This window comes from Xanthobacter autotrophicus (assembly GCF_005871085.1).
GTDB classification, from domain to species: domain Bacteria; phylum Pseudomonadota; class Alphaproteobacteria; order Rhizobiales; family Xanthobacteraceae; genus Xanthobacter; species Xanthobacter autotrophicus.
In genome coordinates this window covers 1-54,605 of sequence record NZ_VAUP01000037.1, presented here as the reverse complement: position 1 = coordinate 54,605, position 54,605 = coordinate 1, and the positions used below count along the sequence as shown (strand labels likewise).

General features: G+C 65.2%; 54 protein-coding genes and 2 pseudogenes (1 of these 56 running past the window's edge). 21 read left to right on the top strand and 35 right to left on the bottom strand.

Annotation, left to right across the window (positions count from 1 at the left end; all coding sequences use genetic code 11):
* Positions 1–633 carry the 5' portion of an alpha/beta fold hydrolase gene (locus FBQ73_RS18015; protein ID WP_138400885.1) on the bottom strand. It extends 234 nt beyond the left edge of the window, so the window shows 633 of its 867 coding nt (coding positions 1–633); the start codon lies at positions 631–633; the stop codon falls past the left edge of the window.
* A 413-nt stretch (positions 634–1,046) separates the two neighbouring features.
* On the opposite strand from FBQ73_RS18015, the gene FBQ73_RS18010 reads away from it, so the two are divergent.
* From FBQ73_RS18010 to FBQ73_RS17980, 7 genes are all read left to right on the top strand, one after another.
* Positions 1,047–2,015: a 3-carboxyethylcatechol 2,3-dioxygenase gene (locus FBQ73_RS18010; protein ID WP_138400884.1), complete on the top strand. Its 969-nt coding sequence runs from the start codon at positions 1,047–1,049 to the stop codon at positions 2,013–2,015.
* A 45-nt stretch (positions 2,016–2,060) separates the two neighbouring features.
* Entirely contained in the window at positions 2,061–2,843 is a 783-nt protein-coding gene (locus FBQ73_RS18005; RefSeq protein ID WP_138400883.1) for a 2-keto-4-pentenoate hydratase, read from the top strand.
* A 2-nt stretch (positions 2,844–2,845) separates the two neighbouring features.
* Positions 2,846–3,790 (top strand): acetaldehyde dehydrogenase (acetylating), encoded by a 945-nt coding sequence (locus FBQ73_RS18000; RefSeq protein ID WP_138400882.1) that lies wholly within the window; start codon positions 2,846–2,848, stop codon positions 3,788–3,790.
* Positions 3,790–4,833 (top strand): 4-hydroxy-2-oxovalerate aldolase, encoded by a 1,044-nt coding sequence (gene dmpG, locus FBQ73_RS17995; protein WP_138400881.1) that lies wholly within the window; start codon positions 3,790–3,792, stop codon positions 4,831–4,833. Before FBQ73_RS18000 ends, dmpG begins: the two co-directional genes overlap by 1 nt.
* 221 nt (positions 4,834–5,054) lie before the next feature.
* Positions 5,055–5,834 carry a transporter gene (locus FBQ73_RS17990; RefSeq protein WP_170218959.1) on the top strand — a complete coding sequence of 260 codons (780 nt, stop codon included), beginning with the start codon at positions 5,055–5,057 and terminating at the stop codon, positions 5,832–5,834.
* A gap of 530 nt (positions 5,835–6,364) precedes the next feature.
* Positions 6,365–7,588 (top strand): ABC transporter substrate-binding protein, encoded by a 1,224-nt coding sequence (locus FBQ73_RS17985; RefSeq protein ID WP_246089770.1) that lies wholly within the window; start codon positions 6,365–6,367, stop codon positions 7,586–7,588.
* 339 nt (positions 7,589–7,927) lie between these two features.
* Positions 7,928–8,824: a LysR family transcriptional regulator gene (locus FBQ73_RS17980; RefSeq protein ID WP_138400879.1), complete on the top strand. Its 897-nt coding sequence runs from the start codon at positions 7,928–7,930 to the stop codon at positions 8,822–8,824.
* Here the strand turns inward: FBQ73_RS17980 and FBQ73_RS17975 are convergent.
* Genes FBQ73_RS17975 through trbB form a run of 11 tightly spaced genes read right to left on the bottom strand, consistent with a single transcriptional unit; the run spans position 8,788 to position 18,365 of the window.
* Complete coding sequence (locus FBQ73_RS17975) at positions 8,788–9,045, bottom strand: DUF2274 domain-containing protein (protein ID WP_138400878.1); 258 nt, start codon at positions 9,043–9,045, stop codon at positions 8,788–8,790. The genes FBQ73_RS17980 and FBQ73_RS17975 overlap by 37 nt on opposite strands.
* A 2-nt stretch (positions 9,046–9,047) precedes the next feature.
* Positions 9,048–10,223, bottom strand: a complete 1,176-nt coding sequence (locus FBQ73_RS17970; RefSeq protein ID WP_138400877.1) for a TrbI/VirB10 family protein — start codon at positions 10,221–10,223, stop codon at positions 9,048–9,050.
* Positions 10,223–11,197 carry a P-type conjugative transfer protein TrbG gene (gene trbG, locus FBQ73_RS17965; protein ID WP_138400876.1) on the bottom strand — a complete coding sequence of 325 codons (975 nt, stop codon included), beginning with the start codon at positions 11,195–11,197 and terminating at the stop codon, positions 10,223–10,225. Before trbG ends, FBQ73_RS17970 begins: the two co-directional genes overlap by 1 nt.
* Complete coding sequence (gene trbF / locus FBQ73_RS17960; protein WP_138400875.1) at positions 11,194–11,883, bottom strand: conjugal transfer protein TrbF; 690 nt, start codon at positions 11,881–11,883, stop codon at positions 11,194–11,196. The genes trbG and trbF overlap by 4 nt, the downstream gene beginning before the upstream one ends.
* A gap of 1 nt (position 11,884) precedes the next feature.
* Entirely contained in the window at positions 11,885–13,252 is a 1,368-nt protein-coding gene (gene trbL, locus FBQ73_RS17955; protein ID WP_138400874.1) for a P-type conjugative transfer protein TrbL, read from the bottom strand.
* Position 13,253: 1 nt separating this feature from the next.
* The gene (trbK-alt, locus tag FBQ73_RS17950; protein ID WP_138400873.1) at positions 13,254–13,538 is read right to left on the bottom strand and encodes a putative entry exclusion protein TrbK-alt; all 285 of its coding nucleotides are present in this window, start codon (positions 13,536–13,538) and stop codon (positions 13,254–13,256) included.
* A gap of 9 nt (positions 13,539–13,547) precedes the next feature.
* A complete protein-coding gene (gene trbJ / locus FBQ73_RS17945) occupies positions 13,548–14,312 on the bottom strand; it encodes a P-type conjugative transfer protein TrbJ (RefSeq protein WP_138400872.1) in 765 nt (254 codons plus the stop codon).
* Positions 14,309–16,759 (bottom strand): conjugal transfer protein TrbE, encoded by a 2,451-nt coding sequence (trbE, locus tag FBQ73_RS17940; RefSeq protein WP_138400871.1) that lies wholly within the window; start codon positions 16,757–16,759, stop codon positions 14,309–14,311. Before trbE ends, trbJ begins: the two co-directional genes overlap by 4 nt.
* Before the next feature lie 9 nt (positions 16,760–16,768).
* Complete coding sequence (locus FBQ73_RS17935; RefSeq protein ID WP_138400870.1) at positions 16,769–17,050, bottom strand: VirB3 family type IV secretion system protein; 282 nt, start codon at positions 17,048–17,050, stop codon at positions 16,769–16,771.
* Positions 17,050–17,382, bottom strand: coding sequence for a TrbC/VirB2 family protein (locus tag FBQ73_RS17930; RefSeq protein ID WP_138400869.1), 333 nt, complete (start codon positions 17,380–17,382; stop codon positions 17,050–17,052). The genes FBQ73_RS17935 and FBQ73_RS17930 overlap by 1 nt, the downstream gene beginning before the upstream one ends.
* Positions 17,382–18,365 carry a P-type conjugative transfer ATPase TrbB gene (gene trbB / locus FBQ73_RS17925; protein WP_138400868.1) on the bottom strand — a complete coding sequence of 328 codons (984 nt, stop codon included), beginning with the start codon at positions 18,363–18,365 and terminating at the stop codon, positions 17,382–17,384. Before trbB ends, FBQ73_RS17930 begins: the two co-directional genes overlap by 1 nt.
* Positions 18,366–18,754: 389 nt before the next feature.
* Here trbB and FBQ73_RS17920 point away from each other — a divergent pair, with 389 nt between their 5' ends.
* A complete protein-coding gene (locus tag FBQ73_RS17920; protein ID WP_138400867.1) occupies positions 18,755–19,222 on the top strand; it encodes a MucR family transcriptional regulator in 468 nt (155 codons plus the stop codon).
* A gap of 216 nt (positions 19,223–19,438) precedes the next feature.
* Here FBQ73_RS17920 and FBQ73_RS17915 read toward each other — a convergent pair whose 3' ends face one another.
* Positions 19,439–20,323 carry a hypothetical protein gene (locus tag FBQ73_RS17915; RefSeq protein ID WP_138400866.1) on the bottom strand — a complete coding sequence of 295 codons (885 nt, stop codon included), beginning with the start codon at positions 20,321–20,323 and terminating at the stop codon, positions 19,439–19,441.
* Between the two features lie 134 nt (positions 20,324–20,457).
* Between FBQ73_RS17915 and FBQ73_RS17910 the strand changes: the two genes are divergently transcribed.
* A protein-coding gene (locus FBQ73_RS17910; RefSeq protein ID WP_138400865.1) for an IS3 family transposase occupies positions 20,458–21,629 on the top strand; the annotation gives its coding sequence in 2 pieces (ribosomal slippage) (positions 20,458–20,728 and positions 20,728–21,629; 1,173 coding nt in all).
* A 27-nt stretch (positions 21,630–21,656) separates the two neighbouring features.
* Here the strand turns inward: FBQ73_RS17910 and FBQ73_RS23290 are convergent.
* Positions 21,657–21,866, bottom strand: a pseudogene (locus FBQ73_RS23290) (tyrosine-type recombinase/integrase); the annotation flags it as partial.
* A 222-nt stretch (positions 21,867–22,088) separates the two neighbouring features.
* Complete coding sequence (locus FBQ73_RS17900) at positions 22,089–23,003, bottom strand: helix-turn-helix transcriptional regulator (RefSeq protein WP_138400864.1); 915 nt, start codon at positions 23,001–23,003, stop codon at positions 22,089–22,091.
* A gap of 115 nt (positions 23,004–23,118) precedes the next feature.
* Here FBQ73_RS17900 and FBQ73_RS17895 point away from each other — a divergent pair, with 115 nt between their 5' ends.
* The 6 genes from FBQ73_RS17895 to FBQ73_RS17870 all read left to right on the top strand — a co-directional run bounded on the left by FBQ73_RS17895 (position 23,119) and on the right by FBQ73_RS17870 (position 32,585).
* On the top strand, positions 23,119–24,084 hold the full coding sequence (locus FBQ73_RS17895) for a CBASS oligonucleotide cyclase (RefSeq protein WP_138400863.1): 966 nt from the start codon (positions 23,119–23,121) through the stop codon (positions 24,082–24,084).
* An 8-nt stretch (positions 24,085–24,092) separates the two neighbouring features.
* The gene (locus FBQ73_RS17890; protein ID WP_138400862.1) at positions 24,093–24,605 is read left to right on the top strand and encodes an HORMA-1 domain-containing protein; all 513 of its coding nucleotides are present in this window, start codon (positions 24,093–24,095) and stop codon (positions 24,603–24,605) included.
* Entirely contained in the window at positions 24,605–25,552 is a 948-nt protein-coding gene (locus tag FBQ73_RS17885) for an AAA family ATPase (RefSeq protein WP_138400861.1), read from the top strand. Before FBQ73_RS17890 ends, FBQ73_RS17885 begins: the two co-directional genes overlap by 1 nt.
* Positions 25,549–26,286 (top strand): DUF6602 domain-containing protein, encoded by a 738-nt coding sequence (locus FBQ73_RS17880; protein ID WP_138400860.1) that lies wholly within the window; start codon positions 25,549–25,551, stop codon positions 26,284–26,286. Before FBQ73_RS17885 ends, FBQ73_RS17880 begins: the two co-directional genes overlap by 4 nt.
* 201 nt (positions 26,287–26,487) lie before the next feature.
* Positions 26,488–29,415 (top strand): PD-(D/E)XK nuclease family protein, encoded by a 2,928-nt coding sequence (locus FBQ73_RS17875; RefSeq protein WP_138400859.1) that lies wholly within the window; start codon positions 26,488–26,490, stop codon positions 29,413–29,415.
* Positions 29,412–32,585 carry a UvrD-helicase domain-containing protein gene (locus FBQ73_RS17870; RefSeq protein ID WP_138400858.1) on the top strand — a complete coding sequence of 1,058 codons (3,174 nt, stop codon included), beginning with the start codon at positions 29,412–29,414 and terminating at the stop codon, positions 32,583–32,585. Before FBQ73_RS17875 ends, FBQ73_RS17870 begins: the two co-directional genes overlap by 4 nt.
* Positions 32,586–32,978: 393 nt before the next feature.
* Here the strand turns inward: FBQ73_RS17870 and FBQ73_RS17865 are convergent, their stop codons facing one another.
* The 3 genes from FBQ73_RS17865 to FBQ73_RS17855 are packed head-to-tail and all read right to left on the bottom strand — an operon-like array spanning position 32,979 to position 35,804.
* The gene (locus FBQ73_RS17865; RefSeq protein WP_138400857.1) at positions 32,979–34,115 is read right to left on the bottom strand and encodes an SAVED domain-containing protein; all 1,137 of its coding nucleotides are present in this window, start codon (positions 34,113–34,115) and stop codon (positions 32,979–32,981) included.
* The gene (locus tag FBQ73_RS17860; protein WP_246089769.1) at positions 34,108–34,560 is read right to left on the bottom strand and encodes a hypothetical protein; all 453 of its coding nucleotides are present in this window, start codon (positions 34,558–34,560) and stop codon (positions 34,108–34,110) included. Before FBQ73_RS17860 ends, FBQ73_RS17865 begins: the two co-directional genes overlap by 8 nt.
* Positions 34,560–35,804 (bottom strand): nucleotidyltransferase domain-containing protein, encoded by a 1,245-nt coding sequence (locus FBQ73_RS17855; protein WP_138400856.1) that lies wholly within the window; start codon positions 35,802–35,804, stop codon positions 34,560–34,562. Before FBQ73_RS17855 ends, FBQ73_RS17860 begins: the two co-directional genes overlap by 1 nt.
* Positions 35,805–35,953: 149 nt before the next feature.
* Here FBQ73_RS17855 and FBQ73_RS17850 point away from each other — a divergent pair, with 149 nt between their 5' ends.
* The 3 genes from FBQ73_RS17850 to FBQ73_RS17840 all read left to right on the top strand — a co-directional run bounded on the left by FBQ73_RS17850 (position 35,954) and on the right by FBQ73_RS17840 (position 38,952).
* Positions 35,954–37,009, top strand: a complete 1,056-nt coding sequence (locus FBQ73_RS17850) for a helix-turn-helix domain-containing protein (RefSeq protein WP_138400855.1) — start codon at positions 35,954–35,956, stop codon at positions 37,007–37,009.
* Positions 37,010–37,040: 31 nt separating this feature from the next.
* Positions 37,041–37,508, top strand: coding sequence for a hypothetical protein (locus tag FBQ73_RS17845; RefSeq protein WP_246089768.1), 468 nt, complete (start codon positions 37,041–37,043; stop codon positions 37,506–37,508).
* Positions 37,509–37,773: 265 nt separating this feature from the next.
* Entirely contained in the window at positions 37,774–38,952 is a 1,179-nt protein-coding gene (locus tag FBQ73_RS17840; protein WP_138400853.1) for a T6SS phospholipase effector Tle1-like catalytic domain-containing protein, read from the top strand.
* 289 nt (positions 38,953–39,241) lie between these two features.
* Here FBQ73_RS17840 and FBQ73_RS17835 read toward each other — a convergent pair whose 3' ends face one another.
* The 16 genes from FBQ73_RS17835 to FBQ73_RS17765 all read right to left on the bottom strand — a co-directional run bounded on the left by FBQ73_RS17835 (position 39,242) and on the right by FBQ73_RS17765 (position 52,595).
* Positions 39,242–40,141 (bottom strand): hypothetical protein, encoded by a 900-nt coding sequence (locus tag FBQ73_RS17835; RefSeq protein WP_138400852.1) that lies wholly within the window; start codon positions 40,139–40,141, stop codon positions 39,242–39,244.
* 5 nt (positions 40,142–40,146) lie between these two features.
* Positions 40,147–41,442 (bottom strand): AAA family ATPase, encoded by a 1,296-nt coding sequence (locus FBQ73_RS17830; protein ID WP_138400851.1) that lies wholly within the window; start codon positions 41,440–41,442, stop codon positions 40,147–40,149.
* A 679-nt stretch (positions 41,443–42,121) separates the two neighbouring features.
* Positions 42,122–42,565, bottom strand: a complete 444-nt coding sequence (locus tag FBQ73_RS17825; RefSeq protein ID WP_138400850.1) for a ribbon-helix-helix protein, CopG family — start codon at positions 42,563–42,565, stop codon at positions 42,122–42,124.
* 10 nt (positions 42,566–42,575) lie between these two features.
* A complete protein-coding gene (locus FBQ73_RS17820) occupies positions 42,576–44,564 on the bottom strand; it encodes a conjugal transfer protein TraG (protein WP_138400849.1) in 1,989 nt (662 codons plus the stop codon).
* Between the two features lie 27 nt (positions 44,565–44,591).
* A complete protein-coding gene (locus FBQ73_RS17815; RefSeq protein ID WP_138400848.1) occupies positions 44,592–46,355 on the bottom strand; it encodes a relaxase/mobilization nuclease domain-containing protein in 1,764 nt (587 codons plus the stop codon).
* A gap of 382 nt (positions 46,356–46,737) precedes the next feature.
* Positions 46,738–47,499 (bottom strand): lytic transglycosylase domain-containing protein, encoded by a 762-nt coding sequence (locus FBQ73_RS17810; RefSeq protein WP_138400847.1) that lies wholly within the window; start codon positions 47,497–47,499, stop codon positions 46,738–46,740.
* A gap of 4 nt (positions 47,500–47,503) precedes the next feature.
* Positions 47,504–47,839 (bottom strand): DUF736 domain-containing protein, encoded by a 336-nt coding sequence (locus FBQ73_RS17805; protein WP_138400846.1) that lies wholly within the window; start codon positions 47,837–47,839, stop codon positions 47,504–47,506.
* 45 nt (positions 47,840–47,884) lie between these two features.
* The gene (locus tag FBQ73_RS17800; protein ID WP_138400845.1) at positions 47,885–48,430 is read right to left on the bottom strand and encodes a S26 family signal peptidase; all 546 of its coding nucleotides are present in this window, start codon (positions 48,428–48,430) and stop codon (positions 47,885–47,887) included.
* A complete protein-coding gene (locus FBQ73_RS17795) occupies positions 48,427–48,948 on the bottom strand; it encodes a DUF2840 domain-containing protein (protein WP_138400844.1) in 522 nt (173 codons plus the stop codon). Before FBQ73_RS17795 ends, FBQ73_RS17800 begins: the two co-directional genes overlap by 4 nt.
* Positions 48,945–49,190 (bottom strand): hypothetical protein, encoded by a 246-nt coding sequence (locus tag FBQ73_RS17790; RefSeq protein WP_138400843.1) that lies wholly within the window; start codon positions 49,188–49,190, stop codon positions 48,945–48,947. Before FBQ73_RS17790 ends, FBQ73_RS17795 begins: the two co-directional genes overlap by 4 nt.
* Positions 49,187–49,840, bottom strand: coding sequence for a ParA family partition ATPase (gene parA / locus FBQ73_RS17785; protein WP_138400842.1), 654 nt, complete (start codon positions 49,838–49,840; stop codon positions 49,187–49,189). The genes FBQ73_RS17790 and parA overlap by 4 nt, the downstream gene beginning before the upstream one ends.
* Positions 49,837–50,997 carry a replication initiator protein A gene (locus FBQ73_RS17780; RefSeq protein ID WP_138400841.1) on the bottom strand — a complete coding sequence of 387 codons (1,161 nt, stop codon included), beginning with the start codon at positions 50,995–50,997 and terminating at the stop codon, positions 49,837–49,839. Before FBQ73_RS17780 ends, parA begins: the two co-directional genes overlap by 4 nt.
* Positions 50,998–51,015: 18 nt before the next feature.
* Complete coding sequence (locus tag FBQ73_RS17775) at positions 51,016–51,297, bottom strand: helix-turn-helix transcriptional regulator (protein ID WP_138400840.1); 282 nt, start codon at positions 51,295–51,297, stop codon at positions 51,016–51,018.
* 141 nt (positions 51,298–51,438) lie between these two features.
* Positions 51,439–51,765, bottom strand: a complete 327-nt coding sequence (locus FBQ73_RS23285) for a DUF2285 domain-containing protein (protein WP_246089781.1) — start codon at positions 51,763–51,765, stop codon at positions 51,439–51,441.
* A gap of 232 nt (positions 51,766–51,997) precedes the next feature.
* Positions 51,998–52,213, bottom strand: a complete 216-nt coding sequence (locus FBQ73_RS23540; protein ID WP_392567240.1) for a transcriptional regulator domain-containing protein — start codon at positions 52,211–52,213, stop codon at positions 51,998–52,000.
* A gap of 106 nt (positions 52,214–52,319) precedes the next feature.
* Positions 52,320–52,595 (bottom strand): DNA -binding domain-containing protein, encoded by a 276-nt coding sequence (locus tag FBQ73_RS17765; RefSeq protein WP_138400839.1) that lies wholly within the window; start codon positions 52,593–52,595, stop codon positions 52,320–52,322.
* Positions 52,596–52,883: 288 nt separating this feature from the next.
* Between FBQ73_RS17765 and FBQ73_RS17760 the strand changes: the two genes are divergently transcribed.
* The 3 genes from FBQ73_RS17760 to FBQ73_RS17750 all read left to right on the top strand — a co-directional run bounded on the left by FBQ73_RS17760 (position 52,884) and on the right by FBQ73_RS17750 (position 54,206).
* Positions 52,884–53,102 (top strand): helix-turn-helix domain-containing protein, encoded by a 219-nt coding sequence (locus tag FBQ73_RS17760; RefSeq protein ID WP_138400838.1) that lies wholly within the window; start codon positions 52,884–52,886, stop codon positions 53,100–53,102.
* A gap of 91 nt (positions 53,103–53,193) precedes the next feature.
* Complete coding sequence (locus FBQ73_RS17755; protein WP_138400837.1) at positions 53,194–53,835, top strand: DUF433 domain-containing protein; 642 nt, start codon at positions 53,194–53,196, stop codon at positions 53,833–53,835.
* On the top strand, positions 53,832–54,206 hold the full coding sequence (locus FBQ73_RS17750) for a DUF5615 family PIN-like protein (RefSeq protein ID WP_138400836.1): 375 nt from the start codon (positions 53,832–53,834) through the stop codon (positions 54,204–54,206). The genes FBQ73_RS17755 and FBQ73_RS17750 overlap by 4 nt, the downstream gene beginning before the upstream one ends.
* A 73-nt stretch (positions 54,207–54,279) precedes the next feature.
* Here the strand turns inward: FBQ73_RS17750 and FBQ73_RS17745 are convergent.
* Positions 54,280–54,456: pseudogene (locus FBQ73_RS17745) on the bottom strand (DUF736 domain-containing protein); the annotation flags it as partial.
* Positions 54,457–54,605 lie beyond the last annotated feature (149 nt).

Below are 54,605 nucleotides of genomic sequence, written 5' to 3'. Positions count from 1 at the left end.
CGCACTCTTGACGAAGTTGTCCAGATGTTCGCGATGCGCCAAGAGGCCGTCCAGGCGCTGTCGGGCCAGATCGTCCGTTAGGTCCGAGACGTCGAAAACAAAGGTCTGCAGCATCTGCTGCAGGTTGTCGACTGTTGGGTCCCGATACACCTTGTGAGCTAGCTTGATCCCTTCTGTCGGCATCGGTGCAAAAGTGCTTATCCCGCCGGTGCCGCCGCCCATCAACACCAGGCGACCAACATGCTCCGGCCAGTTTAATGCGAAGGGAACGGCGCTATGAGCGCCCATTGAATTGCCGACCAGATGGATGCGGCCCAACCCAAGAGCGTCGACCAACCCCTTTATCGCCCTGGCGTTCAGGTCTGAACGAGAGCCCGTACAGACAATCGGTGCGCTTTTGCTCCAGCCCGGGAAATCAAGAAGGATTACCCGATATCCGACTTGGGTGAACGGTCCAATATTGCGGCTGAAATTTGCCCAGCCGCTCGCGCCAGGCCCGGAGCCGTGGCACATCACGATCACCTCGTCAGCTTTGCCGGGATTGCAATCGTTATAATGCAGGACGAGCTCTTCACCTGCCTCCATGAAACTCGTGGTGGCGCTTGTCCCCACCTCGGTCCATTCCTCAGTCATTTCGTCCTCCCGAGATCATCTAGTCACTCTTGCGACGCTTAGCGTTTGGAACTGCCTTCGATGCAGCCCTAGAACACTGGCGTCGGCGCGAAGCTAGTTTCGGCTGGGAAAGAGTGTCCATGGTGGCTAGCTGCAAGTTCGCCTGACGAACATCGGCATTTGGCGGCGTCGATACGCTGCTATTGAGCTGGCCACGATCACCGACACACCGACTGGGATGGAACGAGTGTCCAATCGAGCACTGCATTGATCGCGCAGAGCAGCGCAGCCGCCCCATCCCTCCCCGGCGTTGTGCATCCAGCGAACGGCATGGAGAAGTCACGTGCCTTACGCAAATTGCTGAGTCTAGTCTGCGGCAACGAGCAAGTTCGTATAACGGACAAACGAGTCTAGTACGGGGAGGAGAGAAGCGGATGATCGTTGGAGCGATCTGCATGTCGCACAGTCCACTTCTGGACAAGGTGCGGGCGCCAGCAGAAACTGAAGCCGCCTTCAATGAGGCGCTGGAGCGTGTTCGAGACAAAGTCTTCGCTCTGAAGCCCGACTTGGCTGTGGTTTTCTATCCTGACCATTTGAACGGGTTCTTTTACGATCTTCTGCCAGCATTCTGTGTAGGCATCGAGGGCTATTCGGTAGGCGATTACGGCAGCTCCGCAGGCAGGCTGACCGTCCCGGTTCCGCTGGCCGAGGAGCTTGTCCGCTCGATTATTCACGATGGAGTCGACACAGCCCTGTCCTATAAGATCGTTGTCGATCACGGCGCCGTCCAGCCGCTAGAGCTGCTGGCGATTGGGCATGATCTGCCACCCTTCATTCCTGTCTTTATCAATTCGGCTGCGGCGCCGCGCCCGACCTTCCGGCGGGTGCGCGCTATGGGGGAGGCGGTTGGCCGCTGGGCTGCAAGGCGCCCTGAACGGGTGCTGCTGATAGGTTCTGGTGGGCTTTCGCACGACCCTCCCATTCCGGCGTTTGCGGGCGCCGCGCCGGAATTGCGCAATATGCTCATCAACGGTATCGGCAACATCACATTTGAGCAACGCTTTGCCCGCACCAGCAAAGTGGTGGGTGAGGGCGTCAAGGTTCAAATGGGCCTTTCGAACCTACGGCCCCCAAACCCGGAGTGGGACCGCATGCTGCTGGACGCTTTCGTTTCGGCCAAACTAGACGTGTTGGACGAGAGCGACGACGACGAACTAACAGACATCTGCGGCCGGGGCGGACACGAGATTCGCACATGGGTCGCAACTCTCGCCGCGTTGAGTTCGCAAGGGGAATACCAAGCCACTGTTGATTTCTATCAGCCCGTCGAAGTGTGGCTGACCGGCATGGGTGTGATGACTGCTATTCCAGCGATCCCATCCAGACCATGTGTCCAACCATGATAAAGGCTGCGGCATAGTTTTTTCCCTTTGTCCGGAGCCAACACAATGACCGACAAAATTGCACGCGCCGCGGAGGAAATCCGCGAGGGCCGCCGCTCGCTGACGCAGATCGCGCCAATTCAAGAGCGACTAGACCTGAGGACGCTTGATGATGCCAATGCAGTGCAACGGATAAACACGGAGTTTTGGTTGGCGGCAGGCCGGCGCGCAGTGGGCTACAAGATCGGCCTGACCTCCGCCGCAGTACAGGCGCAACTGGGAGTCGACCAGCCCGATTTCGGGACTCTATGGGCGGACTATGCCTTCGGACAGAATGACGAAGTGCAGGCATTCCGGTTCATGCAGCCGCGCGTCGAAGCTGAGGTCGCGTTTGTGCTTGGCCGCGATCTCGATGATCCAAAGCTACAGATGACAACTCTCGCTGCAGCGATTGATCAAGTGCTTCCGGCGGTTGAAATCGTCGATACTGTAGTAAAAAACTGGAAGATAAGTCTTGTCGATACGGTAGCCGACAACGCATCCGGCGGGGGTTATGTGCTGGGCAACAGCCCTCGCAGGCTCGATGGCCTAGATCTGCGGCTCGCTGGGGCGGTGCTCAGCATCGACGGTCGATCACGTTCGATCGGAGTGGGTGCTGCATGCATGGGAGATCCACTAAACGCCGCGCTCTGGTTGTGCCGCAAGATGTCTGCCCTGGGCCAACCGCTGAGAGCCGGCGATCTGATCCTTTCTGGTGCGTTGGGGCCCATGGTGGAAGTCCGTGCGGGTATGACGGTCACTGCTGAGATCCAAGGTTTTTCCACGCTCAACTTTTACATCGGAGTTTAATCATGAGCGGGAAGCTCAAGGCGGCCATCATCGGCTCGGGCAATATCGGCACCGACCTGATGATCAAGATCATGCGCATGTCCGACCATCTGGAGATGGGCGCCATGGTCGGCATCGATCATAATTCCGACGGCCTCGCCCGCGCCGCCCGCCTTGGCGTGCCGGTGACCCACGAGGGCATCGACGGCCTGCGCAAGCTGCCCAACTATCCCGACATCCGGATCGTGTTCGACGCCACCTCGGCCAAGGCGCACCTGCATAACGACGCGGTCCTGCGGGCGGACGGCAAGAAGGTGATAGACCTCACCCCCGCCGCCGTGGGGCCCTTCACCATCCCCGTCATCAACGGCGACGCGAACCTCGACGAGCCGAACGTGAACATGGTCACCTGCGGCGGGCAGGCCACCATTCCCATCGTCCACGCGGTGCGCCGCGCCACCGACCGGGTGATCTGGGGCGAGATCGTCGCTTCCATCTCCTCCAAGTCGGCGGGCCCGGGCACTCGCGCCAATATCGACGAGTTCACCGAGACCACCTCCAGTGCCATTCGCATCCTGGGCGGGGCTGAGCGCTCCAAGGCGGTCATCATTCTCAACCCCGCCGAGCCGCCGCTCATCATGCGGGACACGGTGTTCACCCTGTCCCAGGGCGGTAGCCGGGAGGCCATCGAGCGCTCCATCCTCGACATGGTGGCGGCGGTGCAGAAATACGTGCCCGGCTATCGCCTAAAGCAGAAGGTACAGTTCGAAGCCATCGGCGACAACGCTCCGGTGCGCATCCCCGGCTTCGGCCCGGCCTCGGGCCTCAAGACCACCGTGTTCCTGGAGGTGGAGGGCGCCGCGCACTACCTGCCCGCTTATGCCGGCAACCTCGACATCATGACCTCCGCGGCCATGAACACCGCCGACCGTTGGGCGGCGCAGCAATTGCGGAAGGAGGCCGCGTGATGGCCCGCAGCAATCCGAACAAGCTCTACATCCAGGACGTGACGCTGCGCGACGGCATGCACGCCATCCGCCACCAATACGGCCTCGATACGGTGCGCGCCATCGCCCGCGCCCTCGACCGCGCCCGCGCGGACGCCATCGAGATCTCCCACGGCGACGGCATCACCGGTTCCACCTTCAACTACGGCTTCGGGTCCCACGACGACGTTGAATGGATCGCCGCGGTGGCGCAGGAATGCACCTTTGCGCGGGTGACCGTGCTGCTGCTGCCGGGCATCGGCACCGTGCACGACCTGAAGGAGGCCCACCTGGCCGGCGCCCGCTCGGTGCGCATCGCCACCCACTGCACCGAGGCGGATGTTTCGCGCCAGCACATCGAGGCGGGACGGGCGCTGGGCATGGACACGGTGGGTTTCCTCATGATGGCCCACATGGCGCCGGTGGACAAGCTGGTGGAACAGGCACTTCTCATGGAGAGCTACGGCGCCGAGTGCGTTTATGTGACGGATTCCGCCGGCGCGCTGCTGCCCGGCCAGTATGCTGAGCGGGTCCGGGCGGTGCGCGCGGCGGTGCGCCCCGAAACCGAGATCGGCGTTCACACCCATCACAACCTGACGCTGGGCGTTGCCAATGCGGTGGCGGGCATCGAGGCGGGGGCCGTTCGGGTGGATGCCTCTCTTGCCGGCATGGGCGCGGGCGCGGGCAATGCGCCACTGGAAGCCGTTATCGCCGTGCTCGACCGCATGGGCATCGAGACCGGATGCGACCTGCACATGCTGATGGATGCGGCCGACGACCTCGTGCGGCCGCTCCAGGACCGCCCGGTGCGGGTGGACCGCGAGAGCCTGTCGCTCGGCTACGCCGGCGTCTATTCGAGCTTCCTGCGCCATGCAGAGAATGCTGCGAAGAGCTATGGCGTCGACACCCGCGACATCCTCTCCGAGCTCGGCCGCCGGCGCATGGTGGGCGGCCAGGAGGACATGATCGTCGACGTGGCCCTCGACATTCTGAAAGCCCGTGAAGTCGGAGCGGTCATCGGATGAGAGCGCTCGAATAGTTCGTCGAGATGGTGAGCTGGGCTGTGCGCAACACCAGGACATGCCGCAGAGGGACACTGCAGTAGCAGCGAGTAGAGCACTCTTCACTCGAATCTGCCATGAGATCAAGAAATAAACAGAATTCCAGGGAGGGGCGTTTGATCATGAACACGAATAGATTTATGATGTTAGTTGTAGCGTGTAGTTGCCTAGCGAATCTATCTGGCATGAGCGCGTACGCCGGCTCTGAGATCCTGCCGGGCCTCTCGACAGGCCTTCCAATGGGTGCGCCGCTGCCGGAGGGATTGTGGTCTATCACCTTTCCCAGCTACGGCTCGCGTGATTCCAATCCTGGCGTGGATGTCGGCGCGATCGCTCCAGCCTGGCTGATCTGGTCGACTCCCTACAAGCTGGCTGGCGGCGTCATCATGCTCGACGCGACCATACCCTTTGTGAATGTGAACGTGGAAAATGGGCCGGAATTATCCGGCATGGCCAATGCCATTATCGATATGCAAGTGAAATGGGATCTCGGCAACGGCTTCTTCGGTGGTTTCCAGAGCGGAATCTATCTCCCGATCCGCTCGGACGTGGGGCGGAATTTTGTCTCTTGGCAGGGCCTTGCCGCCCTAAGCTATCTTCGGGATGGCTGGAATCTTTCCTCTACCTTCTACTACGGCACCGGGGCGAGCGGCGCGGACGGCGGACCGGCCTGGTCCAACGTGGACCTGACGGCCACCAAGAAGTTCGGCAAGTTCGAGATCGGCGCAGTTGGCTTCGGCTCTACCGATCTGTCAACACCTTATCCCGGATATCAGAAGCAAAGCCAATTCGCGCTGGGCGGCCTCATCGGCTATGACTTCGATATCGTCAACGTTCAACTGAAGCTGACCCGCGACGTGTATCAGGAGAACTATGGAGGCTACGAGACGAGGGTTTGGGCAAACATTATTGTTCCGCTGATGGCACCCTCGTCTGTGGGACGGCCGGCGGTTTTCAAGTATTGAAGTCGAATGGATGTCGGGTTGCGAGCTTGGTGCAAGGGTCAGAGCCGGGACGTCGTCTACGCCGGATTGCAGCCCGCCATCTCCGCAGAGCGTGCGCTCGCGACTCGCTCCCACGGTGCTCCTGATGTGGTGCGTGGGAACTTATATCGCCTCCGCGAACCAAAGGGCGCCCCGGTATTGCCCACGATGCGAATGTCCGCGCCGAGACAGCCGGCGGCCCGCTTTGTCGACAGCCATTAGGCCGGTCGTCTCACCGAATGCTGGGATGAAGATGGCATCCTGTTCCAAGCGGCGAGTAATGTACGATCAGCTCTCTGTCATAAGCAAAACCGAGATCATACTCGGGATCTTGCACAGTAATTACAGCATCGATGATTTGTTACGCGGGTCAGAATACTCGTGTCGCGTGTGCTGTCGTGGATGTCAGGATCGAGCACATCTATGACGCAGGTCCGAGATCACGAAGGCAGTCAGCCTTTGTAGTCCAGTTCCGCAACGCCGGGAGGACGCCACACCATGAGGGAACAGCAATGAACATGACCATCAGGTGGCCGACGCTGGTACTAGCGGCGTGGGTATCATCCGTCGGAGCGGCGCTCGCAGCGGAATCCGGCCCCGTGAAGATCGGCGTACTCACGGATATGTCATCAGTCTATTCCGACGTTTCTGGGCGAGGGTCCGTCGAGGCTGCACGTCTAGCCATCGAGGATGCTGGGGAGGTGCTCGGGCAGAAGGTGGAACTCGTGGCTGCCGATCATCAGCACAAACCAGAGGTGGGGTCGACGCTGGCCCGGCGCTGGTTTGACGTGGACGGGGTAGACATGATCACCGACGTCCCCAACTCCGCTGTGGGCTTCGCAGTCTCGGGCGTTGCGGAGCAGTACAAGAAGCCCGCTTTGCTGCTGGGATCGCTAAGTACGGATCTGACCGGAACGAGATGCTCATTTTATACTGCAGTCTGGGGCATCGACACCTATTCGCAGGCTAAGGTGCTGGGGAACGCCCTGGTGCAGGCAGGAGGTGATAGCTGGTTCTTCCTCGGCGCGGATTATGCCTTTGGGCGAGGCCTGGCCCACGATGCGGCTAAAATCGTCGAGGCGGGCGGAGGCAAGGTCCTCGGTTCGGTTTTCGCGCCTCTGGGTTCAGCTGACTTCTCCTCCTTCCTGCTGAAAGCGCAACAGTCCGGGGCGAAGATCATCGGATTTGCCAACGCCGCTGCCGACACCACCAATGCCCTGAAGCAGGCCGACGAGTTTGGCATTCGTGAAGGCGGCCAGAAGATTGCGACGTTCGTGATCTTCCTTCAGGACGTGAAGGGACTAGGCCTGAAAGCGGCGCAGGGTCTGCTACTTGCCACTCCTTATTATTGGGACCTAGACGAGCCGAGCCGCGCCTTCGCGAAGCGGTTCGCCGAACGCATGGGACGTCCGCCGAGTTGGGGCCAAGCTGGTGTCTACAGCGCAGTCGCTCATTATCTCAAAGCGGTCAAGGTTGCTGGCACCAAGGACGGCACTCAGGTGATGAACAAGATGCGGGCGCTTCCGGTCAACGACTTCATGACGCACGAGGGGCGTCTCAGGCTCGACGGGCGTCTCGAGCGGGAGATGTACCTGTTCGAGGTGAAGGCGCCGTCCCAGTCAAAGGGGGAGTGGGACCTCTACACATTGGTGAAGAGAGTTCCCGGTGATCAGGCTTTCCGCCCCATAGCGGAGGGTGGATGCTCATTGGTAGCGGCGCCCAATGCCTCACGCTGACGTCAGCTCAACGGAAGATGTCGACTGGCGCGCATCCTTCCGCGAAGCGATACCAGCTCGCATGATGAAGCTCATTTAACGCAACAACTTAAAGCAATTTTGCGTGTCACGGGAGCTAGGAAATCCTCATTCCGACAGCGACACCAACCGATGACACCACGGAGCCCCAAGACGGCTAGCGCCACTGGGAGCTCAATGCGTCGAGAGGACCTTCAGGCAGTTCAGAAGCTCCCGCGCACGGCTTCAGAGAGGTCTAAAGGTAGAAGCTTTGTCCCGTCGTGTTGTCTGCATGCACCCGCTTGAAAGAGGGGATAGATAGTGCCGGCTGAGCTTCGCGACATGCGCTGGGCCATTGCCGCGGCTGAGCATCGCAGCCTGAGGCGAGCTGCAGAGGCGCTTCGCGTGCGCGAGTCCACACTCAGCCGCCGTCTGCGCGACTTGGAATACCGGCTTGGTGCCGAGTTGTTCGAGAGGAGCGCCAACGGAACACGGCTCACCGCCGCTGGCGACGAATTTATCGCGGTGGCAAAGCGCATCCTGGCCGAAGCGGATGCCGTATTCTCGCGGATGAGAGCTCGTGGACGCGGCGAAAGCGGCGATCTCGTGGTTGGCCTTTGCATGGCCCTGTCGGTTGGCAATCTACGGGCCACCCTCGCAGCGTACGCGGAGCAGCATCAGGCAGTGGCGGTTCACGGGATCGATGGGGCACGGTCCCGGCTGCTCGCTGACCTCACTACCGGGAACATTGATGTCTTCCTTACGGCAGCCGGACATGTGCCGTGGAATGGCGCGTTGCTGCCGCTTTGGAGCGAGCAGGTCATGGTCGCCCTGCCGGCAAACCATGCACTTTGCGAGAGCCCTGTGATCGGCTGGCCAGATCTCGCCGACGCACGTGTCTTGGTCAATCGGCGTGATCCGGGGCCTGATTTTGAGACGATGCTTCGGACCCGGCTCGGAAGTGGATGCGGCTGCGTCTTCATCGGTCACGACGTCTGCCTGGACCGCTTTCTCGGGTTCGTCGCGGCGGGCCTCGGGCTGACGTTGGTCTCGGAAAGTGCAGCCGGCACCAGCGATAGGGGGATCGTCTATCGTGAGCTTCACGATGACGAAGGCCCGGTCCGCATCCGGTTCGCGGCCTACTGGAAAGAGACCAATCGAAATCCAGCGCTGCGGCCCTTCCTCGATCTGCTTCGCGAGCGTTATTCCGACACGGCCCCGTCCCTCTCGTCGGAATGAGCGATCCGCCCGCGCTTAGCCTTGGCGAAGCCGCGATCAGTGGCAATGAAGCGCTCCAGCATCGGGACGATTAGCTTCATGGGATCCATCATCGGTTGTTCGGTCCCGCGGGCCAGCACCTCGGCATAGGCGGTCAGGTCGCGATGGAGCGCGGCGGGTAATTCCAGCGTGACCTTGACCGACTTGTCATCCGGAATCGGACCCAGCTTCAGCTTCGTCATGATCATCCTCCATAGGGTTCCAGGGGCAGGTCCCGGGTGACGATGATCCTGACCGGAAATCCCGGCCGGATCGTCAGCGTCGGTGGCACATTGAGCTGGCGGCGGATGATCTGCTGGCCGGCATCGTTGACGGTGTCCTGGCCTCCGTTCCTGATGGCGCGCAGCAGGCGGTCCTCGTCATCGACGGCGAGTTCGGCGCCGACGCTGAGCAGGGTTGAAAGCGCCGCGGCCTTGGCGAGGTCCCACCAATGATAATCGACGCCGTCCTCAAGACCGGCATATCCTTGTGTGTCCGCGCCCGGCTGGCGCTCGATCACGATCGAGCGTCCATTGGGGAAGATCAGCCGGTTCCAGACCAGCAGGATCCGTCGCTGACCGAACCCGACATCGTTGCTGTATTCGCCGATGATGCGCGTGCCCTGGGGGACGAGGAGAACGCGCCCGGTCGGGCTGTCATAGATGTGCTCGGTGACTTGGGCGGTGATCTGCCCGGGCAGATCCGAACGGATGCCGGTGATGAGCGCCGCGGATATGACTGCGCCCGCCTGAAGCACATAGGGCGATGCCGGTGCCATCACCCGGTCGGGTGCAACGGTCCGCCGGTCGACGGCGGCGTTGAGAAAGTTGAGTTGCCGCTCCTGAGCCGAAGGAGTTGTGGGAACGCCATTCAGGCCAGGCATGCCGGCCATGCCTGCGGGTCCGGCGATCGCGGACGCCGGCCCCACCGATCGTGTCTCGGTCTGGAAGAACACGCGCGAGGTCCTGGCGGCCTCCTGCTCGGCGTGGCGGCGCTGCTCTTCCGGATCGACGGTGGCGGTCGGCATGGCCGGTGGCACGACCGGCTGTCCCCGGTTCTGCGCATTGACGATGGGCCGACCGAGATCGCCCGGCAGCGGGGGGCCGAGGATCGGACCGGTATAGTCACGCGGCAGGCCGGCGAGGCCGTCGGCGGTGGAGCGGTTCCCCGTGGAATAGAGCTCCTCTGCGCCTGTGCCGGCATGGCGGGTCTGCAGGGCATAGATCAGCGCCCCGCCCAATCCCAGGCCAGCCACAAGGCCGATGCCGGCGAGGACCTTGCGCGAGAGGCGGGTCACGCGCGGCGGCTCCGCCCGCAGACGCATGGGCGCGGCGGCCTCCTCGGGTGGCCTGCCCTGATCGGGCGTGGGTGTCTCGCTCATCAGGCAGGCCTCCCATCGGTGCGCACGATCCGGACCTTCTGCTGGCGCTCGCCGCTGCCGAGGCGCAACTCCGCGGCGCCGAACAGGCGGTCGACGATCAGGATGTTCTGGTGGATGCGGCTGTTGACGATCTGCGCCTCGCCCTCGGGGCCGATGACGAAGATGGGCGGCATCTCGCCCTGCACGATGCCGCGCGGGAACACCACATAGACCCGCCGCCCGTCGTCATAGACCTCGACCGGCCGCCAGGGCGGCGTGTCGCCGGAGAGGCCGTAGCGATAGTTCCGCGCTTCGACGGCGGGGATGACCGGGACCGCGGGAACAGACTGCCGCTGGGAAGCCGGCGGTTGCGGATAGGCCCAGGCCACCGCCGGCATGTACGGCTTCTCCCCGGAGCGCAGCTCGATCATGTAGGTGCGCCGGTCGGTGGTAACCACGAGGTTGGTGGTGATGTCCGGCCGCGTGGGTTTCACCAGCACATGGACGCGCCGCGTCACGCCCGACCCGTTCTCGGTGTCACCGATGACCCAGCGTGCGGTGTCGCCGGCGGCGATGGGGCCCGACCCCGTCAGGCTCTCACCGGGCTCGAGGGCGATGTCGGTGATCTGCCCGGGTGCGGCATAGATCTGGTAGAGTGCGCCTTCGCTGAAGGGGAAGATCTGTATGGCGTTGTAATAGCCTTCCTTCTTCGGCTCGACGCGGGCGGCCGCATTGGCGTTCTCGACCCGGGCGGTCGGCATGTTGGCCGCAGCGCCGCCGCGGCTCGGGGTCCAGGCCGGCGGGATGTGCAGGGGCCGCGGGCGGCCATCGGCCACAGCGGGAACCGCCGGCAGGGGAGGGACCTCTGCATCATAGCTGATCTCGGGCGGCTTCTGGGTGGCGCAGCCGGCGAGCGCCGATACGGACAGGAGCAAAGCCGTCATTGCGGACGTGCGGAGAGCCGGGCTCCCGGCTTTACGGAAAGGCGGCGTCATTGGGCGAGCTCCCGCGACCAGCTGATGGCGTTGACATAGATGCCGAGCGGATTGGCGCGCAGCTTCTCGGCGTCGTGCGGGGCCTGCATCACGATGGTGAGGATGGCGGTCCAGCGCGTGGTGTCGGCCAGCGCCCCGTCCTGGTAGCGACGCTCGCTCCAGGCGACACGGAAGGAGTCGCCCGAGGCGCGGATGACGCTGGAGACGTCGACGGCGACCTGCTGTTTGCCCACCTTGGCGAAGGGATCGTTCGACCGCGCGTAGTCGTTGAGCGCCTGCGCCCCACGGTCGGTGGTGAACTGGTAGGCCCTCAGCCAGTTCTCGCGGACGATGACCGGATCTGCCGGCACGCTCCGCACCTGCTCGATGAAACGGGCGAGGTGCCAGGCGATCTGCGGATCGGTCGGCCGGTAGTCGGCCGTGGCCGGGGCGACAGTCTGTGTCTGGCCGAGCTTGTCGACCTGAACCACCCACGGCACGACGGTGCCGCGCGCCGACTGCCACACCAGAGCCGCGGCGAAGCCGCCCGAGAGGACGAGGCAGCCGAACGCCATGAGCCGCCAGTTCTTCGCCTGGACGCGGGCGGAGCCGATCCGCTCGTCCCACACCTGGCCCGCCCGCTGGTACGGAGTTTCCGGTTGCGGGGACATGCCGTAGTGGGTGGAGGGTCGCCTGAAGACGCTCATGTCATTCGTTCCCGGAGAGATTGACGGAATGACCGCCTCCGTGGCCGTCGCCGGAGCGGACGGCGTGCGCGGCGGTCTGGATGCCGTGGGTCATGTGCTGGGCGCGCTTCATGCGCCGCGCCCAGGCGGGCGGTCCGTCGCGTTGTGCGCCCGGGGCAGGGGAGGAACTGCCACCCGCCGCCTCGGCGCCACTATCGAGCGTCCTCATGGTGCAGGTGCCGCCGGTCGCCTCGAACGCGGCGCGGGCTCCGGAGGCATGGCTGGCCTGGAGCGTCGCGCCGCCACGGGAGACCGCGCGCTGCAGCGGGGAGACGGCGGCCTCTGCACCGGCAGAAGCGACACCGCCAAGACCGGACGCGACCCCAGAGGCACCCGACTGCCCTGCCGACGCGAGGCTAAAGGCGGTGGATGCGCCGCCGGCGAGCGCCGCGCCGCCACGGGCGGCCGCGGCCGTGCCCGACAGCGCCGCCATGCCGCCGCGCAGGGCCATCCCGCCGGCCGCTCCGGCGGCCATCAGCGCCCCGCCAGCGGCAAGGCCGGTTCCGACCGCGGCGCCCGCGCTCAGCTGTGGGCCGCCGCTCACGAGGCCATTGGCGATGCCCGGGCCGAAGACTCCCAACCCGAGGAGCGAGAGGGCGGCGAGCACGATGGCCATGGCCTGGTCGATGGTCGGCGTCGCGCCGCCGAAACCGGCGGTGAACTCGGAGAAAAGCGTTGAGCCGATGCCGATGATGACCGCGAGCACCAGCAGCTTGATTCCGGAGGAGACGACATTGCCGAGGACGCGCTCGGCCATGAAGGCGGACTTGCCGAACAGGCCGAAGGGAATGAGGACGAAGCCGGCGAGCGTCGTGAGCTTGAACTCGATGAGCGTCACGAACAGCTGGACGGCGAGGATGAAGAAAGCGAGCAGCACCAGCGCCCAGGCCAGCAGCATGCAGGCGATCTGGATGAAGTTCTCGAAGAAGGAGATCCATCCCATCAAATCGGAAATGGATTCCAGGAGAGGGCGGGCGGCGTCGAGGCCAGTCTGCGCCACCTTGCCGGGCCGCAGCAGGTCGGCCGTGCTGAAACCCGTTCCCGATGCCTTGAGGCCGAGGCCGGCGAAGCTCTCGAAGATGATCCGGGCGAGGCTGTTCCAGTTGGAGATCAGATAGGCGAAGACGCCGACGAATAGCGTCTTCTTGACCAGGCGGGCGATGAGGTCGTCGTCGGCGCCCCAGCTCCAGAACAAGGCGGCCAGCGTCACATCGATGACGATGAGGGTCGTGGCGATGAACGCCACCTCGCCGCCGAGCAGGCCGAAGCCGGAATCGATGTAGCGGGTGAACACCTCGAGGAAGTGGTCGATGACGCCGGTGCCACCCATGTCAGCGGGCCTCCTGTGACGATGAGGTGCCTGGCTTCGGCGCCAGGAAGCGGGCGCGGTTCCGCGCCCAGGCGGCGAGGCAGCCGGGATCACGCCCGCCGGCCTCGCCGAGCAGGGCACAGCGGTGCAACTCCTCACGCAGCGGATCCAGCCCCGCCCCGCCGGGCCGCGCGGTGGCGGGAGGCACCGGCGCTTCCCCCTTCCGGGTCATCTCGATCGCCGCGGCGGTGATCGCGATAGCGACGAACACTACGGCGCCGAGGCGGGCGAACATCCTGGTGTCCATCGCCCGTCCTCAGTTGTTGAACATGCGGGCATTGCCGGGCTGGTAACCCGTGCCCGGCGCGAGGAAGCGCCGGCGCTGCTCGCGGCCCTGGTCGGCCGCGGCGGCGCGCTCGGCCTCGCTCAGGGCCTGGGCGCGCCCGTTGGCGGCAAGGAGGGCCGTGAGGTCGGTGAGCTGCTGGGCCTGGAGCGCGAGGAGCTGGTTGCCGGCCTGGGCCGCCTGCAAGGCGCCGGTCGCGCCCTGGCTCTGGCCGACGAGCGCCGACATCTGGGTCCGGTTGCTGTCGATGTTGCCGACGACGCCGGCCTGGACGCGCATGGCATCCTGCAGGCCGGCCACGGTGTTCTGCCAGCGCTCCTTGGCCTGGGCGACGAGCTGCTGGTCGGAAGCGGTCAGCGCGGCATTGCCGTAGCTGGTCTGGAACGCCCGGTCGACGGTCTGGACGTCATAGGCGATCCGCTGCGCCTGGTTGAGCAACTGCTGGGTTCGCTGGACCGACTGCTGGAGCTGCTGGAGCGCGGAGAACGGCAGGCTCGCGAGGTTGCGCGCCTGGTTGAGCAGCATCTGCGCCTGGTTCTGCAGGCTGGTGATCTGGTTCTGGATCTGCTGGAGGGCGCGCGCCGCCTGAAGCAGGTTCTGCGCGTAGTTGCTGGGGTCATACACCACGTACTGCGCCGCGGCGGGCACCGTCAGCGCCGGGGCAAGGGCCGTGGCGCCGGAGAGAAGCACGGCCACAAGGTACAGGGCGCGCGACGGAGAGTTGGAAGGATGGCTCATGGGCGCATCTCCGTGTCGGGGTCGAGGTTGACGAGATCGGGGATGAGATCGGCGGCCCAGGCGAGGCCGCGGGCGGCGAGCCATTCCTCGATGAAGCGACCCGGCTCGGCCCGCGCCTCGACCTCGGCGATCAGGGCCTGGTCGGATTTCGAGGAGGCCGCGCACAAAGCGAGGGCGATCTCGGACAGGCCGAGCTCGAACAGGCGATTGCCGCGCCGCGACTGGTAGTAATAGTCCCGCTTCGGGGTCGCCCTTGCGATGAGCTCAATCTGCCGGTCGTTCAGCCCGAAGCGACGGTAGATGGCGGCGATCTGCGGCTCGATGGCGCGGTCGTTGGGCAGCAGGAGCCGGGTGTGGCAGCTGTCGATGATCTCCGCCGCGATCCGGCTCTTCTCGATCTGGGCCAGGGACTGGGTGGCGAAGATCACGCTCGCATTCTTCTTGCGCAGCGTGATCAGCCATTCGGTGAGCTGCCCGGAGAAGCCCGGATCGCTCAGCGCCAGCCAGCCCTCGTCCACCATGATCAGGGTCGGCCGACCATCAAGGCGGTGGGTGATGCGGTGAAAGAGACAGGAAAGCACCGGCGCCGCGGCGCCGGTCTCGATGAGGCCTTCGGTCTCGTAGACCTGGACCGCGGCATCGCCGAGCTCCTCGCTCTCGGCATCCAGCAGCCGACCGTAGGGACCCCCGACGCAATAGGGCTGCAGGGCCTGCTTGAGCGGGTTGGACTGAAGGAGGACGGTCAGTCCCGTGAGTGTCCTTTCGTGGGCCGGCGCCGAGGCGAGGGAAGTGAGGGCCGACCACAGGTGCTCCTTGACGTCGGGGGTGATCTCGATGTTCTCGCGCATCAGGATCGACACCACCCAGTCGGCCGCCCAGGCGCGCTCGGGCACGTCTTCGATACGGGCGAGCGGCTGCAGAGAGACGGACAGGGTCGAGCCGTCCGTCAGGCGGCCGCCGAGGTCATGCCAGTTGCCGCGCATGGCCAGCGCCGCGGCCCGGATCGAGCCGCCGAAGTCGAAGGCGAAGACCTGGGCCTGCGCGTAACGGCGGAACTGCAGGGCGAGCAGCGCCAGCAGCACCGACTTGCCGCTGCCCGTCGGGCCGATCACCAGCGTGTGACCCACGTCTCCCACATGAAGGGAAAACCGGAACGGGGTCGAGCCTGCGGCCTTGCCGTAGAGCAAGGGGGGAGCGCCGAAGTGCTCGTCCCGTCCCGTCCCCGCCCACACGGCGCTGAGGGGGATCATGTGGGCGAGATTGAGGGTCGACACCGGCGGCTGACGGACATTGCCGTAGAGGTGTCCGGGCAAGGTGCCGAGCCAGGCGTCGACCGCATTGACGGTCTCGGTGATGGCGGTGAAGTCACGGCCCTGGAGGATTTTCTCCACGGCGCGGATCTTCTCGTCGGCGGCACGAGGATCCTCGTCCCAGACCGTCACGGTCGCGGTGACGAAGGCGATGCCAGCGATATCCGCGCCGAGCTCCTGCAGCGCGAGGTCCGCGTCTGCCGCCTTGTTGTCGGCGTCGCTGTCGACGAGGACGGAGGCCTCGTTGGTGAGGACCTCCTTCAGGATCGCTGCGATGCTCTTGCGCTTGGCGAACCATTGCCGCCGGATCTTGGTCAGCAACCGGGTCGCGTCGGTCTTGTCGAGCAGGATCGCCCGCGTCGACCATCGGTAAGGGAAGGCAAGCTGGTTGAGCTCGTCGAGGATCCCCGGCGTGGTGGCGCTTGGAAAGCCGACAATGGTGAGGATGCGCAGGTGCGCCTTGCCGAGCATGGGCGCGAGCCCGCCGGTGAGCGGCTCGTCCGCCAGGAGCGCATCGAGATACATGGGCGTCTCGGGCACCCGGACCCTATGGCGCCTGGTCGAGACGCACGAATGCAGGTAGGTCAGGGTCTCGGCATCGTCGAGCCAGCGGCACTCCGGCATGGTGCCTTCAAGAAGCTGGAGGACCCGGTCGGTCCGGTCGATGAAGGACCGCAGGACATCGTGCGGATCGACGCCGACTTGATGGCGGCCCTCATAGAGCCAGCTCTCGGTGCGCGCGGCGTCGTCCGCCGGCGGCAGGAAGGCGAAGGTGAGATAATAGCTCGTTTCGAAATGCCGCCCCGCCTCTTCGAAATCCGCCTTGCGCTCGGCGTCCACGAGGGCGGCCGCGGCGTCCGTGAACAGGCTCGAGGGATAGCGGCCGGCGGGATGGCGCTGCGCCTCGACGAAGATCGCCCAGCCGGAGCCCAGGCGCCGGAAGGCATTGTTGAGGCGGCCCGCGAAGACGATGAGCTCGGCGGGCACCGCGCTGTCGAGGTCGGGGCCCCTGAACCGCGCCGATCTCTGGAAGCTGCCGTCCTTGTTGAGAACGACACCCTCGCCCACCAGCGCCGCCCAGGGCAGGTAGTTGGCGAGGTGCGCGGCGGTGCGGCGATATTCGGCAAGGTTCATCATGGTGGGCGCTCACACCGAAAGATGGCTGGAGATGCGCAGGTGGCGCCGGGTGACCTCGACGAACATCGGATCGCGCCGCGCGGCCCACACCGCCGCGAGGTGACCGATCGCGCCGATCGCGAGGCCGACCAGCCAGAGGCGCAGGCCAAGGCCCAGCGCCGCCGCCAGCGTGCCGTTGAGGATGGCGATGGCGCGCGGGGCGCCGCCGAGCAGGATGGGCTCGGTCAGGGCCCGGTGGACCGGGACGGAAAAGCCCGACAACTCAGCGGAGGGATCGGCCAGCGGGCTCATCAGATGGTGACCCCGCCGCCGAACGAGAAGAAGGACAGGAAGAAGGAGCTGGCGGCGAAGGCGATCGACAGGCCGAAGACGATCTGGATGAGCCTCCGGAAGCCGCCGCTTGTATCGCCGAATGCCAGGGTGAGTCCGGTCGTGATGATGATGATCACCGCGATGATCTTGGCGACGGGGCCTTCGACGGAGGTCAGGATCTGCTGGAGCGGTTGCTCCCACGGCATCGAGGAGCCCGAGGCGCGGGCGGAGGGTGCCAGCATGGTGTCGGCCAGAAGGGCAAAGGTGGCGGGACCGATGTAGCGGCGAAGGCGGCGGGCACGCTGGATCATCAGGGTTCTCCGGTTTGCTGGGAGGCTTCGACGGGGATGACGAGGTAGTCGCCGGTCGGCCCGAGCCCCTCGACGCGGGCGAGCTCGGTGAGCCGGCGCGCCGAGCCGCGGCCGGAAAGCACGGCGACAAGGTCGATGGTCTCGGCGATGAGGGCGCGGGGGACCGTGACCACGGCCTCCTGGATCAGTTGCTCGAGGCGGCGCAGGGCGCCGATGGCGCTGCCGGCGTGGATGGTGCCGATGCCGCCGGGGTGGCCCGTGCCCCAGCATTTGACGAGATCGAGCGCCTCGCTGCCGCGCACCTCCCCAATGGGAACGCGGTCGGGGCGCAGCCGCAGGGACGAGCGCACGAGGTCGGAGAGTGTGGCGACGCCATCCTTGGTGCGCAGCGCGACCAGGTTGGGCGTCAGGCATTGCAGCTCGCGGGTGTCCTCGATCAGCACCACGCGGTCGGAGGTCTTGGCGACCTCGGCGAGGAGCGCATTGGTCAGCGTGGTCTTGCCCGTGCTCGTTCCGCCGGCGACAAGGATGTTGCGGCGCTCGGCGACGGCGAGGCGCAAGGCCTCAGCCTGATCGGCCGACATAATCCCGGCCGCGACATAGTCGTCGAGGCTGAACACGCTGGAGGCGGGTTTGCGGATGGCGAAGGCGGGGCCGGTCGTGATGGGTGGGAGGAGACCCTCGAACCGCTCCCCGGTCTCCGGCAGCTCGGCGGAGACGCGCGGTGCGCCCGGATGGACCTCAGCACCCACATGGTGGGCGACGAGGCGGACGATGCGCTCGCCATCGGCGAACGAGAGCCGTTCCCCCGTATCGGCGAGGCCCCCGGCCAGCCGGTCGACCCACAGGCGCCCGTCGGGATTGAGCATGACCTCGACGACGGAGGCGTCTTCCATGAAGTGGGCGATGGCTGGACCGAGGGCGGTGCGTAGCATGCGCGCGCCGCGTTGCGTCGCCTCGGAAGTGTGGTGAGTGGTCCCCATCCCGTCCCCCGCATCGAGAGGGGACGCCACCTGCGATCCCCGGATCGGGGATGATTAAGAGAGCCTGGAATCAGGTCGGAGCAACAGGTTTCGGTCGTCGTAGGGCCGTAGCGTGCAAAGACAGGAGGACGGCGGGATTGTGCCAACAGAGACGCCGTCTATCAGCGAAGATACCGATCAAGGCGGAACCGACGATGTTGCTGTTGGACGGAAGGGTGCCAATCAGCGCCAGCCCGTGGGAGCGCGAGAACCATCCAGCGGTCCTTCTGCGCTCATTTGAATTTGGCGGTGATTGCAGATCCAAAACCGCATGGGAGCTGGCAAAGCATCTTGCAGGCTGGTGAAAAGTGCGGTTCAACCAACACTGCTTGTTGCTTGCGAGGCGCGCCGTGACCGAGATTTCGACCGAGAATAACGACACTGATCATCTCGATCTCGTCGCGGATATCGTGGCCGCTTTCGTGGGCCATAACACCGTTGCGACAGCCGAACTGCCGGCCTTGATCCAGAGCGTGCATGCCGCCCTGGGCAGGCTCGCGGCGCCTGTCGCGGAACCGATCGAAGATCTGAAGCCGGCGGTGCCCGTCAAGCGATCGGTGACGGCCGACTTCATCATCTGCCTCGAGGATGGCAGGAAGTTCAAGTCGCTGAAGCGCCACCTGCGCACCGCCTACGACCTGACGCCCGAGGCGTATCGGGAAAAATGGGGCCTGCCGCGGGACTATCCCATGGTTGCCCCGGGCTATGCCGCCGCCCGCTCGGAGCTGGCGAAGGCTTCTGGCCTCGGCCAGATACGAAAGAAAGCTCCGGCACCGGTCAAGAAGGCTCTGGGACGGCGCAAGGCTCCTGCGGCCTGATCGCCCGCGGAAGAGGCTCGACGGCCTCCCCGGACTCGCATAGATGCGCGGGGCTCAACACGAAAATTGCGCCAGGAGCGGTCATTGGCTTCAGCGCCGGGAGCGGACATCCGCGCCGTTAAGTTCGTAAGTTGTCAGAGCTCGGAAATAACCGGCCCGTTGTTTGGTCACCTCGCCGGCTGTCCTGGCTCGGTCGGCCCAGGGGAGGGTCGTCCCCTATGCCTTGGCGCTACCCACGCAGTGCGGACATGTTGGATTGGCGGTTCGTTCCGTGCGGTACTGCATGAAGGGGTTCTTCAGCACCCTGGGATGCGAGTGTCCGACCACCATCTCGGCAGGAATGTCCCGTAGCAGGATCACCGAGAAATCGAGGGCCGGCGAGAAGGTCTCCCCCTTCACGAAAACCCGGGTCCACTCCTGCAGCAGATGCCGCGCGAACTCTCGACGCGTTCCCTTCGAGGCCCAGTCGAAAGGTAGGTCGACTTCCACCACGGTCGGCGTCCCGTACCTCTTTAACGCGCGGTGAGCGCCCCTGCCGAGCAGGCACTGAAGCCACTCGCTACCAAATAGGAGGTATTGGCCGCTGCGGTCGAGCTGCGGCCGCTCATCGGCACAGACATAGAGCCGTCCGGTGTCGCGCTCCCGGTCTTCGAACCCGGCGATTATCCCCTCGATCTTCGGTCGCATCCATGCCAGGTCGTCATCCTCGGCCACCAACCGGCGCGCCAGCGCTTCGAGCTCCGCCGGCTCGTTGCGCCGCAATCCCTCTCGATGGAAGACGCCAGCGTCCGGCACGCGGCAGCCATGGAAGGTCCGTAGCTTCGCATTCGCCAGATCATCCGCCAACTCCTCAATCAAAGTCTCTATGCTCGGCTGTACATGGCGATCGAGAGCGACCAGCCAATCGCTGTCGTCCCAGCAGAGATCGAGCTTTCGCTTTTGGAGACGGGCCTTGCCGCCCGATCGCCACTCCCTTTCAAGCCACGTTTCCAACGCGCCGAACCAAGTGGCGCGGTCCTGCCAATGGACCCGGCGGCCCCGCCAGACTTCGGCAGAAGGCGCCCGCACCTCGACGTCGGAAAGATCTGATTCGCCGTCCATGACTCATGATATCGCAGACGCGACGCGCGACACGGCATGCCCGAGAGAACGACCATGGCGGACTTCGAGAACTGATCTTCCCCCGATTTGGTGGACACCCATGTTAGCTTTTGCGAGCTTCAGAGGAGTGTTCGATGGGCGCACGGCGTCGGGTGTTTCCGGAGGCATTCAAGCGGGAGGCCGTTGAGCGGGTGACCTCCAGCGGTCTTTCCGCCGGGCAGGTGGCGCAGGAACTGGGGCTGCACGAGACGGTGCTGCGCCGGTGGGTGAGAGACCTCGCCCCCCAGGCGACGGGGCCGGCGCGGCGCCCGATCCCGCAGGCGGCGGTCCCGTCGCCGGCCGACCTTGCTGCGGAGAACGCCCGGCTCAGACGGGAGAACGAGCGCCTGCGGATGGAGCGCGACATCTTAAAAAAAGCCGCGCTCATCTTCAGAGCGGCCTCCCGATGAAGTTCGGGTTAGTCGATGAGCATCGCGCTGTGTGGCCGGTCCGGGTGATGTGCGCGGCCTTGGGGCTGTCCGCCAGCGGCTATTATGCTTGGCGCAGCCGGCCGGAGAGCTTGCGCGCGCAGACCAACCTGGCGCTCACCGATGACATCAGGCTGATCCACGCGGAGAGCCGCGGGACCTATGGTGCGCCGCGGATCCATGCGGTCCTGCGGGGGCACGGTCGGCGCGTGGGCCGGTCCCGGATCGAGCGGCTGATGCGCCGTGCCGGCATCCGTGGCCTGGCCGCCGTGCCAAGGCGCCCGCGGACGACCGACAGCCGCCATTCCTATCCGATCGCTCCCAACCGGCTCGCCCGCAACTTCGCGACCTCAACCCCGAACCAGGTCTGGTTGGCGGACCTCACCTACATCCCCACAGGCGAGGGCTGGCTCTACCTTGCCGGCGTGCTCGACATGTACACCCGCAAGCTGGTCGGCTGGTCTATGCGCGAGACATTGCACACACAGATCGCGCTGGAGGCCCTCGCCATGGCCATCGAGCGCCAGAGGCCGGCACCCGGCCTGATCCACCACTCGGACCGCGGCATCCAATACGCTGCCGAGGCCTACCGCGGGGCACTTGCCTCCGCGGGCATCACCCCCTCAATGAGCCGCAAGGGCGATTGCTGGGACAACGCGCCCATGGAGAGCTTCTTCCACACCCTGAAAACCGAGCGGGTTCATCATCGCCTCTATGCCACCAGGGCCGAGGCGCGACGGGACCTGTTCGGATACATTGAGGGCTTCTACAATTCCCGCCGCCTGCACTCCGCGCTCGGCTACATCAGCCCGGCCGAGATGGAACGCAGAGCGGCTTAACCCCGTCCACTTTTTCGGGGGAAGATCATCCCCAACTTTCAACGCAACGAGATCGCAGCCGCGTAGCTTGCTGTCGATTGCCAGATTGAACATCGCGAGATCGCGCACGCGATTGCCGATCTGCAACCGGGTCCGAAGCGCCCAAATGCGCTTGGGTTTCAGCGGAGGCTTTGCACCGACGATTCGGCCCGCGTTCCATGGCTCGCGCTGGGACAGGTTTTCTTGATTGATGTGCATGGCGCCCTCCTTGCGAAGAGCAGCCCCGCTGTAAGCTAACGCCATGATCGGAAAACCGGAACAGATTTAAGCCCAGCACAGGCGCCAGGAGTAGACGTTGGATCGCCCGCCGATAGCGGACGTTCGGCTTCGCGCCCCCATATCGGGCATTCCATAGAGTTCGCGCCGATCCTTAGACTTGCCGCTCGGACAATCGTTGGGAGAGCGGCTGAAGCATCTAGATTACTCATCAGCGGCGGCCGGGGGCATTCCCTTTCTTTGGAGGATTCGGGCCTTTGAGCTCGCCTTGGCGTCCTCGATCGCCTTCCGCACCTCGTCAATGTTGCTGAGGCAGATCTGGGCGCGGGCCGGCGGCAGGTCGGATAGGTCGAGGTTCATCCGCATGATGAAGTAGTAGGCCATGGACAGGCGGACATCGATCTCGCGACGGCCGTCCTTCATCGCGTAGTCGCGCTGGATGGCGAGGCTCTGCTCGTCGGTCAGGCCGGGATGCGGTCGCAAGTCCAGCTTGGCGAAGTTCTCCCACTCGAAGTCGTCGGCCGGGTCGAAGTCCGCTGCTGGACCCGGCTTGATCCTGTCGATGCGCGTGAGGACGAAGTCGCGAAAGTCGTCGCGGTCGCACGCCCAGGCGCGGACGTGCCAGCGGTATCCGTCGTATGCCAGCGCGTGCGGGGCGATCAGGCGGGTGCGCGAGTTGGTGAGCGACTGGTAGCGCACCTCGACGCACCGCTTCGCGCGGATCGCGTCGAGGATTCGGCGAAGGCAATCGGGGTCGACGTGCCGGACGATGTCGGGCGCGATGTCGGTGCGGGGAAGGTCGCGGAACCAGACCTCGCGCCGCGGAAGCGCACCGGAAAGCAGGGCGCGCAGCTGCAGCAGCAGCCTGTCCGCCGACACCTTCAAGAACGACGGCTTCATGTCCGGCGTCGGGCGGAAGGTCCGGCCGGTGCTGTCATACTCGAGGTTGCTCCCGGCGATCTCGCGGTATCGGCGCAGGTCGACCGACGCCTGGGGGGTCGAGATCTCAAAGGCGCTCTCGAGGTCGCTGCGGTTCAGCCCGCCCTCCCAAAAAAGCTTCCATTCGATGAACTCGAAGCGCCGGTTCTGAGTCCACGGGCGCCTTTCTTCCTCTGCCATGGGGATAGTTCCTTGACGGGTATAGTTTTTACACCCATATAGTCTCTAGTGGGTCGCTTACCGATTCGCGCATTTACCAGTCCGCGTCAAGGACGTTGGGCAAGGAGACGTGTCGATGAGCCGTGAGCATGTCGGACACCGCGACATCGTGACGTTCGCCGAGGAGCGCGTGAACCTGCCGCAGGACAAGGCGCAGGAATACCGCGCCCAGGCGCGCCGGCTGCGCGAGAAGCTCGAGGCGTATGTTGGCGAGCACCCCGACTTCACGCTTCGCAAGATGATGCTGTCGGGAAGTCTGGCAAAGGGCACCGCTCTCCGCACACTGAACGACATCGACGTCGCCTGCTACATCAGCGGCGCCGACGCGCCGCACTCTGTTACCGAGCTCCTGACCTACCTCGCCGAGCGACTGCGCAAGGCATTTCCGAACTTCGCGCCGGACCAGGTTAAGCCGCAGACCTACTCGGTGACGGTCTCGTTCCGCGGTTCGGGTCTCGACGTCGACGTCGTCCCGATCCTCTACGACGGCGACCCGCAGTGGTATGGCAATCTCGTCAGCCAGGACGACGGGTCGTTCCTCGAGACCAGCATCCCACTCCATCTCGACTTTGCGGGCCGGCGCAAGAAGGTGCAGCCCAAGCACTTCGCCCAGGTGGTGCGGCTGGTGAAGTTCTGGGCCCGCCGCCAGAAGGCCGAGCGCGATGGCTTCCGCTTCAAGTCTTTCATGATCGAGCTGATATTGGCCAAGCTGTGCGACGACGGCCTCGACCTCTCGGACTATCCCGAGGCGCTGCAGCACTTCTTCACCTACGTGGCGACCAGTGGGCTGGCCGAGCGGATCGCCTTTTCCGACTATTATCCAGTGTCGACCATCGGCGCGTTCTCCGATCCGATGCGGATCATCGACCCGGTGAACGCCGCGAACAACGTCTCACGGCTCTACACGGCCGCCAATATGGACGGGATCGTCGACGCCGCACTGGACGCTGGCGACGCGATCGACGCCGCGCTGGCGGCTCCCACCAAGCAGTTGACCATCGGCTATTGGCAGAATGTCTTCGGTTCTACGTTCCAGGTCTGAGGGCTGCCATGTCGAGCTACAGCTACACCGAGACTATCACCTTCACGGTCACCCATGCGCGCCACATGGCGGCGAAGATCGCGACGGACCTAAAGCGCATTCAGCGCCTCTACAAGTGGCCATCCGACCGCGAGATCGCCGAATACGAGGAGGAGGCGGTGGCGATGATGAAGGCCGGCTTCCTCGGCACCGTCACCTACGGCTTCAAGCGCAACGGCGCGTGGATCGAGCCGACGCTCAAGTATTCCGCGCGCGATCTCGCGGGCGGGTCGGCCAACGACGACGATCCCGGGCGCATCCGACCGGGTAAGGACGTCTCCGGCGCCTCCTTCACCAGCTTCATGACCTACAGCAACGCGTTTTTCACGCTGTCGCAGGCGGAGCGGGACGCGTTCAAGGGCGGCCTACCCATCTTCCGCACGAGCGGCACCGAGCCGCCGGTCGACGGCTATCTCGACGCGGACCGTACCTATTCCGCCGGCGGCCGCGCGCTCGACCGGTTCAGCGTGAGGAGCTACTGATGCAGAACATGCCCGGGCTCGACGAGTTGTTCGAGCGCCGTCAGACCTATCCGGACTTCGACCCGCAGGAGCGTCTCGCGCGGTTGGTCGGGCTTGACGATCAGAAGGCCCGCCTCGCCAAGATCCTTGGCCTGCTGGTCAACCCGGCGGGCCTCGAAAAGTGGGCCGCGCGGTTCCACGTCGCCGAGGCGCGCCCGCTGCTCGACGTCGTTATGCGCCGACCACCGCTGGTCGTCCTTGCCGGCGACGTCGGGTCCGGGAAGACCGAGCTCGCCGAGACGATCGGCGATCCCGTAGCCCGGCAGGAGGGCATCGAACTCACGCTATTCCCGCTCAGCCTGGCCACGCGCGGCCAGGGCCGCGTCGGCGAGATGACGCAGCTCCTCTCCGCCGCGTTCGAGTACACGGTCCAGGCGGCGACGCGGCTGAAGGGTGCGGGCAAGGCGAAGGGCGGTATCATCCTGCTCGTCGACGAAGCCGACGCGCTCGCGCAGTCGCGCGAGGCGGCCCAGATGCACCACGAGGACCGCGCCGGCGTGAACGCGTTCATCCGCGGCATCGACCGGCTCGCCAACCTTAGGCTGCCGGCCGCGGTGATTATGTGCACGAACCGCCTCAACGCGCTCGATCCCGCCATCCGCCGCCGAGCGGCCGACGTCATGGCCTTCGTGCGGCCGAATGAAGAGCAGCGCGCACACATCCTGTCACTGAGGCTCGGTCCGCTTGGCCTCGGCCGTGGCGATGTTCAGGCGATCGTAGAAGCCACCGGTCAGTCGCGGACCGGGCCCGGCTTCACCTTCTCGGACCTGACGCAACGCCTTCTGCCGGCCATCGTACTCGACGCGTATCCCGACCGCGCGGTCGAGGGGGGCCGCGCCGTCGAGATCGCAAGGGCGATGAAGGCCACCCCTGCATTCCGAGACGAGCCGGTCGGAGACGCAAGATGAGCAAGGGCTGGTCCATCCAGACGCTCCTGTCGGAGCTGCACGACGACATCCAGGATCAACTGGCGCGAGCGCGGAAGGCCTTCGGCCACCCGGGCACGAAGGGCGATGCGAGCGAGGCCGTCTGGTTGGAACTCCTTCAGACCTATCTGCCCGCGCGGTATCAGGCTGCCTCGGCCCATGTCGTCGACAGCGCCGGCACGTTCAGCGACCAGATGGACGTCGTGGTGTTCGACCGGCAATATTCGCCCTTCATCTTCAAGTTTAAGGGTCAGACGGTGATACCGGCCGAGAGCGTCTATGCAGTGTTCGAGGCCAAGCAGTCGATCAACGCCGAGCAGGTCGCCTATGCGAGGGCGAAGGTCGCCAGCGTGCGGGGGCTCAAACGGACCAGCCTTCCGATCCCGCACGCCGGTGGGACCTACCCGGCCAAGCCGCTGCAGTACATCGTCGGCGGCCTCCTGACGCTCGAAAGTGACTGGAAGCCGGGCCTGGGCGAGCCGCTCGTGAAGGCGCTCGCCGTCGGTGACGCGGACGACCGGTTGGACCTCGGGTGCGTCGCTGCGCACGGAATCTTCTCGTGTGACGACACGGGATGCGGCACGCTGACGCCGATGGGCAAGCCCGCCACCGCGTTCCTGCTCGAACTCATCGCGCGCCTCCAGGAGAAGGCGACCGTGCCGATGATCGACGTGAGGGCCTACGCGCGCTGGCTGGACGTGGACGTGCCGGCCTGACGGGCCTCCGGATGTGATCGGCCCCGTCCGACGGCTGGCGAACCTCAAGGAGCGGCTAAGCTACAGGTTCACGCCGCGCGTCGTCGACTGCATGGTCGAGATGTCCACCGCCCTTGCCCGCTCGCGCCTTGGGTCGACGGGCAAGGTCAGGATACTGGTCGACAACACCGTGCTCTACAATGCCGTCACACGCGAGACGGTTTGGATCTCGACAGGCGTCCGCACGTGCGGGAGACCGGCTACGCGGCGCGCATGCCGCTGCACGAGGCCGACGTCGACACGCGCGAGTATCTGAACGTCTGCTACCTTCCGGGCATCGCGGACCTTTCACTTGGCGACGAGTTTCCGCAACTATTGGTGGTCTTTTCAAGGGGCTTCGAGCACGGCAGATCATCACCAGCAGCTCGGTTGGGCTTAATGGGCGTGCAGGAAATAGCGGAAGGCGGGAGGGGCGGAATGATGGACATCGTTTTCGGGCTTCATGCCGACGCGGGAGCTTGGCCTGAGCACGGCGGAACCGGCTCGGCCGCCTCGGGCGCGCCGGTGGTAGGCCCCAACGGCTTCGTCGAGATACTAGAGACCGCCCGCGGGCTCGGCGCTCCTTCGACCCCCAACGTGGTGCGCATCGCCGCATTCGAGGCTGCGCTCGAGAAATTGGACGGCCCGTCCCGCTTCTGGACCAAGTCGCTCAAGGTGGACGGGTGGGCGACCGCCCGCACACTGCTGCGCTGGCGTGATGAGCTGGTCGACGCCGGCTGGGATCCCGCCGCCGGTTGGACCAATCCGCGCCTCGCGGACCTCGCGGCGGCGGATGAGGCAGGCGCCGTCCTGCCGCCCGGCCTCGCCGATCGGGTGGGTGCTCTGGTGGAGGACCTCGCCGCTGGACCGGCGTTGCCAATCCGGCGGATTCGACTGATAGACCCGAGGGACGTTCATCCCGCGGGGTGGCGGCGCCTGCTCGATCGGCTGGAGTTGTGCGGCGTCGCAGTGGAGCAGGTTCCACTTGCGCCGGCGGCGCCGGACGGCACCGCCCTAGGGCGTCTGCAGCGCTGGATGATGGGTGGAGGCCCCCTTGACGGTGAGCCGGATGGAACGGTGACCATCGCGACCTCTGCAAGCGGGGCGCTGGCGGCGGAGGTTACGGGTCAGTGGTTCGCCGAGCGCGGTGATCGCGAGGCCGTCCTGATCGCCCAGAATGCCGATACTCACCTTCTCGACCACGGCCTCTGCGCTGCCGGTCAGCCGCGTGCGGGACGCAGCCGCGCCTCGGCGCACCGCGGGTCACTCCAAATCCTCCTGCTCGCGTTCAAGATTGCATGGACGCCCTTCGATCCGCGCGCGCTGATGGAGCTGCTCGCCTTCCCGACGTCGCCGATCGCGCCCCGTGTGGCCCGACGGCTCGCGGCCGCGCTCGAGGAAGCGCCGGGGCGCGGCAGCACCGTCTGGCGGGACGCATGGGCCGAAATCGGCGAAGCGGAACTGGCGGATGCCCACGGCGATCCGGCCAAGCTCAAGAAGGCGCACGCGCACCTCGAACGCTGGCTTGAATGGGTCGAACCTGAGCCGGCCGATCCCAACGCCGGCATGCCGCTCACGGCGGCGCTCGCCGCATGCGACCGGACGATAGCCTGGGCGGGCGCGCGGCACGCGATTGACGGCGATCAACTCTACGCCGCCACGGTAGCACTCGCCAGCGACGTCCGCGTCGCGCTCGTCAAGCTCGCGCACGAAGTTCTGCCGCGGACGCTCGTCGAACGTATTATCGATCAGGCGCTCGACATCGGCCAGGACAATCCGGCGGCCGCGGCGGAAGCTGCGAAGTGGCGGTGCGTGCCGCAACCCGGGAGCCTGTGGGCGCCGGCGGAGACGGTGGTCTGGTGGAACTTCCGGACCACGCAGGAGGGTCTTCAGCGACAACCCTGGACGGATGCAGAACGGCAGGAACTCGCCGACAAAGGCTGCCCGGTCGACGACGTCAGGCTCGTCGGTCGGGCCGCGAGCGCCTCTTGGGAGCGGGCCGTGCTCCATGCGCGGGGCAATCTACTCCTCGTCGCCGGCGGTCTCGACTCCGGCGACGACGAAGCTCTGCACCCGCTGGCGCACCGACTTGCGCCGGCGACCGAGAAGCTCGCCTCGTGCGTCCGGATCGAAGACGCATTGGCGGCGCCCACCATCACGGTGGGTGGTGTTGAGCTCCGGCGGGAAGCGGTGCGCGTCGCGCCGCTGCCGCAATCACGCCCGGTTTGGCCCGCCCCGGCCGGATATAGGGAGCGACTAGAGGGCTTGATCCATTCGGCCACTTCCTTCGAGGCGGGACTCGGCTGCCACCTCAAATGGGCGCTCAAGCACGTCGCACGGCTGCGACCCGGCCGGGTCCGCTCGATCCCCGACGCCAATCAGCTGCTCGGCAATCTCGCGCACGCACTGGCGCAGGAAATTTTCGTTCCCGGTGACCCTCCGTCCGCCGAGGCCGCCAAGGAGCGTGCCGGGGAACTGCTGGACTACCTCATCGATCAAATCGCTGCGCCGCTCCGCCTCCCGGAGCTCGCGGCCCAGCTGGCCGAAGCGCGCGCCCGCCTCCCTGCGGCGATGGCCGAACTGGCGCGGACGGTTGTGGTCAACGAACTGACCATCGAGGAGGCGGAGAAGCAGGTCAGCGCCACTTTCGAGAACGCGCTGTCGGTGCGCGGTGCGGTCGACCTGATCGCGCGCGACAAGAACGGCCAGCACGTGATCATCGACCTGAAGTGGACCCGCAACGACAAGAAGCGCCGGGAGGAACTGGAGCAGGGCAACGCCGTCCAGCTCGCCACCTACGGGGCGATGACGGCCGGCGACGGGCCCTACCGCGCCGGCTACTTTCTCCTCAACCAACGTCAATTCGCGACGCTCGTGGAGGGCGGCCTCATCGGGCGTGCGGTGGAAGGCGCGCGGGGCTTCCCCGCTACTTGGGCAGCAGTCCGCGAGAGCTGGCGCAAACTGGCCGACCGCGCCGAGGCGGGCCAGCTCATCGCCTGCGGCGTGGAGGGCCACGAAGAGCACTTGCCGGCCGATCTTCCAATCGTGCTCGAAGCGAATTGCAAGTGGTGCGACTATCAGACGCTCTGCCGCGTGAGGGGGCTGGCATGAACCAGGTGACTGGCATTATCCACAAACGCGTCGACACCATCATCGCGTCGGCGGGCACCGGCAAGACCTACACGCTGGTCGAGCGGATCAGGTCGGCGGTAGGCACGGGGCTCGTCCCGCACCGGCTGCTCGCCACTACCTTCACCAAGAAAGCGGCGGCGGAGCTCGCGGGCCGCATCCGCTCGCAGCTGATCAAAGGCGACCGGCCCGACCTCGCGGCCGCGATGCTCGCTGCGCGGATCGGAACGGTGAACAGCGTTTGCGGCTCGCTCATCTCGGAATTTGCATTCGAGCTCGGCCGGTCCCCCGTCGCCGAGGTTATCCCCGAGGACCGGCAGAAGGCCGTCTTTGCGCGGGCGATCGGCCCCGCAATGTCGGGCTACGCCCCGACCTTGCAGCAGATCGCGGAGCGGTTCGACCTGCAGGCGCAGGGCTTCTTCATGCACGGCCGCCTCATCGATGGTTGGCAGGATCATCTTCGCCGGATCGTCGACCTCGCCCGCTCGAACGGCATCGGTCCGGAGCGTATCGGCGCCTCCGCCGATCACTCCGTGGCGAGCCTGACGCAGCTCCTGCCGATGGCCGCTCCAGGCGAAACGACCGAGACGCTCGACGCCGCACTCGCCGACGCAGTCTTCGAATGCTTGGCCGCGATCGAACCGCGGCGGGCCAGCCTCAAGCAGGGCACGCTCAAGAAGGACGTGCCCTGCGTGGAAGCGGCGGCGGCGCGGTTACAGCGCGGCGAGCACCTCCCCTGGGTCGAATGGGCGCGGCTGTCGAAGTTGGGCGCGACCAAGGCCGACGCGGAGTTGTTCACTGACGTGATCGCGGCGGCGGCCGCGCACGCGCGCCACCCGCGCCTGCGCGCCGACATCGAGACCTTCATCAGGATGCAACTCGAGTGCGCGGCGCAGTGCCTCGCCGACTACGCCGCCTTCAAGCACGCGCGCGGACTCGTTGACTTCGTCGACCAGGAAATGCTCGCCCTCGAGATCCTGCGCAATCCGTCCAACCACGCCCGCCTCGGCGAGCTGATCGGCGCCGTGTTCGTCGACGAGTATCAGGACTCCAGTCCGATTCAAATCGCCATCTTCTCGGCGCTCGCCAGCATCGCACCGGTGAACGCCTGGGTCGGCGATCCGAAGCAGTCCATCTACGGGTTCCGCGACGCGGACCCCGCGCTCACCCAGGCCGCGGCCCAGGCGATCACGACCGACACCGGCGGTACCTTCGAATTCCTGCGCAAGTCCTACAGGACGCGGCCGGCTCTGGGCGCATTGGTGAACGCCTCGTTCGAGCCGAACTTCCGCCGCACCGGCATGCGTCCGGAGGAGATCACCTTCGCCGATTACGACCGTGCGGAGGCGGACGGTGACCTCCCGCCGCTATCGGTGTGGAAGCTTGCCGGATCGAACAAGGACCTTCGGACGGAGGACCTGGCAAGCCAAATCGCCGGTCTCCTCGCTGACGGCCCCGGCTGGCAGATCCAGCCGAAGACGGGACCGGCGCGGCCTGCGAGAGGCGGGGACGTCGCGGTTCTCTGCCGATCGAACGACCAGGTGCTTCAGCTGGCGTCGGCGCTGTCGCGGCGCGACATAAGGGTGGCGGTCGAGCGGAGCGGGCTGCTCGACCAGGCCGAGGTGGAACTCGCCCTAGCGGCGCTGCGCTGGGTCGCGGATCCGACCGACAGCCTGGCGCTCGCCGAAGTCGTCCGACTTTCCTGTGACGACGACGGCTGGCTTGGCGCCGCCTTCGAGCAGCACAACGTGGAGGCTCTCGAAGCCTGCGTCCCGTTCACGCAGGAGTTGAAGGACCTTCGATCACTTGCGCCGCAGCTCACCCCGGGGGAGATATTCGACGGCGTCCTCCACGTTGAAGGCATGCTGGCCACCGTCGCCCGCTGGGGACTTGCGGAGCAGCGTCTCGCCAATCTCGAGGCCGTGCGTTCGCTCCTGGACGGTTACCAGGAGGAGCAGCGGTCGGAACGGCAGGCCGCCACTCTCGCCGGCGCGTGCGAATGGCTCGCCACCCGAGACGCGCTGGCGCAGCCTCAGAGCCGTCATCCTGAGGCGGTCAACCTCCTCACCTACCATGGCTCCAAGGGTCTGGAGTGGCCGATCGTGGTGCTCACCGGACTCGAGCACGAGGCGAAGGGCAACCCTTTCGGCGTCTACGCCGAGGAACTCGACAAGCCGGACTGGCGCGACCCACTGGCCGGACGGGTGCTCCGCTACTGGCCTTGGCCGTACGGCGCTCAAGCCAAGGACGTCGGCTTGGATCAGGCGGCCGCGCTCAGCCCTGAGGGCGAGCGGACCCTTAAAGAGGAAAAGCTGGAGAGAACCCGCCTGCTCTACGTCGGCATGACGCGCGCCCGCGACCATCTCGCGCTTACGACTACCGGTAAGACCGACTGGTTGAACGAGCTGGCTACGGACGACGGACAGCCCCTCATCAGACTGCCCAGCGATCCACTGGCCATCAATGACCAGACCTTCGCACTACGGCCGCCTCCGCCGAGGCTGGACGCGGAGGCAAGGGAACCAGCGCTGGAGTTCGCACGTCCGGCCGCGGTCAGGCAGCTGCATCCCCCGCTCAGGCTGCGACCGAGCGCCCGCACGTTCTCCGGCACGGTTCGCGTGGCCGAGACGGTGCAGCTGGGGCCGCGCATCACTCTGGTTGGCGATCCTGACCTGCAGGCAGTCGGCGAGGCTTTCCACCGCTTCTTCGCCTTCGACGATCCCGTCCGCCCGGTATCGGCTCGGCTGGCCCTCGCCGGCGACATGCTGCGCAGGTGGGGCGCGCCACAGCTCGCGCCGGGCGACCTGGTCGAGGCCGCAGACCGACTGCACGCGTTTCTGGATCAGCGCTACGGCGGCTCCGCCCGGATGCGGGAGTGGCCGGTTCACGCGGCGGAGAACCTTCAGGTCATCTCCGGCAGGATCGATCTGCTGATCGACGACGGCTACGGCTTTGCCGTGATCGATCACAAGAGCTTCCCAGGGGCGATGGCCTTTGACGACGAGCGGCTGAACGCGTTCGGTGGTCAGGTGGATCTCTACGCTCGCGCGCTTCGCCAAGGCGCCGCGCGAGAGTGCCGCGACTACTGGATACACCAGCCAATCGCGGGGCTGATGATCAAGATCGCACTCGTGGCCGCCGAAGCGGTCTAGGACCCTCCTGCGGCTGCATGTTCCTCGCTTCGTCTTCGCGAGTTGGGGGGTGGTACCTTCCCAGTTTCGCCGTCCGACAGAGACGAGCCTGGTCCTGGACTCCACCGCCTCGAAGAAATGTCCGTTACGCCCCGATCGACGATCGAAACCTGCCAGTCCGGTCCCGGCCCCATCCTCGACGTACCAGGCAAGCGGGCGAATGCCCAAAAACGGACGCCTCGAACTTCGCCTTAGGGTCAGCGGCACCGGCAATCCGCCTTGAACTGCCGGCGCAAAGCCTCAGATCTAGGCCAAGAACATGCCTATCAGTTGCGTTATCGAGGAGCGAATACATATATTACTCATCTTACTTACAATAACAACTCTCAATCCTCACGCTTTAAATACGTGTATCTAACCGGATTTTCCTATCGTAAGCGCGTAAACGAAACCATTTTCTCGCTGCTGATCGTAGATTTTGAGTTCTGGATCAGCTTTGGGCATCCACACCCGGCCGGTTTCCACCGCCAGCGATGCCGGCAAAGCCGGGAAGATATGGATAGGCACGCCGTAACCGTGGCGTGCTTTGATCGCGTCGAACAGCCCGCGGAGCGCCTTACGATAGGCCGCCTGATCCTCGGGGCACCGGATGATATCATTATGGGGTGCCTCGGCGCAGAGGCTCCAGATCGCCGTATCTTGCCCGAGCACCCGCTCAATCCGGTCATCGGTGATAGTCGCACTGACGCCGAGCTTCAGTGCGACCGCGCCGACTCGGTCCGCTGCGGGCTCGCCCGTCTGATAACGCACGGCTTCGCAATCGCGCTGCCAGTCCCAGGTCGAAGGCTCACGGTGCCGCTGATGGACGACCATGGGGACGATGTCGCACAGTAGTCGGCCGAGTTCGATCAGAAGGGGTTGAGGGGCGAGAGCAAAGACACTCAGATGGCGGATTTCCTGGTGCTCGATCCGTCCACCGACACGCTTGGCGAAATTACGTTGAAGATTGGCCTGCTGCATCGCCCAGAAGACCGGATCGCTGTCGGCGAAGGCATGGCCCGTCATCTCAAGGTCGATGGTCTGGGCGCTTGCCGGATGATGATCGGGCGGCATCGCGGAGAAGATCGCGCGCGTCGAGACCAGGGCTTCGTTCGCGCCTATGCTGGCGCCGAAGCGCAGGACATGGGACGCGCGGTCCTCGTCGATGCCGGCAAGCAGCGCGACGCGCGCTTCATGTTTGGCCTTCATACCGAGCAGTAGCGGCTCGGGATGATCAGCGAGACCGTCGACGTCGATCAGCTTGTGATGGACAGCGCACATCAGCATCAGATTATCGAGGCTCTTGGCAAGCTGCGGCGAGCGAACCGGATGCCCGCGCGGCCCCTCAGCGCTGTCGCCGACGATATGCGCGATGAAGCCGAACAACGCGTCCTCATTGCCGGAGATCAGGTCGCCGACGAGATCCTGATTGCAGCCGCGATACTGGCAGCGCCCGGCGGCGCGCGCCCAAAGCGCCGATTGCACCTTCTGAGGGATTTTGCTCTTAGCCATTGGCGGTCTCCACATGGCGGCCGCTCGCGGTCCACTTGCCGGTGGCGCGCCACCCCTCATAGGCCGCGAGCCATTCGATGGTCCAAGGCACCGTCGTCTCGGCGATTAGATCCGCTGGCGACCAGTCACCCGCATCGGGATCGAGGAGGCAGAGCGTCACTTCGCCGTCCGGCCCATAATAGACATGAGGCAACCGTCCCTCGGGATCGCCCGGTCGCGGCCGAAGTGCGGGCGCGAGGATCGAGACGCGCGGCTGCAGTCGGCGCGAGTCGAGATTTTCGACTAGCATCGGCGCCCGATAGAGGATGCCGACGCGGTAGGTCTGGAGGAGCGGGCAAACCGGCCCCTTCCATGCGGCGGCCTCGGCATTGCGCGCGACCAGCGCCAGCTCGGGCCAGATCGTCCGCATCGCTTGGATCTGCGCGTCGATGCTATGGACCATCATCAGCGGCGCTCGCCCATATTGGTATGTGCGCGCGCCGCCACCGGCGCTAACGCGCTGGTACCGGTGATGATTGCGGGCGCCGCCGGAGTGAAGAGACCGCCCTTGCGGGTATAGCCATGCTGGCGCGCCTGCACCTGCTGACCGAGCCGCTTGTTGAAGGTCTCGATCGAGCGCGAGACCACGCGCTGACCGAACTGCTCGCGCAGCCATTCCTGGAGATCCTCCAGTTGGACGCCGCGTTCGCGGGCGGCCTGGAGCCCATCTGCCAACGCGTTCAACGCTCGCGCGTAGTGCTGCTGCTGGGTTTGATTCTCCGGCCAGCGATCGGTGAAGCGTTCCTGGTGAAATTCGGGATTGGGCACGTCGAGCAGCTTGTTCTGCCGCGCCGCCTGATCAATAGCCCGCGCCGTCCAGCGCGCCTGGCGCATGACCATGTCTGTGAGGCCCATACCCGGCACCGCCGCGTGGCCGGCGTGGCAGGACAGCACGACCGAAGGCGGCATGCGGTCCGAGGTATCGGCGTAAAGGATGTTACGATGGCGCTTGATAAGCTGGAGCGCGACAGTGGTGACGCTTTTGATGAGGAGCGGCGTCTGCTCAGGTACCTCCTCGACCTCGGCGGCGTCGAAGACGAGCCCGTGACTGGCATAGAGTTGATGGTTGAGCGCAAGAGCGAAGCGCTTTTCGGCCGGCGCCTTATTATTATACCACACGCAAAAACCGTAGGCGTTCATCGGCACATAGCGATGTTCTTGCGGCCGCCCCTTCTTGGCATGGGCGATTGCGCCTTCCTTTTCTTTGGGCGCGAAGCGACGGGCCGGCGTCACGTCGAGGTGCATGCCATCGGCATAATAGAGGGTGATGCAGCGGGTCTTCCGCTCGATCCGCGAAATCGGATAGCCCTCCAGCGCGGCTTCGAGGAGGTCGAGCAGTTCCTCCGGCCCCTCATTGCCGCCGATGATCTCGGCGACGGCGTCAAGATCATATTCATCGTCGGTGCCGCGGGTCGAAATCGTCGCGTCGATGGCCATCGACCCCTGCGGGTAGAGGCTGGACACGCGCCCTTCGAGCGGGCTGCCGGGGCGATCGATATGTCGGCAAACCGCCTCATAGCGACCGACCGCCTTGGCGTGGAGGCCGGGCGGCAACTGGAGATTGATCGCGATCTCGGCAAGGATCGCATCAAGCGGGTCGCCAAAGGGGTCTTGCGGCCGTCCATCGCCGCGAAACATATTTGAGGCCATTGCGAAACTCCAGTTTACAAAATTGCGTTATGATGCCACCACGAAGTCCGCATCTGGGGCTTCCCTATGGGTATTTCAAGGGTCTTTGGTTTACAAAATTTCCATTATATTGATTTTTGTAAACCGATAGCGCGAAAGGTAGTCAGGCCATGATCGGCACGAGACTGAAGCTTGCGCGGGCATCCGCAGGGATGTCGCTGCGAGAGCTCGCCGAGCGCATGGGCAACATCGTCAGTGCCCAGGCGATCGGAAAATATGAGCGCAACGAGGACATGCCGGGCTCGCGCGCGCTGATGGCGCTCGCGTCCGCGCTTGGGGTCAGCGAGTCCTATCTGCTCAGCGACGAGGAACTGACGCTGGAAGGGGTCGATTTCCGAAAGAAGCGCAGCGCCAAGGAAGAGGCGACGATTGAAGCGCAGACGCTGCAACTGCTCGAGCGCTACCTGGCAATCGAGGATTTGCTCGGGCTCAAAAGCGTCGAGTGGGAGCAGCCGCGCAGCGCGCCTTATCCAGTATATGACATGCGCGACGCCGAAGATGCAGCTCGCTCGGTTCGCGAGGAATGGGGCCTGGGCCATGATCCGGTACCCAAGCTCGCTGAGCTGCTAGAAGAGCGCGGCGTCAAGGTGCTCTCTATCGACCTCGATGACATCGACGGTCTGGCCGCACGGGTCATGCGGAAGGGGCGCGACGCGGCGCGCGTGATCGTTGTGCGCAAGAATATCTGGGCGGAGCGCAAGCGTTTCACGCTTGCGCATGAACTCGGTCACATGGTGATGTTGCCCGCAGCAGGGGTCGACGAGGAACGCGCGGCACATCGCTTTGCCGGCGCATTCCTGATGCCGGCCGATGTCGTGCGCGCCGAGGTCGGCGCGCAGCGCTCTGCGATCAGTATTGGTGAACTGGTCGCGCTCAAGCAGCGGTTCGGCGTCAGCGTCCAGGCGATCGCATTTCGCTGCCATGATCTCGGCATTATCGGGAAGAATGCCTTTTCCGAGCTCTTCAAAGAGTTCACCAAGCGTGGGTGGCGCAAGGAGCCGTTCGCAGAGCCGGCCTGCATCGAGGCGAGCTATGAAGAGCCAAAGCGCTTCGAACGGCTATGCTATCGTGCGTTAGCTGAAGGGGTGATCGGCGAGAGTCGTGCGGCCGAGATGCTCGGCATCACCTTGAAGGCGCTCGATCAGCGTTTGGCCGAGGCCATGTGAGACCATGCCGTTCTTGGTGTCTGACACCTCGGTGATCATCGATCTTGACCGTGGCGACCTACTCGACGCAGCATTCGGGCTCCAGGACAGCCTTGTGGTTCCCGATCTCCTGTTCGAGCGCGAACTCGATGTCGAGTTCGGCGAAAGACTGCGCGCGCTCGGAATTGTCATCGAGTCCCTAGAGGGAGGCGAGGTCCGGCGCGCGACACAATTGGGCAGAATTGATCGACGGCTTTCGGTCGCGGACACATTCGCCTTCGCCCTGGCTCAAGGGAGGCAATGGACGCTTCTGACGGGCGACAGTGTACTACGCGCGGTTGCCGAAGCCGAAGGGCTCGCCGTCCATGGGGTTCTTTGGATCATTGACCGCATAGAGACCGCTGGCCTGTGCGACTCGGTAACGCTCCACGCATGCCTGTCGAAGACCGCAGCACATCCGCGCTGTCGCTTGCCGCGGCGCGAGGTGGACCTTCGCCTAAGGCGCTATTTAGTCATATAACGCCATCGACGATGTTCAACGCTCGCATCCGAAGCTAATTCATCAAGGCTAAAATTGAGTTCTCACGTCGTAAACCAGCAAAATTTTGTCACGCTCGCGACAAATCAGCATTTTTATTGACAAAACTATCGGAAAAAAGATAGGATTTGAGGTTGATATTCTACAATATTTTTCAAATATTATAACGGCGATCAGATATCGTATTTAATTTTAATTGTGAAATTATTAGTGGAAATGCAATGCGCTCAACATAGGAAAAGACAGGATGCGTAAGAACATTGTGCTTCTCCTGGACGGAACATCGAACCAGATTTCGCAGGACAGGACGAATGTCCTGCGGCTGTACCAGGCCATGAAAAAGGACGAAAGCCAGCTCGTCTACTATGACCCGGGCGTGGGGACGTTTGGGGGTGACGGATCCTGGTTCCGAACAGCAAGCAAAGCAGGCGAAGTTTGGGGGCTCGCGACGGGCATGGGGCTCGACAGCAACGTGAAGGAGGCCTACCGCTTCCTCGTCGAGAACTACAGCTCCCGCCAGCCTTCAGAAGACGGCGAGCGAGGCGAGCGTGACCGGATCATGATCTTCGGGTTCAGTCGAGGTGCATACACGGCGCGTGTACTCGCCGGATTCATCCATGCGGTCGGGATCATGAAGGTCCACAACCTCAATCTGCTCGACTACGCCTATCGTGCCTATAAGGGCGTCGATGAGCGGGATGATCATGAGGCGAACAGCTTCAAAGAGGTCCGCCTTTTCGAAAGAACGCTCGACACCGACCGTCCGCCCATCCGGCTGCTAGGACTGTTCGATACCGTCGCATCGGTCATCGAGAGCGGACGTTGGCGCCCTCGGCTCAAGTCACACGCCTTCACGCGCCGCAACAAGAGTGTCGAAAGCGTGCTCCACGCAGTGGCGATCGACGAGCGCCGAACCATGTTCCAGCCCCAGCTTTGGGAGCCTAGGCAGGAGTTCTGGGGAAATCCCTTCAATCGTGATGCTGCCAGGCCGCAAGACTTCAAAGAGGTCTGGTTTGCCGGCGGACACGGGGATGTCGGTGGCGGATATCCGGAGGAGCAGAGCGCACTCGCCAAGGTGCCGCTGGCCTGGATGATACGCGAGGCGGCGAAGAGGGATGTCTTGTTCCGCACACAGAGCGTGAACGCCATCGCGCATGGGACGGGAAGCAGGGGAGATCAGATAGCCCCGGATCCGCTTGCGGACGATCATGAGACGCTCACACTGGCTTGGAAGCCTGTGGAGATCATACCGCGCAGGAAGCCGCCCTTGTCGAAGCACCCCTCGGTGCTCGGTATCAGCATTCCGTTCGGCGAGCGGCGGACGATCCCCGAAGGCGCACTGCTGCACCGTTCCGTTGTTTTGCGAAAACAGGCGAAAGGTTACTGGCCACCCAACATGCCGACGGACTTCGGGGTAGAGGACTGAAAGCCTTTGGAAGCAAGGTGCGCCCGCCCCTTAGATCTCCCCGAATGCAGGAGTGCCGAACGGCCGCGCTGCGGGTAGATGGTGATGCGGACGACATGGGACACATTGTTCTGTGGCCGAACGGTCCCATCCCTCCGGGGCCGTAATCAGCAGTTGAGGCCGACCAGGCCGCCCCTTTGACGACGAGGCGGTGCATAGCCCATCATGGATCGCGTCCACAATTTCAACCTCAGTCCCGCCACGGAAACCCCGACCTCATCGCCCTCGCCGGGGCGAAGAATTGCGAACATCAAGGAATGCCTACCCCCAAACCCGCGGCAGTTGGATCGAGCAATCGCGTCGCTAGCATATTACGGCACGCGTCAAATAGTCTTCGAGCGCCCTGCTGGTCCTCATCCCAGAGCCGCTTGAACGCCCGGAGGCAGGCTGCATGCGGGATGATTGGGTTCCGGATCTGCGCGACATAGCTGTGGTCGGCCGCCTCGGCATGGCCGTCTGCCACGGCGATGAGGGCCTTGCCGAAGCGCTCAATGATCTCGGCGCGCTGGATATGCAATTGATCGCGCGTATTGAGGCCGAAGAAGTCGATGATAAGTGCCCCGCGGGCGTGCCGCGGACCGTCCGCAGCAACCGGATGGGCAACCGTTCCGGTAAAGGTGATGAGATCTTCCGGATCCTCGTCGCTAGTGCCGATCGGATAGACGAGATAGGGTTGCTCGGCGGCCAGCGCTGCAGCATCGTCCGGATCGCCACAGCGCGTTCCGGCAATCGGGAAATAAGCTCCCTTATGGTCGGAATTGCAGATCTTGCAGGCCGCTGCATAGTTTCCCGTCTGGTAGGCCAACCAGTAGTAGCCCGTCGCTGAAGCATCACCCGTCAGGGATGGATAAGGCCTGACGCCCGCTGGCGGCTTCCACATCGCGACCGCACTTTTCGGACGATAGTGCTCAAGATCCATCTCGATGCGGCTCTCTTCGGGCCCGGTGAACGGCCGTTCGCAGAAGGCGCATTTGTTCTGTTGTAGCAGCATGAAAGCTGGCTTGGCGGTTGACCATATCGAAGAATTCTCGTCGAACGCGCCGAGCCTTACGAACTTCCTTGTACGCGTAGCGGCCTTTGCAAACCAGCGCGCATCCTGCTTTTCGATATCGGTACGCAATTGATCCGGATCGAGCGCGTGGCGAATCATGGCCGTCAGTTTTCCCTGATTTTTGCAGCCGCGCTCCGAATCCGTTCCATCGGATCTGCCAGTTGCCTCAAGAAGGCTTCCGCCGCATCGACATCCCCGCCGGGCGTTGCAACAATCTTGGCCGACAATGCATCGGTAGACGCTCGAGCCGTGAAGGGACGTGCGCTTTCCAGTCCGAAATATGGACTCATGAGCACCGCCTCGATGCTGCGGCCGTAGAGGCTCTCCGTCATTCGTTCGAGGGTTGGAAGCCCGACAGAATCGGTCCCGGTGACGACGACATTCGTCGACTGCACAGAGGCGGCAATCAGCGGACTGTGGGAAGTGAATATGAACTGAAATCGCGGAAACGCTCTGGACAGTCGCGCCACCACGTCGCGTTGCCAGGACGGATGCAGGTGCAGGTCAATCTCGTCAACCAGCACTATGCCCGTCAGGTCTGAGAGCATCCGGCCCTCACCTACTGAGACCATGTGGCCGACCAGATCGCCGATCCAGCCGACGAAGGCCTTGTAGCCGTCAGAGAGCGCCGGAAAAGGCGTCGGCACGCCATCAAATGAGAAAACATAGTCCTCACCTTCCGTCGCCCCGGAAAAGTTGATGTTTTCGGGGAGTGCCGTTGCCAGCAGATCGAGCACCTCGGTCTTACGACTGTCCGGCAATTGCGGAAACCACGATTGCAGCGGTCGAAGTGCGACATGATCCTCGAAGAGGCTGGCAACGCGCTGATAACGCCGACCGCGGCGCCTATCCTCGCTCGACGGACTGAAGTTGCCGCTTTCGACCCGGCGCGTCGCGCCATAGCCGACCACGAAGAACGCGGGCGAGAAATCGTCGTAGATGAGATCCGAGATCGGATTCTCCGGGGTCGATTGCAGCGTCAGGTGATCGTTCTGACTGCGCGGATTAGCCTTCAGACGCGCGAGAAATTCGCGAAGCCCAGCCGCCTTTGACTTTCGCCGCTTTGACCTCTTGGCTGTTCCCTCGGGCTCGGGCGCGGGCTGCTCCGTGTCATCAAGGACGCCGAGAAGCTTGAGGAGACTGTCTCCGGGGATTCCACCTTGGGAATCGCGCCGGACAAGGCGATAGGGCACGAACCCCCCGTTGATCAGAGCTGGGGCCAGGGCCGCGATAGCAACTGCTCGTAGAACAGATGACTTGCCACCGCCATTGTCGCCAAGGATCAGGTTGATGTTCGCATGCTCAATCTCCGGTTCGTCGGCGCGACCGGGATAGCGGAATTCCACTTCGGCCTTGCCGAAGCACTTGAAGCCGTAGATCGCAATGGACTTAGCATACACGGGTGACGAGCTCCGGCTGAAACAGCAATTAAGGTTTCCTGTGCAACGTGAACTTCAAAAACGCCAATCCGCTGCAGTTGGTCGCCTGCAGCGCGGGGCATGCGGCGGGCACTGAGGAACCGCAACTACGCTCGCTTTGCGGGGGCGCGTACCAAGTTTCCACTTCGTCATCCGAGGCAGGTTAGGCCGATTGTAGTTGCCACCTTACATATGGTCGATCACCCATCAGATGGATGAGAGGACGAGGACCCGTCCGCGTCAAGTCGCACCATTCGCCAAGGGGCACACGCACCGGCCAGCGAGGCCATGCCGCTTCCGCGAGCCTGTCCAGCTTGGGCACGATTCGAAGGCGAATGAGCCTTGAACGTATCGTACGAGCTGTCTGGGGATCCGGCTTCGCAAAACGGCCCTCTTCGTTGTCGTGGGTGCCCAGCACGAAGCGCTGCACACGCAGCTCATCGAGCTTAAACCCCTGCGCTTCAGCCTTCAGCCCCGCGCCCCAAAACTGCCATTCCTCTCCCGGCCCATCCTCGCCGATCAAGCCAAGCCGGCAAAATGCCAAAAACCGGACGTTCCGAACGTCGCCTAAGGGTCACGACCGACTGTCCTTCGCTCTTCGTGCTCTGCCGACGGTGAAGGTACATCGCTGGATGCGGTAAAGCGCTGCTGCCGGATCTGGCTACCCTGTAGCAGCGGAGTTGGGCTCTTCCGCCACAGGTTGTCCTGATACGTCATTTGGGATCTCATGCAGGAAGCTCTGGCCCTTCTGCAGCCGTTTGCCGAGGGTCTCGATGAAGCCCTCATAGCGCTCCCGCCCCTTGATCTGTGCGGTCGCCTGGGCGTCGGGCGGCAGCGGCGGGGTGATGGTCAGCCAGAAGCGGATGTAGAGTGAGAGCGCATCGGCGGTGACGCGCACGTCGCGCTCGATGCGCTGGACCTGCCGTGACAGGCGATCGAGACGGCGGGTGAAAGCCGCCTCGCGCTGGTCTGCCGCGTCGGGCGATAGGAAGGAGGCCACCGCCGCCTCGACGATGGCCGAGCGGGGGAGTCTCTTGCGGTCGGCAAGCTCATTGATGCGGCCGATCATCTCCGCCGGCAGGGTCAGGTTCAAGCGATCACGCACGGGATGCCTCCTAGAGTTCGATGCCGTCCTGGGGGTCGAGCGCGGCCTGCCGGGCGACGCCGCGCATCTGCTGGCGCAACACGCGGGCCTGCTGGGCCGTGTCGTCCGGCTCGTCATCGAGGATGATGGCGAATTCGTCCGCTGGCCGCGACACGGTGGCTTCGCTGGCGATGGCAACGTGTTCCGGCAGCTCGGGCTCCCGGCGCAGGCCGCTGTTGGCCTTGTCCTCGGCCTTCTCGATCTCTGCCGCGAGGGCGGTATCGGGCCTGATGGGCGCCAGCGCCGACCAGCTGTCGGCACGGGAGGTGCGTGGGACCCTGGCAGGATCGGGCGGCGGAAGCACGCGCTCGGTAAAGCGCCTGTCCTCGAAGTAGCGCGCCTTCTTCGCCCGGACCGGCGGTGCCGCGGCCACCATGACGATCTCGTCGGACGGTGGGAGCTGCATGATCTCGCCAGGCGTGAGCAGCGGGCGCGCCGTCTCCTGCCGGGAGACCATCAGGTGTCCGAGCCAGGGGCTCAGCCGATGGCCGGCATAGTTGCGCATGGCCCGCATCTCCGTGGCGGTGCCGAGGGCATCGGAGATGCGCTTCGCCGTCCTCTCGTCATTGGCTGCAAACGACACGCGGACATGGCAGTTGTCGAGGATGGAATTGTTGGCCCCATAGGCCTTCTCGATCTGGTTGAGGGACTGGGCGATGAGGAAGCTCTTGATGCCGTAGCCAGCCATGAAGGCGAGGGCCGACTCGAAGAAGTCCAGCCGCCCCAAAGCGGGGAACTCGTCGAGCATCATCAGGACGCGGTGGCGGCGGTCCCTGGCCTGAAGGTCCTCCGTCAGGCGCCGGCCGATCTGGTTCAGGACGAGCCGGATGAGGGGCTTGGTCCGGCTGATGTCGCTGGGCGGGACGACCAGATAGAGCGAGACCGGCCGTTCGTCGGCGATGAGGTCGGCGATGCGCCAGTCGCAGCGTCGGGTGACCTCGGCGACCACGGGGTCGCGGTAGAGGCCGAGGAAGCTCATGGCCGTGCTGAGCACGCCGGAGCGTTCATTGTCGCTCTTGTTGAGCAACTCTCGCGCGGTCGAGGCCACGACGGGATGTGGCCCCGCCGCGCCGAGATGCGGCGTGGTCATCATGGCCCGGAGCGCGGTCTCGATCGGCCTGCGTGGGTCGGAGAGGAAGCCCGCCACCCCGGCAAGGGTTTTGTCCTCTTCGGCGTAGAGCACATGCAGGATCGTTCCGACCAGGAGCGAGTGGCTCGTCTTCTCCCAGTGGTTCCTCTTGTCCAGGGAGCCTTCCGGGTCGACCAGCACGTCGGCGACGTTCTGCACGTCCCGCACTTCCCATTCGCCCTGGCGGATCTCCAGCAGGGGATTGTAGGCCGAGGAGGTGGGATTGGTGGGATCGAACAGCAGGACGCGGCCGTGCCGGGCCCGGAAGCCGGCGGTAAGCTGCCAGTTCTCGCCCTTGATGTCGTGGACGATGCAGCTCCCAGGCCAGGTCAGGAGCGTGGGCACGACGAGGCCCACGCCCTTGCCCGATCGGGTGGGCGCAAAGCACAGCACGTGCTCGGGGCCATCATGGCGCAGATAGTCCCGGCCGAGCCGGCCGAGCACCACGCCATCGGGACCGATGAGGCCGGCTGCCTTCACCTCGTGCGGCTCGGCCCAGCGCGCCGAGCCATAGGTGGCGACGGCCTTGGCCTCGCGCGCCCGCCACACCGACATGGCGATGGCGGCGGCGATGGCGATGAAGCCGCCGGACGCGGCGATGAGGGCACCCCTGCCGAAGATACCGGGGGCATAGGCGTCATAGGAGAACCACCAGGCGAAGAAGGCCGGCGGGAAGTAGACCGGCACGCCGGCGAGATGGAACCAGGGTGGCCCGAGCTGGGCCTGGAAGCCGAGCTGCCAGGCCACATATTGCGTCGCGCCCCAGGTCGTGGCGAGCACGATCAGGAAGACGACGATGATCTGGCCCCACAGGATCTTGGTGGCGGACATGAGTCCTCCCTTCGAGTTCGCAGTTGCCTAAAGGCCAAGGTCGCGCTTGCGGCCGAGGCTCCATTCGATGCCGCCGCCGTCCTTCGTGGTGCCGGTGACATGCTGGCCGAGCCTCTTCTCGATCTCCCGCGACCAGGGGACGAGCTGGAAGCCGAGGCCATCATCGATCATGGCGTAGCGGCCCGAGGCCAAGGTCAGGCGCTGGCGGTAGATGCCGGAGACGTGCTCGCCGGCCGCGGCCTTGAGGTGCGGCAGCCCCGTCTCGCCTGAGAGCTGCGCACCCACGGCGTCGAGCTCGCGCCGGCGCAAGGTGGCCAGGAGATCGCGCTGGAGGATGATGCGCTGCCCTTGCCGTCGCGCGAGGCCTTCCCCCACTAGGTGCTCGGCGCGGGACTCCATCGCCTTGCGCGCCTCGCGGCCAAAGCCGCCCATGGCTATCGCCATGGGTTCACGCTCAACGAGACGGTGGTCGAGCCACGTGGCCCCTCGCGCTGCGACCTGGCGGGTGAGATCGAAGTCAGACCGGGTGGCGAGCACCAGGGTCGGATGGGCATCGTCGGCGCCGCCGAAGCGGCGGACCTCGACGATGCCGCCAGGGGGCGGAGCGTGTGCGAAAGCCTCGATACCACGGAAGCGGACATGGTGGGCGCGACCATCCAGTCCGTCGATTACGGCATAGGCCTCGCCAGTCAGCTCGTTGTGGAGGCCCTTGTCTACGAGCCGGCCGATGATGGGGGAGGATGCGTCCGGGCCGTCGACCACATAGTCGGCGACGCCGCGCTCCTCGCCCCGCTCGGTGAAGGCCTTGTGCATCGTCTTTATGATGTCGCCACGCAGGCCGAGGTCGCGCAGGTGCCGCTCGGCCTCGAGCCCCACCATCCACTCGCCGGGGCCTGCCGGAGCGGCGAGTCCCATCTTCTCCAGATGCTGCAGCCGGCCGATCATCAGCCGCCGGATCTCGGGATCGGCCGACCCGGGAGCCTGTGGCCTGAGGTCGAGGTAGCCAACATCGTCTGCCGCGAGCCGGATCTCGCGGTCGAGCCGAGTCCAGCGTTCGGCGGTGATCTCCTTCTCGAGCGCGTGCCGGATCTCGTGCTCTGGCTTGGGGCCGAGCTCGAGGGAGATGAGGTCCTCCGCCCGGGAGCGCAGGCCGCGGCTGATATAGTCGCGCGAGATGACGAGGTCGGCGCCGGTCTCGTCCACCCCGCGCAGCAGCAGATGGACGTGGGGATTGTCGGTGTTCCAATGGTCCACTGCGACCCAGTCGAGGCGGCTGCCGAGATCGGCCGCCATCTGGCGGACGAGATCGCGGGTGAAGGCCTTGAGGTCGGCCATCTCGCCGGCATCCTCCGGCGAGACGATGAAGCGGAAATGGTGCCGGTCGTCCTCGCACCGCCCGGCGAAGGCGAGGTCATCGGCGCGGTCGGAGGCGGCGTCGAACATCACGCCCTTCTCGCCGTCCGGGCTCACCCCCTCGCGCTTGAGATAGGCGAGATGAGCCGACAGCGGCGCCGAACGGAAGGATCGGCCCTTGTGGCGCACCACGCGAGCCTTGACCACGACCCGGCGTGCGGGGCTGAACAGGCGCGATCGCCCGAAGCTGCCGCGGCCCCGGCCGAAGGTCGAGCGGCCGTAGCGGGAGCGGCCCGCCCCGCCCGGTGAGGCGCTGGATGTGTGGCCAGCCTTCTGCGCGGCGCGCAGCACCTGATTGATGAAGCTCTTCGGGCGCGGCGCGCGGGTCGAGCGGATGCGGCCGGGCCGGATGCGGATGTCGCTGTCGCCCTCGCTCATGGCAGACCCCTCGGTGGTGCCAAGAAAGGCGCGTGCATACGAGGGGCTTGTAGTCCCTCATGAAAACCGGGCAGCATGCCCGCGATCGACCACCATGCACGGAAAAGCGCGAGCCACGTCAGTGGCTTGACGCGATCCGGGCATGCGCTTTTATCTCGCCCTCCTAATCGGTCGTGTTTCCACTGCTCTTGCCATCCCGCCCTTCCTATCCAGGACAGCGCGTCAGGCCGCAAGGGTACGAGCGCGACCATCGGGGCACTCCTGCTGCTGTTCGGCAAGTCGGATTGCGCCGGGTAGCATCCGTGGCGCATTCCTGCAGGAGGAACTTCTGCGGTGAGGCGCGTGCGGGGGCAACGGGTGGCAACGACATGAGCGTGCGCGATCACGGCCGTCCTCCCGCGGGCGAGAGCGCAATGAAAAGGCCCTTAGGCTGCGGCGTGAACGCAGACGCAGCGTCTTGCATTCGCGTGTTCAACTCGCCACCAGCCGGCCTGGTGGTCGTCGGCGCATCGGTGGCAGGCGTGCTCTCCTGCTGCGAGACGAACAGCGGCGCGCCGCGCCAGGATTGCGGATCGGCGGCAGGTGTGGCCATCGGCGCCGGTAGCTCACCGCCGCCGAAGGCCGGCGCGAGCATGGCGACATAGGCGCGGGTCTCGGCCGGCAACTGGCGGCCGGCGAGATACGCCTCGTAGCGCGCCGGCCCCGCATGGTAGGCCGCGAGCAGGCCCGGAGCGCCGTAGCGGTCGTTGAGTTCGCGCAGATTGGCGGCGCCGGCGAGGATGTTGTCGCGCGGATCAAAAGGATCATCGCCAAGTCGGTGGCGCCGACGCAGCTCCGCCCAGGTCTCGGGCATGATCTGCATCAGGCCCATCGCGCCTCTCGGGGAGACGGCGGTCGCATCCACGGCGCTTTCCGCGTGCATCACGGCCCGGATCCAGGCCGCCGGAATGCCGAAGCGCTGTGCGGCCTCGGCAATCGGAGCGTCAAAGGAATCGCTCACCTCAAGCCGACCGACGGGCGCGTTCTGCGCGCGCAAGCCGACCGGTGCGGTCGTGGTGGCGAGCAGGCCGGAAAGGAAAAGGAGGCTCAGGCTGCGGGCGGCGGAGGACCGCTCGGCGAGGGGCCGCCGGTGCGGGACAGTCATGGGTTCAGTCCCGCTCGCCGCGCTTTGACGGACGGGTCCAGTGCAGGCCCCATGCGGTTCGGTCGATGAGGGACTGGAACAGATGGGCACGGATGGGCTGGAGAAAGACCGGATCGTCGATCACCAGGGAGACGTAGTCGCCGGCCTTCTCCCCGATGCGCTTCCAGCCGGCGCCGATCTCCGGCCCGTCATCGTCCAGGAGATGAACGCGGTAGTCCGGCGCATGCTCGGCGTCGGACTGCTCGGCCGGCACGAGGACGATCTCCGCGTCGATGGAGAGGGTGCGGATGTGTCCGGCATAGCCGTTCCGGGTGCGGCTGAACTGACCGATGAGGGACATCGGGTGCTCCTTCGAGGTGGGTGGGAAGGGATTGGGCGCGGGGCGTCACCGGGTCGGCGCGCGCCAGACGAAACGGCCGTCGCCGTCTTCGTCGGTGTAGAGCGGCATGGCCTTGCCGATGACCGCGCGCGCCGGAAGCGGCCCGAAATACCGCCCGTCGAGGCTGTCGGCGGATTGCCAGTTCATCAGGAAAAGTTCGCTCCCGGCGACGATGTGGCAGCCGCTCCAGGTCTGCAGGTCGCGGCCGAGGCGGTCGCGGTCCAGGGCCCGTCCCATGGCGATGCCGTCGACGGTGATCTCGCCACGCAGCCGGCAGACGCGCTGTCCTGGCAGCGCGGCAACGCGTTTCATCAGCGGCACCCCCTCCGCCAGATAGCCGCGGGCGGCGAGGAAGCGCGCGAGCCGGTCCGGCGCCGCGACGGCGACGAGGTCGGTGACCTCCAGCCGATCTGCGGGGGAGATGGTATAGAGGCCCACCGGTGCGCTGGCGGAGGCATTCCAGACCAGCGTCAGCGGCGTCGGAACGAATGCGGCGAGCGTGACGCCCATGGTCGCGACATATGTCGCCATCACATAGCCGAAGCGCGTCATGGCTCGGCCCTCCGGCGCAGCAGGAACGCGTGGTGCTGCGCGATGGAATAGGTGCGCGGCTCCTGCCCGGCGATCAGCCGGTTGTGGACATGGCGCCAATGATCGGGGGAGACGTCGGCCGGATCGATGTGGCGCGCCTCGATGGCGTCGATCCCTTGCAGGACGCGCTCGACCTTCGGCCACCCGTCGATCTTGAGCAGGATGTCGCCGCCGGGCCGGACGAAAGGCACGGTCTGGCACGGCGCGTCGGCGCCGACCGCGCGCACGATGTCGATGCGCGAGAGGATGGTGCCGAAATCGTTCGCAGCCCAGCGCACGAACCCGAAGACCGACCCGGCAGGAAATCCGAGGACGCGCCGGTGACGGTCGATGATCTTTTCCGAGGTGTGGTGGCCGAAGCGGATCCAGGTCTCGATCCGTCGCTCGAGCCAGGTGAGCTCGACAAACGTGCTTGCTGGCGCAGGGGCGTCATTTGACAGGCGGCCACCACGCCCGCGGGAAGCGCCGGTGCTGGTCATGGAGCATCTCCTTCGGTGGGGGGCGGGAATTCGCGTGCGAGGAGGTCGCGCAGCATGTCGGCGACGGTGACGCCGCGCCGGAAGGCGGCGACCTTGATGCGCCCGCGCAGCTCGGGCGTGACGTCGATGGTGAGCCTGGCGCTATAGGCATTGGCGACATCATCGCGCGCCGATGGCGTATCGGCGGCCTTGATCCAGCGCTCGGCGTCGTTCGGCCGGGCGACGAAATCGCGCCTGCTCATGCGGCGATCCTCCCGATGCGCAGGCGGTCGATCTCGGCCGCCAGCGCCACGATCTCGCGCGCGGCCGGGCTTGCCTCGTCGATCTCGAAGGCGAGCCGGCCGGTCTGCGCGGCATCGGCAAAGACGACACGCTGGCCAACGGTCGTCGCGAGCACCGGCGGCTCGTGATCGGCCAGGGTCTCGGCGGTCTCGCGGGCGATGACGGTGCGGGTGGCGCACCGGTTCAGGATGAACCGCGCGGCGAGCTGCGGCCGGTAGATGCGTGCTTCCCGCAGCAGGGCGAGCATCTCGGCCGAGGCCCAGCCGTCGAGGGGAGACGGCTGAACCGGCAGCAGCACCAGGTCGGCCGCCAGCAACGCGGAGCGCATGAGGCCGGCGATGCGGGGTGGTCCGTCGATGACGACATGGTCGGCATCGCGGGCGATTTCAGGGGCCTCCCGGTGCAGCGTGTCGCGCGCAAGGCCCACGACGCCGAAGAGGCGCGACAGCCCCTCACGGGCGCGCTGCTGCGACCAGTCGAGGGCCCAGCCCTGGGGATCGGCATCGATCAGGGTGACGCGCTTGCCCTGGCGCGCCCACGTGCCGGCGAGGTGCAGGGCCAGCGTGGTCTTGCCGACACCGCCTTTTTGGTTGGCCAGCGCGATGATCATCGCTGGCCTCCCCGACCAGGGTCGAGGGGCAGTTGCGCAGGGCCGCAAGTATCGCGAGTCGTAAAGCCGTCTTTACGGAAATCCGTATCGCGTCTATCTTTGATAGTCAGAGATCGAGCGGCGCTTTCCGGCTTCGTAGCGATGTTATCCACATCGCGTGCGCGCGTCTTAAAGTTAGAGTCTACGTTAGACTCTAAGTTAAGGGCGCGATTTCGATTTTTCCTCTCGGGACTTAAGGCCGATTTTGGTTCCCGATAGCACGATTGTGCGGTTCCCGATGGCACGATATCCGGGGTTCCCGATAGCACGATGCGATCCACAGCCTGTCCACAGGGCGCTGATGGCTCGAAGGCGAGCAGCAGACGGCCGCCGATCTCCACTTCGAGAAACAGCAGGTAGCCCGGCAGCGGCTGGCGGCGGATGACGTCGCGAAGCTCAAAGGCGAAGCGCTTGAAGGGCGAGAGGCTGCCGGACTTCTGGTGAAGGTGGCGCAGTTCGAAGCGCCAGCCGTCGCGCTGCCACCCGCCGTGCTTGCGCACCAGCCGATAGAGCCAGCGGTCGAGGCCGCCCGTCAGATCGAAATAGGCCCGGTCGATGGTCAGAACGAGCGCATCGTCGAGCACGGCGCGATAGAACCAGTCGGGGACGATCAGCTCGATGCCCATGGGCCGGCCGGCGCCGTCGGTGCGCTCCTGCCATTCGTTGATCCAGGAGAAGCGGTGGCGCCGTCCCTCGGCCAGCTGGCGGATGGACGTGACCACCGTCGTGGACTGGAGGCGGTCGAGCGCCGCCTTGAGGCGCTGGTAGTCCCGCAGGGACACGCCACGCCGGATGAAGGTGAGGATCTCGTAGGGGGTCGCCGCCATCAGGCGCGAGGTGCGCAGGCCGGCGTCGCGGGCCTCGACGATCTGGCTCGCCGCCCAGATCAGGATGTCGGCATCCCAGATGGTGGCCATGCCGTGGTCGGGCACGGCCTCGACCCGGATGGCGACATCACCGGCTGAGAAGTCGATGGGCGCGATGCGGTGCGACTTGGCCAGGGAGAAGAAGGGATAGGCCATGAGATCCTGCGCATCGCGGGGCGCGAAGTCGCCGGGACGCGCGTGGAACAGGTCGAGCTGCTCACGCTCCGGGGAGGGTCGGTGGTGCGCCGGCATCGGGAAGCCGCCTCTGGATCAGCGGGCGTAGCGGCCGGCAGAAGCCGGCGGGGCAGGGGCGTGGCGCTTGGCAGGCAGGACGGTGCCGCGGGGATCGGAGGTGGAGGTGACGGCGCCGCGCTCGGCCCAGGCCTTCAGATCGTCCACCGCATAGACGACGCGCCCGCCCAGCTTGCGGTAGGCGGGGCCGGTTCCATAGGTCCGGTGCTTCTCCAGAGTGCGGGCGGAGAGGGAGAGGAATTCCGCGGCTTCCTTGGTGCGCAGGTAGCGCGGAGGAAGAATGGCGAGATCGGGTCGCATGGATCGGGTCTCCGTGAGGGTCGCTCAGACCGCTGGGGGAGGGCGGTCGGTGACGGTCACGATGGCGAAGCGCGACTGGCGAGTTGCAGTGGGATTTTGGGGGGACCTGAATTCCCACACCGGGGACGGCGCCCAGCTGGTCTAGGATCGCCGACGATGACGAAGCAGCTTGCGATAGCCGCCGGCGATCATGGCGCGGGCACCGCGCAGCAAGCCCATGACGGCGTGGCGCGCCGAAGAGGCCTGCCATTCGTCGCGGGTGAGCCGGCCGGTGTCGAGGATGACCTCGGCGATCTCCTTCTGGGTCGCACCATTATGGTGGCCATCGGCGGCCTGCAGCATGCGGCGGGCGCGCGCCAGTTGCTGCGGCGTCAGGCGGGTGTCAGGAGGCACCTCGCGACCATGCAGGGCGGCGAGGAGCCGGCCAACGGCTTCGAGGCGATCGAAGCCGTCGGGGCCGAGCGGCACGACGGCCGCAAGCGGCCGACCCGGCGCGGCGTCGGGCGGAAGGACGAGGTGGAGGCGCTGGCCGTTGGCCAGGTCGCGCAGATGGTGAAGCCCGTCATCGGCGCGGACAAGATCCGAGCCGGTCAGCAGCGAGAGCACGTCGCTGGAGGAACCGAAGGCTGGCGGCGCGAAGGTGAGGATGACGCTGCTGGTATCTTCCTCTGGAAGCCAGAAGATGTCCGCGTCGGTTGCCCTATGCGCGGGATCGACCGGGAAATCGCAGTCCCCACTTTCGCGCTGCACCTTCCGTCAGCGTTGGAGCAGGATGTTCGGCCTGACTGAACGCGGCGTAGCTGCTCTGGTAGTCTTCGTTGCGCCTCAGCCATTCCCATCCGATGTCGGGGGCGGTCAGCGTGTCGACATAGTCGTAGGTGGACTGTGATCGCCAGCGGGACGTGTCCAGGGACATTGCATTCTCCGACCGTCAGTCTGGGGCAGACTCAGCCGAATACAATTCTCGCGTGTGCGACCATGCGGAAGCCCCGGATTGTGCAACAGGTGTTGCCCTCAGCGCATCACGAGGGTGGGTCGCGATGGCCCTCGCGGACGAGCAGGCGGTAGCCGTCCGTGGTCATCCAACGGGCGCGGGCCAGATGGCTGTCATGGACGCGGCGGGCCCGCTCGGGCTCACGATCCGGGTCGAGGCCGAACAACACCGAGACCACCTCGCGCCAGTCCGCCCCGTCTGTCGCGGCGTCCAGGAGGCGCAGATAGAGCTTCATGTGTGTGCGGTCGTAATCGGTGAGCGTCGAGCTCTCCGGTGGCTCGTCGAGGAGGGTCGTGTCGCTCATCCCTTTGGTCCAAAGGCTCTATTGAGCTCCGGTGCAGGTTGGGACCCAACACCCACCGTCTCGATCTGGTCGTTGAGGAGCCGGCGAATGCGGCACCCCTGGCATGAAACCGCGGTCGTTCGTCTTGTCATGTAACCAGGGTCCCCATTCCCTGATTGATGGCGGGACACGCTTGGCTTATTCCCGCTCGATCACTGCCCATGGATCATACGCTGATCCTCTTTCAATGGCGAGATTACATATTAAAGTTGATAAACCTAAAGTATGTAAATTGTCATCCGTCTGCGCATGGACATGCGCAAACTGGTCGGACGGAACTTCGCCCGCCTGCGTCGGGAGAAAGGCCTGACCCAGGAGGAGGTCGAGGCGCGCTCTGGCTTCAGTCAGCAATATCTCAGCGGCCTCGAGCGTGGCAGGCGGAATCCGACCGTCATCACGCTCTACGAATTGGCGCAGGCGCTCGATGTCAGCCACGTCGAGCTGGTCAAGCCGGACGACGAGGCCTGACAGGCAACTCCCCCCAGCGAGGGGGATTGAGGCGGCAGCCTCTACCGTCCAGGCGAACACTCCTATATTATTCTCTATCAGGAGAATAATTATGGCTGCCGACCGCATCTACACCCCGACTGAGGCCGCTGCCGTGAGCGGCATGGCGGTGAAGGCGGTCCACAATGCCATCGACAAGAAGATCGTCGAGACGAAGCCAGATCTTCGGCCGAGCGGCGCGGCCCGACGCGCGCTGACCCAGGAGGGACTGCTGCGCCTCAAGCTCTGGCACGGCGTCGGATCGGCCTTGAGCGCGGAGCGGCGCGAGAAGCTGTTCGAGGCGATCGCGGCCATGCCGAACGCCAAGACGGTGAGGGCCGACGAATTGCTGATCGTCGATGTGGGAGCTGCGCGCAAGCAGCTCGACGCGCAGATCCGGACGCTCGATGAGGCGGAAGCCGCCATTCATCGGGACAAGGGGATTCTCGGTGGCGAGCCGGTCTTCAGGGGCACGCGCATTCCCGTGCGCATGGTCGCCGCCATGCTGGCGCAGGGGGCGAGTGCCGAGGAGATCCTGGAAGGCTATCCGGCGCTGGCTCCGCGCATGCTGGAGCTGGCGGCGATCTGGGTTGCCGCCCACCCGGCGCGCGGGCGGCCGAAGACGCTGGACGAGCAGGGATTGCGGCTGAAGTCCACGCAGCGTTTGACGCTCAAGGGCGATCCCAGGTCGAGCCGTTCCGGCACGGCTGCATGAAGTTTCTGATCGACGAGTGCCTGCACACGTCCCTCGCGGCCGTTGCGCAGGCGCGAGGGCATGACGCCATGCATGTGACCTGGCTCGGCCTTGGTGGCGAGAGCGACTGGAATCTCATGCCTCGGATCGTCGCCGAGGATTTTACCTTCGTGACCAACAATGCCCGCGACTTCCGCAAGCTCTATGCGAAGCAGGAGCTTCATGCGGGGCTGGTCATCATCGTCCCTCAGGTGGTGCCGGCCCGCCAGCGCGAGCTGTTCGATGCACTGCTGGAAGCGCTCCCGGCCGAGCAGGTCTTGATAAACGAGGCCATTGAGATCGTTGAGGAGGCCGGCGCGGTGATCCTCAGACGATATGCGCTTCCGGGCTGACAGCCCCAGATGACATGGTGTCGGGTGGTGGAAGCCCCGCCCGGACCGTCCGGGCGGGGCTTGTCGCGGGGCCTCAGTCCGCGCTGCGCCGGCCGTTGGGGCGGGACCAGATGAGGCTGTAGCCCTCGGCATCCTCGTCCTCGAAGAGGTTGGCGTAGATGGGGGCGTTGAAGCTCGGGTCGTCGAGCTTGAGGCCCAGATAGTCCCGGCCCTCGTTGGAGCGCTTGGCCCAGGCCGCCCCGATCTCGGCATTATGTGGAGCTCCACATAAGATCGATTATGCGGAGAGCGGGATTATGCAGAGCGCCGGCCTGTAAGGTCTGTGTTGCCGCCGGTTTCGGCGGGGGTTCTGCTCCGCATAATTGCGGGCTGGAAGGTGGGCGCCCCGCGGGAAGCGGA

What these genes read in the sequence shown, in the direction of transcription:
- FBQ73_RS17870 (WP_138400858.1), top strand. Translation starts at nt 29,412, where the DNA reads ATGAACCAGGTGACTGGCATTATCCACAAACGCGTCGACACCATCATC.
- FBQ73_RS17970 (WP_138400877.1), bottom strand. Translation starts at nt 10,223, where the DNA reads ATGAGCGAGACACCCACGCCCGATCAGGGCAGGCCACCCGAGGAGGCC.
- FBQ73_RS17775 (WP_138400840.1), bottom strand. Translation starts at nt 51,297, where the DNA reads ATGCGACCCGATCTCGCCATTCTTCCTCCGCGCTACCTGCGCACCAAG.
- FBQ73_RS17860 (WP_246089769.1), bottom strand. Translation starts at nt 34,560, where the DNA reads ATGATGGTCCATAGCATCGACGCGCAGATCCAAGCGATGCGGACGATC.
- FBQ73_RS17975 (WP_138400878.1), bottom strand. Translation starts at nt 9,045, where the DNA reads ATGACGAAGCTGAAGCTGGGTCCGATTCCGGATGACAAGTCGGTCAAG.
- FBQ73_RS17990 (WP_170218959.1), top strand. Translation starts at nt 5,055, where the DNA reads ATGAGCGCGTACGCCGGCTCTGAGATCCTGCCGGGCCTCTCGACAGGC.
- trbB (WP_138400868.1), bottom strand. Translation starts at nt 18,365, where the DNA reads ATGGGGACCACTCACCACACTTCCGAGGCGACGCAACGCGGCGCGCGC.
- FBQ73_RS17885 (WP_138400861.1), top strand. Translation starts at nt 24,605, where the DNA reads ATGCAGAACATGCCCGGGCTCGACGAGTTGTTCGAGCGCCGTCAGACC.
- FBQ73_RS17890 (WP_138400862.1), top strand. Translation starts at nt 24,093, where the DNA reads ATGTCGAGCTACAGCTACACCGAGACTATCACCTTCACGGTCACCCAT.
- FBQ73_RS17980 (WP_138400879.1), top strand. Translation starts at nt 7,928, where the DNA reads ATGCGCTGGGCCATTGCCGCGGCTGAGCATCGCAGCCTGAGGCGAGCT.
- FBQ73_RS17820 (WP_138400849.1), bottom strand. Translation starts at nt 44,564, where the DNA reads ATGTCCGCCACCAAGATCCTGTGGGGCCAGATCATCGTCGTCTTCCTG.
- FBQ73_RS17780 (WP_138400841.1), bottom strand. Translation starts at nt 50,997, where the DNA reads ATGCCGGCGCACCACCGACCCTCCCCGGAGCGTGAGCAGCTCGACCTG.
- FBQ73_RS17805 (WP_138400846.1), bottom strand. Translation starts at nt 47,839, where the DNA reads ATGTCCCTCATCGGTCAGTTCAGCCGCACCCGGAACGGCTATGCCGGA.
- trbG (WP_138400876.1), bottom strand. Translation starts at nt 11,197, where the DNA reads ATGACGCCGCCTTTCCGTAAAGCCGGGAGCCCGGCTCTCCGCACGTCC.
- FBQ73_RS23540 (WP_392567240.1), bottom strand. Translation starts at nt 52,213, where the DNA reads ATGTCCCTGGACACGTCCCGCTGGCGATCACAGTCCACCTACGACTAT.
- dmpG (WP_138400881.1), top strand. Translation starts at nt 3,790, where the DNA reads ATGGCCCGCAGCAATCCGAACAAGCTCTACATCCAGGACGTGACGCTG.
- FBQ73_RS17935 (WP_138400870.1), bottom strand. Translation starts at nt 17,050, where the DNA reads ATGAGCCCGCTGGCCGATCCCTCCGCTGAGTTGTCGGGCTTTTCCGTC.
- FBQ73_RS17895 (WP_138400863.1), top strand. Translation starts at nt 23,119, where the DNA reads ATGAGCCGTGAGCATGTCGGACACCGCGACATCGTGACGTTCGCCGAG.
- FBQ73_RS18000 (WP_138400882.1), top strand. Translation starts at nt 2,846, where the DNA reads ATGAGCGGGAAGCTCAAGGCGGCCATCATCGGCTCGGGCAATATCGGC.
- FBQ73_RS18005 (WP_138400883.1), top strand. Translation starts at nt 2,061, where the DNA reads ATGACCGACAAAATTGCACGCGCCGCGGAGGAAATCCGCGAGGGCCGC.
- FBQ73_RS17985 (WP_246089770.1), top strand. Translation starts at nt 6,365, where the DNA reads ATGAACATGACCATCAGGTGGCCGACGCTGGTACTAGCGGCGTGGGTA.
- FBQ73_RS17915 (WP_138400866.1), bottom strand. Translation starts at nt 20,323, where the DNA reads ATGGACGGCGAATCAGATCTTTCCGACGTCGAGGTGCGGGCGCCTTCT.
- FBQ73_RS17850 (WP_138400855.1), top strand. Translation starts at nt 35,954, where the DNA reads ATGATCGGCACGAGACTGAAGCTTGCGCGGGCATCCGCAGGGATGTCG.
- FBQ73_RS17900 (WP_138400864.1), bottom strand. Translation starts at nt 23,003, where the DNA reads ATGGCAGAGGAAGAAAGGCGCCCGTGGACTCAGAACCGGCGCTTCGAG.
- trbJ (WP_138400872.1), bottom strand. Translation starts at nt 14,312, where the DNA reads ATGAGCCATCCTTCCAACTCTCCGTCGCGCGCCCTGTACCTTGTGGCC.
- FBQ73_RS17840 (WP_138400853.1), top strand. Translation starts at nt 37,774, where the DNA reads ATGCGTAAGAACATTGTGCTTCTCCTGGACGGAACATCGAACCAGATT.
- FBQ73_RS17810 (WP_138400847.1), bottom strand. Translation starts at nt 47,499, where the DNA reads ATGACTGTCCCGCACCGGCGGCCCCTCGCCGAGCGGTCCTCCGCCGCC.
- trbL (WP_138400874.1), bottom strand. Translation starts at nt 13,252, where the DNA reads ATGGGTGGCACCGGCGTCATCGACCACTTCCTCGAGGTGTTCACCCGC.
- FBQ73_RS17835 (WP_138400852.1), bottom strand. Translation starts at nt 40,141, where the DNA reads ATGATTCGCCACGCGCTCGATCCGGATCAATTGCGTACCGATATCGAA.
- FBQ73_RS17800 (WP_138400845.1), bottom strand. Translation starts at nt 48,430, where the DNA reads ATGACGCGCTTCGGCTATGTGATGGCGACATATGTCGCGACCATGGGC.
- trbK-alt (WP_138400873.1), bottom strand. Translation starts at nt 13,538, where the DNA reads ATGGACACCAGGATGTTCGCCCGCCTCGGCGCCGTAGTGTTCGTCGCT.
- FBQ73_RS17880 (WP_138400860.1), top strand. Translation starts at nt 25,549, where the DNA reads ATGAGCAAGGGCTGGTCCATCCAGACGCTCCTGTCGGAGCTGCACGAC.
- FBQ73_RS17790 (WP_138400843.1), bottom strand. Translation starts at nt 49,190, where the DNA reads ATGAGCAGGCGCGATTTCGTCGCCCGGCCGAACGACGCCGAGCGCTGG.
- FBQ73_RS17755 (WP_138400837.1), top strand. Translation starts at nt 53,194, where the DNA reads ATGGCTGCCGACCGCATCTACACCCCGACTGAGGCCGCTGCCGTGAGC.
- FBQ73_RS17795 (WP_138400844.1), bottom strand. Translation starts at nt 48,948, where the DNA reads ATGACCAGCACCGGCGCTTCCCGCGGGCGTGGTGGCCGCCTGTCAAAT.
- FBQ73_RS17750 (WP_138400836.1), top strand. Translation starts at nt 53,832, where the DNA reads ATGAAGTTTCTGATCGACGAGTGCCTGCACACGTCCCTCGCGGCCGTT.
- trbF (WP_138400875.1), bottom strand. Translation starts at nt 11,883, where the DNA reads ATGAGCGTCTTCAGGCGACCCTCCACCCACTACGGCATGTCCCCGCAA.
- parA (WP_138400842.1), bottom strand. Translation starts at nt 49,840, where the DNA reads ATGATCATCGCGCTGGCCAACCAAAAAGGCGGTGTCGGCAAGACCACG.
- FBQ73_RS17760 (WP_138400838.1), top strand. Translation starts at nt 52,884, where the DNA reads ATGGACATGCGCAAACTGGTCGGACGGAACTTCGCCCGCCTGCGTCGG.
- FBQ73_RS17930 (WP_138400869.1), bottom strand. Translation starts at nt 17,382, where the DNA reads ATGATCCAGCGTGCCCGCCGCCTTCGCCGCTACATCGGTCCCGCCACC.
- FBQ73_RS18010 (WP_138400884.1), top strand. Translation starts at nt 1,047, where the DNA reads ATGATCGTTGGAGCGATCTGCATGTCGCACAGTCCACTTCTGGACAAG.
- FBQ73_RS17855 (WP_138400856.1), bottom strand. Translation starts at nt 35,804, where the DNA reads ATGGCCTCAAATATGTTTCGCGGCGATGGACGGCCGCAAGACCCCTTT.
- trbE (WP_138400871.1), bottom strand. Translation starts at nt 16,759, where the DNA reads ATGATGAACCTTGCCGAATATCGCCGCACCGCCGCGCACCTCGCCAAC.
- FBQ73_RS17865 (WP_138400857.1), bottom strand. Translation starts at nt 34,115, where the DNA reads ATGGCTAAGAGCAAAATCCCTCAGAAGGTGCAATCGGCGCTTTGGGCG.
- FBQ73_RS17765 (WP_138400839.1), bottom strand. Translation starts at nt 52,595, where the DNA reads ATGAGCGACACGACCCTCCTCGACGAGCCACCGGAGAGCTCGACGCTC.
- FBQ73_RS17815 (WP_138400848.1), bottom strand. Translation starts at nt 46,355, where the DNA reads ATGAGCGAGGGCGACAGCGACATCCGCATCCGGCCCGGCCGCATCCGC.